The sequence below is a fragment of the Dietzia sp. NPDC055340 genome (genome assembly GCF_053645335.1).
Map to the genome: position 1 here is coordinate 56,565 of NZ_JBSHML010000014.1, position 55,197 is coordinate 111,761.

54 protein-coding genes (1 of these 54 cut by a window edge) are annotated in these 55,197 nt (G+C 69.7%); 46 read left to right on the forward strand and 8 right to left on the reverse strand.

From position 1 onward, the window contains the following. Positions 1–644, forward strand: partial view of a 23S rRNA (adenine(2503)-C(2))-methyltransferase RlmN gene (gene rlmN / locus ACWIFB_RS11740; RefSeq protein WP_452099035.1) — the 3' portion only. 466 nt of this gene lie to the left of the window's left edge; only the last 644 of its 1,110 coding nucleotides appear in the window; its start codon lies off the left edge, out of view; it ends in the stop codon at positions 642–644. A gap of 82 nt (positions 645–726) precedes the next feature. Here the strand turns inward: rlmN and ACWIFB_RS11745 are convergent, their stop codons facing one another. Further along, complete coding sequence (locus tag ACWIFB_RS11745) at positions 727–1,080, reverse strand: DUF2631 domain-containing protein (RefSeq protein ID WP_454058327.1); 354 nt, start codon at positions 1,078–1,080, stop codon at positions 727–729. 165 nt (positions 1,081–1,245) lie between these two features. Here ACWIFB_RS11745 and dxr point away from each other — a divergent pair, with 165 nt between their 5' ends. From dxr to ACWIFB_RS11785, 8 genes are all read left to right on the forward strand, one after another. Beyond that, on the forward strand, positions 1,246–2,409 hold the full coding sequence (gene dxr / locus ACWIFB_RS11750) for a 1-deoxy-D-xylulose-5-phosphate reductoisomerase (protein ID WP_454058328.1): 1,164 nt from the start codon (positions 1,246–1,248) through the stop codon (positions 2,407–2,409). Between the two features lie 3 nt (positions 2,410–2,412). Then, positions 2,413–3,645, forward strand: a complete 1,233-nt coding sequence (locus tag ACWIFB_RS11755) for a M50 family metallopeptidase (protein ID WP_454058329.1) — start codon at positions 2,413–2,415, stop codon at positions 3,643–3,645. 136 nt (positions 3,646–3,781) lie between these two features. Beyond that, positions 3,782–4,930 carry a flavodoxin-dependent (E)-4-hydroxy-3-methylbut-2-enyl-diphosphate synthase gene (gene ispG, locus ACWIFB_RS11760; protein WP_454058354.1) on the forward strand — a complete coding sequence of 383 codons (1,149 nt, stop codon included), beginning with the start codon at positions 3,782–3,784 and terminating at the stop codon, positions 4,928–4,930. A 3-nt stretch (positions 4,931–4,933) separates the two neighbouring features. After that, positions 4,934–5,788, forward strand: a complete 855-nt coding sequence (locus ACWIFB_RS11765) for a GNAT family N-acetyltransferase (RefSeq protein WP_452099031.1) — start codon at positions 4,934–4,936, stop codon at positions 5,786–5,788. 144 nt (positions 5,789–5,932) lie between these two features. Beyond that, positions 5,933–6,370 (forward strand): hypothetical protein, encoded by a 438-nt coding sequence (locus tag ACWIFB_RS11770; RefSeq protein ID WP_454058330.1) that lies wholly within the window; start codon positions 5,933–5,935, stop codon positions 6,368–6,370. After that, the gene (locus ACWIFB_RS11775) at positions 6,370–6,513 is read left to right on the forward strand and encodes a hypothetical protein (RefSeq protein WP_452099029.1); all 144 of its coding nucleotides are present in this window, start codon (positions 6,370–6,372) and stop codon (positions 6,511–6,513) included. Before ACWIFB_RS11770 ends, ACWIFB_RS11775 begins: the two co-directional genes overlap by 1 nt. Positions 6,514–6,625: 112 nt before the next feature. Then, positions 6,626–7,501, forward strand: a complete 876-nt coding sequence (gene map, locus ACWIFB_RS11780; protein ID WP_452099028.1) for a type I methionyl aminopeptidase — start codon at positions 6,626–6,628, stop codon at positions 7,499–7,501. Between the two features lie 104 nt (positions 7,502–7,605). Next, a complete protein-coding gene (locus tag ACWIFB_RS11785; RefSeq protein WP_452099027.1) occupies positions 7,606–9,084 on the forward strand; it encodes a flavin-containing monooxygenase in 1,479 nt (492 codons plus the stop codon). A 78-nt stretch (positions 9,085–9,162) separates the two neighbouring features. Here the strand turns inward: ACWIFB_RS11785 and mtr are convergent, their stop codons facing one another. Both mtr and ACWIFB_RS11795 read right to left on the reverse strand, forming a co-directional pair. Then, positions 9,163–10,563, reverse strand: coding sequence for a mycothione reductase (gene mtr, locus ACWIFB_RS11790; RefSeq protein WP_454058331.1), 1,401 nt, complete (start codon positions 10,561–10,563; stop codon positions 9,163–9,165). Between the two features lie 5 nt (positions 10,564–10,568). Continuing rightward, on the reverse strand, positions 10,569–11,600 hold the full coding sequence (locus ACWIFB_RS11795) for an alpha/beta hydrolase (protein ID WP_452099025.1): 1,032 nt from the start codon (positions 11,598–11,600) through the stop codon (positions 10,569–10,571). 153 nt (positions 11,601–11,753) lie between these two features. Here ACWIFB_RS11795 and mqo point away from each other — a divergent pair, with 153 nt between their 5' ends. Both mqo and cobA read left to right on the forward strand, forming a co-directional pair. After that, positions 11,754–13,256: a malate dehydrogenase (quinone) gene (mqo, locus tag ACWIFB_RS11800; RefSeq protein WP_454058332.1), complete on the forward strand. Its 1,503-nt coding sequence runs from the start codon at positions 11,754–11,756 to the stop codon at positions 13,254–13,256. A 136-nt stretch (positions 13,257–13,392) separates the two neighbouring features. After that, positions 13,393–14,619 carry a uroporphyrinogen-III C-methyltransferase gene (cobA, locus tag ACWIFB_RS11805; protein ID WP_452099024.1) on the forward strand — a complete coding sequence of 409 codons (1,227 nt, stop codon included), beginning with the start codon at positions 13,393–13,395 and terminating at the stop codon, positions 14,617–14,619. A 155-nt stretch (positions 14,620–14,774) separates the two neighbouring features. Here the strand turns inward: cobA and ACWIFB_RS11810 are convergent, their stop codons facing one another. Beyond that, complete coding sequence (locus tag ACWIFB_RS11810) at positions 14,775–15,524, reverse strand: YaaA family protein (RefSeq protein ID WP_452099023.1); 750 nt, start codon at positions 15,522–15,524, stop codon at positions 14,775–14,777. Between the two features lie 58 nt (positions 15,525–15,582). Here ACWIFB_RS11810 and ACWIFB_RS11815 point away from each other — a divergent pair, with 58 nt between their 5' ends. Then, positions 15,583–17,334: a proline--tRNA ligase gene (locus ACWIFB_RS11815; RefSeq protein WP_452099022.1), complete on the forward strand. Its 1,752-nt coding sequence runs from the start codon at positions 15,583–15,585 to the stop codon at positions 17,332–17,334. Here the strand turns inward: ACWIFB_RS11815 and ACWIFB_RS11820 are convergent, their stop codons facing one another. Both ACWIFB_RS11820 and ACWIFB_RS11825 read right to left on the reverse strand, forming a co-directional pair. Next, positions 17,335–17,739 (reverse strand): DUF4439 domain-containing protein, encoded by a 405-nt coding sequence (locus ACWIFB_RS11820; protein WP_452099021.1) that lies wholly within the window; start codon positions 17,737–17,739, stop codon positions 17,335–17,337. Beyond that, positions 17,736–18,209 (reverse strand): hypothetical protein, encoded by a 474-nt coding sequence (locus tag ACWIFB_RS11825; protein WP_452099020.1) that lies wholly within the window; start codon positions 18,207–18,209, stop codon positions 17,736–17,738. The genes ACWIFB_RS11820 and ACWIFB_RS11825 overlap by 4 nt, the downstream gene beginning before the upstream one ends. 104 nt (positions 18,210–18,313) lie before the next feature. On the opposite strand from ACWIFB_RS11825, the gene ACWIFB_RS11830 reads away from it, so the two are divergent. The 22 genes from ACWIFB_RS11830 to ACWIFB_RS11935 all read left to right on the forward strand — a co-directional run bounded on the left by ACWIFB_RS11830 (position 18,314) and on the right by ACWIFB_RS11935 (position 43,777). Beyond that, positions 18,314–18,859 (forward strand): ribosome maturation factor RimP, encoded by a 546-nt coding sequence (locus tag ACWIFB_RS11830; protein WP_454058333.1) that lies wholly within the window; start codon positions 18,314–18,316, stop codon positions 18,857–18,859. Then, positions 18,856–19,842 (forward strand): transcription termination factor NusA, encoded by a 987-nt coding sequence (nusA, locus tag ACWIFB_RS11835; protein WP_454058334.1) that lies wholly within the window; start codon positions 18,856–18,858, stop codon positions 19,840–19,842. Before ACWIFB_RS11830 ends, nusA begins: the two co-directional genes overlap by 4 nt. Positions 19,843–19,985: 143 nt before the next feature. After that, positions 19,986–20,384 carry a YlxR family protein gene (locus ACWIFB_RS11840; RefSeq protein ID WP_454058335.1) on the forward strand — a complete coding sequence of 133 codons (399 nt, stop codon included), beginning with the start codon at positions 19,986–19,988 and terminating at the stop codon, positions 20,382–20,384. A gap of 69 nt (positions 20,385–20,453) precedes the next feature. Continuing rightward, a complete protein-coding gene (gene infB, locus ACWIFB_RS11845) occupies positions 20,454–23,297 on the forward strand; it encodes a translation initiation factor IF-2 (RefSeq protein WP_454058336.1) in 2,844 nt (947 codons plus the stop codon). A gap of 115 nt (positions 23,298–23,412) precedes the next feature. Continuing rightward, a complete protein-coding gene (rbfA, locus tag ACWIFB_RS11850) occupies positions 23,413–23,871 on the forward strand; it encodes a 30S ribosome-binding factor RbfA (protein ID WP_230928791.1) in 459 nt (152 codons plus the stop codon). Then, positions 23,868–24,848 (forward strand): DHH family phosphoesterase, encoded by a 981-nt coding sequence (locus ACWIFB_RS11855; RefSeq protein ID WP_452099016.1) that lies wholly within the window; start codon positions 23,868–23,870, stop codon positions 24,846–24,848. Before rbfA ends, ACWIFB_RS11855 begins: the two co-directional genes overlap by 4 nt. Beyond that, a complete protein-coding gene (locus ACWIFB_RS11860; protein WP_454058337.1) occupies positions 24,832–26,229 on the forward strand; it encodes an MATE family efflux transporter in 1,398 nt (465 codons plus the stop codon). The genes ACWIFB_RS11855 and ACWIFB_RS11860 overlap by 17 nt, the downstream gene beginning before the upstream one ends. Next, entirely contained in the window at positions 26,226–27,152 is a 927-nt protein-coding gene (locus ACWIFB_RS11865) for a metallophosphoesterase family protein (protein ID WP_454058338.1), read from the forward strand. Before ACWIFB_RS11860 ends, ACWIFB_RS11865 begins: the two co-directional genes overlap by 4 nt. Then, on the forward strand, positions 27,149–27,955 hold the full coding sequence (locus ACWIFB_RS11870; RefSeq protein ID WP_454058339.1) for a 4'-phosphopantetheinyl transferase family protein: 807 nt from the start codon (positions 27,149–27,151) through the stop codon (positions 27,953–27,955). The genes ACWIFB_RS11865 and ACWIFB_RS11870 overlap by 4 nt, the downstream gene beginning before the upstream one ends. Continuing rightward, complete coding sequence (gene truB / locus ACWIFB_RS11875) at positions 27,952–28,863, forward strand: tRNA pseudouridine(55) synthase TruB (protein WP_454058340.1); 912 nt, start codon at positions 27,952–27,954, stop codon at positions 28,861–28,863. The genes ACWIFB_RS11870 and truB overlap by 4 nt, the downstream gene beginning before the upstream one ends. A 23-nt stretch (positions 28,864–28,886) precedes the next feature. Next, a complete protein-coding gene (locus ACWIFB_RS11880; RefSeq protein ID WP_454058341.1) occupies positions 28,887–29,849 on the forward strand; it encodes a bifunctional riboflavin kinase/FAD synthetase in 963 nt (320 codons plus the stop codon). Positions 29,850–29,962: 113 nt separating this feature from the next. Continuing rightward, a complete protein-coding gene (gene rpsO, locus ACWIFB_RS11885) occupies positions 29,963–30,232 on the forward strand; it encodes a 30S ribosomal protein S15 (RefSeq protein WP_230928798.1) in 270 nt (89 codons plus the stop codon). Between the two features lie 355 nt (positions 30,233–30,587). After that, positions 30,588–32,858 (forward strand): polyribonucleotide nucleotidyltransferase, encoded by a 2,271-nt coding sequence (locus ACWIFB_RS11890; RefSeq protein ID WP_454058342.1) that lies wholly within the window; start codon positions 30,588–30,590, stop codon positions 32,856–32,858. A 100-nt stretch (positions 32,859–32,958) separates the two neighbouring features. Then, positions 32,959–34,305, forward strand: a complete 1,347-nt coding sequence (locus tag ACWIFB_RS11895; protein ID WP_454058343.1) for a M16 family metallopeptidase — start codon at positions 32,959–32,961, stop codon at positions 34,303–34,305. A gap of 36 nt (positions 34,306–34,341) precedes the next feature. Continuing rightward, positions 34,342–35,091 carry a 4-hydroxy-tetrahydrodipicolinate reductase gene (gene dapB / locus ACWIFB_RS11900; protein WP_454058344.1) on the forward strand — a complete coding sequence of 250 codons (750 nt, stop codon included), beginning with the start codon at positions 34,342–34,344 and terminating at the stop codon, positions 35,089–35,091. Between the two features lie 37 nt (positions 35,092–35,128). Then, complete coding sequence (locus ACWIFB_RS11905; protein ID WP_452099073.1) at positions 35,129–35,581, forward strand: hypothetical protein; 453 nt, start codon at positions 35,129–35,131, stop codon at positions 35,579–35,581. Further along, positions 35,578–36,030, forward strand: coding sequence for a flavodoxin family protein (locus ACWIFB_RS11910; RefSeq protein ID WP_230928803.1), 453 nt, complete (start codon positions 35,578–35,580; stop codon positions 36,028–36,030). Before ACWIFB_RS11905 ends, ACWIFB_RS11910 begins: the two co-directional genes overlap by 4 nt. A gap of 36 nt (positions 36,031–36,066) precedes the next feature. Then, a complete protein-coding gene (gene thyX / locus ACWIFB_RS11915; protein WP_452099007.1) occupies positions 36,067–36,819 on the forward strand; it encodes an FAD-dependent thymidylate synthase in 753 nt (250 codons plus the stop codon). 82 nt (positions 36,820–36,901) lie between these two features. After that, positions 36,902–37,849, forward strand: coding sequence for a 4-hydroxy-tetrahydrodipicolinate synthase (gene dapA, locus ACWIFB_RS11920; RefSeq protein ID WP_454058345.1), 948 nt, complete (start codon positions 36,902–36,904; stop codon positions 37,847–37,849). Beyond that, positions 37,846–40,092 (forward strand): ribonuclease J, encoded by a 2,247-nt coding sequence (locus ACWIFB_RS11925; RefSeq protein WP_454058346.1) that lies wholly within the window; start codon positions 37,846–37,848, stop codon positions 40,090–40,092. Before dapA ends, ACWIFB_RS11925 begins: the two co-directional genes overlap by 4 nt. A 61-nt stretch (positions 40,093–40,153) precedes the next feature. Next, a complete protein-coding gene (locus ACWIFB_RS11930) occupies positions 40,154–40,783 on the forward strand; it encodes a TIGR03085 family metal-binding protein (protein ID WP_454058347.1) in 630 nt (209 codons plus the stop codon). 72 nt (positions 40,784–40,855) lie between these two features. Continuing rightward, positions 40,856–43,777, forward strand: a complete 2,922-nt coding sequence (locus ACWIFB_RS11935) for a DNA translocase FtsK (protein WP_454058348.1) — start codon at positions 40,856–40,858, stop codon at positions 43,775–43,777. 32 nt (positions 43,778–43,809) lie between these two features. Here the strand turns inward: ACWIFB_RS11935 and ACWIFB_RS11940 are convergent, their stop codons facing one another. Next, on the reverse strand, positions 43,810–44,091 hold the full coding sequence (locus ACWIFB_RS11940; RefSeq protein ID WP_452099002.1) for a YciI family protein: 282 nt from the start codon (positions 44,089–44,091) through the stop codon (positions 43,810–43,812). 76 nt (positions 44,092–44,167) lie between these two features. On the opposite strand from ACWIFB_RS11940, the gene pgsA reads away from it, so the two are divergent. From pgsA to ACWIFB_RS11985, 9 genes are all read left to right on the forward strand, one after another. Beyond that, positions 44,168–44,755 (forward strand): CDP-diacylglycerol--glycerol-3-phosphate 3-phosphatidyltransferase, encoded by a 588-nt coding sequence (gene pgsA, locus ACWIFB_RS11945; RefSeq protein ID WP_452099001.1) that lies wholly within the window; start codon positions 44,168–44,170, stop codon positions 44,753–44,755. Next, positions 44,752–45,294 (forward strand): CinA family protein, encoded by a 543-nt coding sequence (locus ACWIFB_RS11950; protein ID WP_452099000.1) that lies wholly within the window; start codon positions 44,752–44,754, stop codon positions 45,292–45,294. Before pgsA ends, ACWIFB_RS11950 begins: the two co-directional genes overlap by 4 nt. 68 nt (positions 45,295–45,362) lie before the next feature. Next, positions 45,363–45,677: a helix-turn-helix domain-containing protein gene (locus ACWIFB_RS11955; protein WP_230929072.1), complete on the forward strand. Its 315-nt coding sequence runs from the start codon at positions 45,363–45,365 to the stop codon at positions 45,675–45,677. Between the two features lie 99 nt (positions 45,678–45,776). Then, the gene (locus ACWIFB_RS11960; RefSeq protein ID WP_452098999.1) at positions 45,777–46,604 is read left to right on the forward strand and encodes a PspA/IM30 family protein; all 828 of its coding nucleotides are present in this window, start codon (positions 45,777–45,779) and stop codon (positions 46,602–46,604) included. Positions 46,605–46,674: 70 nt separating this feature from the next. After that, a complete protein-coding gene (locus ACWIFB_RS11965; protein WP_452098998.1) occupies positions 46,675–46,869 on the forward strand; it encodes a DUF3046 domain-containing protein in 195 nt (64 codons plus the stop codon). Between the two features lie 225 nt (positions 46,870–47,094). Next, entirely contained in the window at positions 47,095–48,198 is a 1,104-nt protein-coding gene (recA, locus tag ACWIFB_RS11970) for a recombinase RecA (protein WP_452098997.1), read from the forward strand. A 5-nt stretch (positions 48,199–48,203) separates the two neighbouring features. Further along, positions 48,204–48,821, forward strand: a complete 618-nt coding sequence (locus ACWIFB_RS11975) for a regulatory protein RecX (RefSeq protein ID WP_454058349.1) — start codon at positions 48,204–48,206, stop codon at positions 48,819–48,821. Between the two features lie 26 nt (positions 48,822–48,847). Continuing rightward, positions 48,848–50,416, forward strand: a complete 1,569-nt coding sequence (gene miaB / locus ACWIFB_RS11980; protein WP_454058355.1) for a tRNA (N6-isopentenyl adenosine(37)-C2)-methylthiotransferase MiaB — start codon at positions 48,848–48,850, stop codon at positions 50,414–50,416. Beyond that, positions 50,404–50,985, forward strand: coding sequence for an Rv2732c family membrane protein (locus ACWIFB_RS11985; protein WP_454058350.1), 582 nt, complete (start codon positions 50,404–50,406; stop codon positions 50,983–50,985). The genes miaB and ACWIFB_RS11985 overlap by 13 nt, the downstream gene beginning before the upstream one ends. An 89-nt stretch (positions 50,986–51,074) precedes the next feature. Here the strand turns inward: ACWIFB_RS11985 and ACWIFB_RS11990 are convergent, their stop codons facing one another. Beyond that, the gene (locus ACWIFB_RS11990; protein ID WP_454058351.1) at positions 51,075–52,466 is read right to left on the reverse strand and encodes a DUF349 domain-containing protein; all 1,392 of its coding nucleotides are present in this window, start codon (positions 52,464–52,466) and stop codon (positions 51,075–51,077) included. A gap of 255 nt (positions 52,467–52,721) precedes the next feature. On the opposite strand from ACWIFB_RS11990, the gene ACWIFB_RS11995 reads away from it, so the two are divergent. Genes ACWIFB_RS11995 through ACWIFB_RS12005 form a run of 3 tightly spaced genes read left to right on the forward strand, consistent with a single transcriptional unit; the run spans position 52,722 to position 55,161 of the window. Further along, entirely contained in the window at positions 52,722–53,468 is a 747-nt protein-coding gene (locus tag ACWIFB_RS11995) for a hypothetical protein (RefSeq protein ID WP_454058352.1), read from the forward strand. Next, positions 53,438–54,418: a tRNA (adenosine(37)-N6)-dimethylallyltransferase MiaA gene (gene miaA / locus ACWIFB_RS12000; protein ID WP_454058356.1), complete on the forward strand. Its 981-nt coding sequence runs from the start codon at positions 53,438–53,440 to the stop codon at positions 54,416–54,418. The genes ACWIFB_RS11995 and miaA overlap by 31 nt, the downstream gene beginning before the upstream one ends. After that, positions 54,415–55,161 carry an IclR family transcriptional regulator gene (locus tag ACWIFB_RS12005; protein ID WP_452098992.1) on the forward strand — a complete coding sequence of 249 codons (747 nt, stop codon included), beginning with the start codon at positions 54,415–54,417 and terminating at the stop codon, positions 55,159–55,161. The genes miaA and ACWIFB_RS12005 overlap by 4 nt, the downstream gene beginning before the upstream one ends. Positions 55,162–55,197 lie beyond the last annotated feature (36 nt).

Consider the following 55,197-nt stretch of genomic DNA (forward strand, 5'->3'; position numbering starts at 1 on the left):
GGGTGGCCGCCCGGGCTATGCGCGACGGCGAGATCCCGGGCGGTCCCGGCCGCCTGTCGAACGTGGTCTTCATGGGGATGGGGGAGCCGCTGGCCAACTACAAGCGGGTGCTCACCGCGGTACGGGGTATCGTCTCGCCGCCTCCGTCGGGATTCGGGCTCTCCCAGCGCGCGGTCACGGTGTCGACGGTCGGCGTGGTTCCGGCCATCCACCGGCTCGCCGAGGAAGGCCTGCAGGTCACCCTCGCCGTGTCGCTGCATACTCCGGACGACGAGCTGCGCGACACGCTGGTGCCGGTCAACAACCGGTGGCCGGTCTCGGAGGTCATGGACGCCGCCCGCCACTACGCGGATGCGACCGGTCGTCGCGTATCGATCGAGTACGCGCTGATCCGTGACGTGAACGACCAGACATGGCGGGGCGAGATGCTCGGCCGTCTCCTCGCGCAGCGCCTGGGCGCGATGGCGCACGTGAACCTCATCCCCCTGAACCCGACCCCGGGGAGTGAGTGGGACGCCAGCCCCAGGCATCAGCAGGATGCGTTCGTCGAGGCGGTTCGTGCAGCGGGCGTGTCCTGCACCGTCCGTGACACACGGGGGCAGGAGATCGCGGCCGCCTGCGGCCAGCTCGCCGCAGAGGAGTGACACGCCGCCGCCTCAGCGACCAGAACAAGGGCCGCCCCGCTTCGAGCGGGGCGGCCCTCGTCAGCCGGGTGTGGTTCCGGAATCAGTTGGTGCCGGAGGCGGCGATGGCGCCGGTGGCCACACCGCCGGCCACGGCGTAGTGGTCCGAGGGGACCGAGAAGACCTTGTGCGACTTGGCGTAGGTGTCCTTCTTGGGGCGCAGCGAGAGGATCATCCAGATCAGCAGGAACGCGGCGATCGCGACCAGCCAGATGTTCTCGACGTTGCCGATGTGGTTGCCGAAGAGCATGCCGAGCAGGAACAGGACGAAGAAGCCTCCCACCGCCCAGCCGACCTTCGCGCTGTGCTTGTGCCAGCCCCACTCGACCGACGGCTCGTCGAGCGAGCTGACCCCGTCCACGACGACCTCTGCACTGGTGTGTCCGTCCGCGCTCATGCTCCCCGGTTCTCCTCACGGCTCGCTGGCAGCCCCGCGGGCCGCCGACATCGGACCCAGTTTGTCACACCGGGTCGGGCGGCCGACGGGTAACCCGCCCGTGTCGCCCCACACACCTGGTGCCGCGATGCGGCACCAGGCACCGATGATGTGGACAATGGCAGGGTGACCACGCGTGTTCTCGTCCTCGGCAGTACCGGATCGATCGGTACCCAGGCCCTCGAGGTGACCTCTGAGTCCGGCCCCGACCGCTTCCTGGTGGTGGGTCTTGCCGCGGGCGGTGGCCGCGTGGACCTGCTCTCCGACCAGATCCGCAGTACCGGGGCCGAGGCCGTCGCGGTGTCGGATCCGATCGCCGCGGAGAAGGTCCGGGCACAGTTCCCCGAGGTCAGGGTGCTCGACGGCCCGGAGGCCGCGACAAGGCTCGTCCGTGAGGTCGAGGCCGATGTCGTCCTCAACGGGATCGACGGGTCGATCGGTCTCGGGCCGACCCTCGCCGCACTGGACACCGGCGCCCGGCTGGCGCTCGCGAACAAGGAGTCGCTCGTCGCCGGCGGGGCGCTCGTGACGGGCAGGGCCGCGCCCGGGCAGCTCGTCCCGGTCGATTCGGAGCACTCGGCGATGGCCCAGTGCCTACGTGCCGGCACATCCGACGAGGTGGCTTCGCTCGTGCTCACCGCATCGGGTGGCCCGTTCCGTGGCCGGAGTCGTGCGGAACTAGCGGACGTGACAGCGGCGCAGGCCCTCCGGCACCCCACCTGGGAGATGGGCCGGATGATCACGCTGAACTCAGCGACCCTGGTCAACAAGTCCCTCGAACTGATCGAGGCGCACCTGCTGTTCGGGGTGCCGTATGACCGGATCGACGTGACGGTCCATCCCCAGTCGGTGGTGCATTCGGCGGTGACCTTCGTCGACGGCGCGACAGTGGCCAAAGCATCGCCGCCGTCGATGAAATTGCCTATCGCGTTGGCGTTGGGCTGGCCGACGCGGATCGCGGGGGTGTCGACGCCCCTGGACTTCTCGCGGTCGCACACCTGGACGTTCGAGCCCGTCGACGAGGTGACGTTCCCGGCGATCTCCGTGGCGCGTGCCGCAGGGGCGGCGGGCGGGTTGCGCACGGCTGTCTTCAACGCCGCCAACGAGGAGGCCGCGCCGGCCTTCCTCGACGAGCGTATCCGTTTCACCGAGATCGTCGACGTGGTCGCAGCGACGGTCGAGGCGGCGGACGAGTGGTCCGCCGACCCCCGGGATCTGGACGATGTCGTGGCTGCTGAATCGTGGGCGCGCCGTCACGCGGCCGCGCTCGTGACCGGGCTGGAGGGCTGAGTCGTGTTGGTCGTGGGGATCATCCTGTTCGCCTTCGGGATCATGTTGTCGATCGTGCTGCACGAGTTCGGCCATATGAAGGTCGCGCAGTGGTCGGGGATGAAGGTCCGCAGGTTCTTCGTCGGTTTCGGCCCGACCGTCTGGTCGACCAACCGTGGTGGGATCGAGTACGGGCTCAAGGCCGTCCCGCTCGGCGGGTTCTGCGACATCGCGGGAATGACGGCGTACGACGAGTTGTCTCCCGAGGACGAGCCCCGGGCGATGTGGCGGCAGGCGTGGTGGAAGCGCGTGGCGGTGTTGTTGGCCGGGCCGGCCATGAACATCCTCCTGGCGGTCGCGCTGTTCTACGGCGTGGCCCTCGGGTGGGGTCTGGTGAACCGGGATGTGCAGCCGATCCCGACCGATCGGGTGGCGGCGGTCGTGGGGGACACCTGCGCGGCCGGGCAGGCGGGGGAGCCGGCGTGTGGACCGGGGCTGGGCCCCGCCGGCGCGGCGGGGATCCTCCCCGGCGACCGGATCATCGCGGTCGACGGTGTGCCGGTATCGAGTTGGGCCGATCTGTCGGAGGAGGTCGCGGGGCTACCCGGCGAGACCGTGCCGGTGGTCGTGGCCAGGGGCGGTGAGGAGACGACGACGACGGCGACGTTGACCTCGTCCACCGTCGACGGGCAGGAGCGCGGTGCGCTCGGTGTGCGGCTCTCGGATGAGGGGATCCCGCAGGAGATCCTGGACGATCCCGCCTATCAGACGGTCAACACCTATGACGTGTGGAGCGCGGTCCCGGCGACGATCGCGTTCACCGGGGACATGGTCGACGCGACCGTGCAGGGGCTCATCTCGTTCCCGTCCAAGATCCCGGCTGTGGCGGCGTCGATCTTCGGGGCCGAGCGGGCCGAGGATTCGCCGGTCTCGGTCGTCGGCGCGAGCCATATCGGCGGGCAGGCGGCCGAGCAGGGCGCGTGGTGGCTGTTCGTGCTGTTCCTGGCCGGGCTCAACCTGTTCCTCGGCGCCTTCAACCTGGTCCCGCTCACCCCGTTCGACGGCGGCCACGTCGCGGTCGTGTTCTACGAGAAGATCCGGGATGCCCTGCGCCGCCTCCGCGGCCTGGCCCCGGGCGGGCCGGCCGACTACGAGAAGCTGGCCCCGGTCACCATGACCGTGTTCGTGCTGTTGATCGGCGTGTCCGCGATCGTCATCACCGCTGATTTCGTCAACCCCATCCTGCTGACCGGGTGATCCCGGCGACTCCTGCTCGCACGCGGTGGCCCCGACCCGGATAATGGCGGGCGGGACTCATCAGCATCCGGCTGCCAAGCCCCTAAGGAAGGCCCTTCACGTGAACGACTCGTCCTCCATCCCCGTCGGTCTGGGAATGCCCGACGCGCCGCTGCCCGCCCTGGCGCCGCGTCGGAAGACCCGTCAGCTGTTCGTGGGACAGGTGGGTGTGGGCAGCGACCACCCGATCTCGGTCCAGTCCATGACCACCACCAAGACCCACGACGTGAACTCGACGCTCCAGCAGATCGCCGAGCTCACGGCGTCGGGCTGCGACATCGTCCGGGTGGCGTGTCCTCGGCAGGAGGACGCGGACGCGCTGGCGACCATCGCCCGCAAGTCCCCGATCCCGGTGATCGCGGATATCCACTTCCAGCCGAAGTACATCTTCGCGGCGATCGATGCCGGGTGTGCGGCCGTGCGCGTCAACCCGGGCAACATCAAGGAGTTCGACGGGCGGGTCAAGGAGGTCGCCAAGGCGGCCGGGGACGCCGGGATCCCCATCCGGATCGGCGTTAACGCCGGTTCTCTTGATCCGCGTCTGCTGGCCAAGTACGGCAAGGCCACCCCCGAGGCACTGGTCGAGTCCGCGGTCTGGGAGGCCTCACTGTTCGAGGAGCACGGGTTCGGTGACATCAAGATCTCGGTCAAGCACAACGACCCGGTGATCATGGTGGAGGCCTACCGTCAGCTCGCGGCCCGGACCGACTACCCACTGCACCTGGGCGTGACCGAGGCCGGCCCGGCGTTCCAGGGCACCATCAAGTCGTCCGTGGCGTTCGGGGCACTGCTCTCCGAGGGCATCGGCGATACCATCCGTGTCTCCCTCTCCGCACCTCCGGCGGAAGAGATCAAGGTCGGCACGCAGATTCTTCAGTCGCTCAACCTGCGACCCCGCAAGCTCGAGATCGTCTCCTGCCCGTCGTGTGGGCGCGCGCAGGTGGACGTCTACAAGCTCGCCGATGAGGTCACGGCCGGCCTCGAGGGCATGAGCGTCCCGCTGCGCGTCGCCGTGATGGGCTGCGTCGTCAACGGCCCGGGCGAGGCCCGTGAGGCGGATCTCGGCGTGGCATCCGGAAACGGCAAGGGGCAGATCTTCGTCAAGGGTGAGGTCATCAAGACCGTCCCCGAGGCGATGATCGTCGAGACGTTGATCGAGGAGGCCATGCGGATCGCCGAGGAGATGGGCGAGCCCGTCGGAGAGGCCGCGGAGGGCCAGGGCCCCCAGGTCAAGGTCACGCGATAGGCCGTGACCGACACGGTTGCCCCACCTTCCGGGGTCGGTGACTGCCGGGAGGTCGGACCCGGAGAGTCCGCCGCGGTCTCGCGCGTACTCGCCGCCGATCCCTACGTGTCTGCTCCGGCCGCCGAGAAGTTCATGCTCTCGGGCGTCGCCGGGGGAGCGGACGGTCGCTTCCTCACCCGTGGCGGGCCGGAACGATCGCTGGTGTTCGTGGGCAACTCTGTTCTCCCGATCACCGGGGCCGCCGAAGATCACGCGGCGCTCGGCCGCGCCGTGGTCGACATGGGTTTCGGACCGATGTCGGTACACGGCCGTCGGGACCAGGTCGCGCTCCTGTGGCCGTCGCTGCGATGTGGCTGGGGCCCCGCCCGAGAGCACCGGACGGCGCAGTTCCTGATGAGGCTGGGGTCACCGGTCGATCCGGCCCTGGTCCTGGACGGGATCCGACCCGCCACGTTGCAGGAGTTCGACCCGGTACTCGCGGCCGCCGCGGACATGTATCGGGAGGAGTTGCTGGCCGACCCGTTCGCCGTGGGCGCCGGCGCTCCTTTCCGGCGGCGCGTGGCGCGGTCAGTGGCGCGCGGCAGAACCTGGGTCGGTGTCGACCGGGGCCGGGTGTACTTCAAGGCCGACGTCGCCGCGGTCTCCCCGCGCGTGGCGCAGATCCAGGGAGTGTGGGTCGAGCCGGCGCTCCGGGCAACAGGGCTCGGCGCCGGTGGCACGGCCGCCGTCTGTAGCGCCCTCCAGTCCCGCGGGCTGACCCCGTCGCTGGTGGTCAACGGCTCCAACGCGCCCGCGCGAGCGGCGTACCGTCGGGTCGGGATGGTCGACGTGGTCGACTACGCGACGATCCTCCTGTGAGGGGTGGGCCGCACGATCCGGGCCTTCGGCGGTCCCGGGGTGTTGTGGGACAATCGAGTCGAACCGTCAACCCGTCGACGCCGAGTGGTCTTCGAGCAGTGATCACGCAGCCCCGGATGTCGACATCGAAAGGTGCCACCGCCGATGACCGCGCCCGAGACCGATCGCGCCACTCCGGATCACGACGCGGGGGCAGCTGCCGGTGACCCGCGATTCCGGTCGGATGCCGCAGCGGACCGGGTGATGCGGCGCCTGCTGCGCGTCGACGGACTCGATTCGTCCGCCAGCACGGGCGCCCACCGTGCGTTCCGGACGTCGGTGCTCGTCTCCGCCGTGAGGTGTCTGATCACCTACCTGTTGATCCCGATCCTCGTCCCGCTGCTCAGCCTCTCCGGTTGGGTCGCGGCGCCGATCGGGATCGTGTTGTGCGTGATCGCGGTCGTCAACGGCGTCGTGAGTGTGCGCCGCTTCTGGATGGCGGACCACCCTCGCCGCTGGGTGTACACGGGCTTCATGGCCGTCGTGTTCGTCATCCTCGGGGTGGCGATGGTCTCCGAGCTCCACCGGATGGGGGTGATGTGATGGAGTCGCACGAGAACCCGGACACCGAGGTCGAGCCCCGGAGCGGGCAGCAGCCGGCGGGTAGCTCGCGGGGCGAGGTGATCTCGATGGTCCTGTTCGGACTGATGGTGATCATCGCCTCGGTGTGCTTCGTGATCTGGTGACCCCACTCGCGTCCGGCCGTGTCCGTCCGGTCACGACCGGATGCCGCTGGTTCCGGGTCTCGTCGCAGGAGGGCGTGCGGCCGGGTCCCGGGAACGCGCCTATCCTTGGGGCATGACCGCCTCGACCCGTCCGCCCCTCGTCCCCGGCACGCCGACCCCGATTCGCACCGTGCCCGAGTCCATCCCGCGCCCGGAGTACGCGTGGCGAGACCGGGTCGACGAGGCGAACGGCGAGGCGTGGGTGCAGCCGCCCGAGGTGATCGAGGCCATGCGGGTGGCCAGCAGGCTCGCCGCGGACGCGCTGGTGCTCGCCGGCGAGGCCGTCGCCCCCGGGACCACCACCGACGAGGTCGATCGCGTGGTGCACGAGTTCCTGTGCGACAACGGTGCCTACCCGTCGACTCTCGGTTACAAGGCGTTCCCCAAGTCGTCCTGCGTCTCGCTCAACGAGGTGATCTGTCACGGTATCCCGGACAGCACGGTCATCGAGGACGGCGACATCGTGAACGTCGACGTCACCGCCTTCATCCACGGCGTGCACGGCGACACCAACGCCACGTTCTTCGCCGGTGAGCCCCGCGAGGAGATCCGACTCCTCGTGGAGCGGACCCGCGAGGCGATGAACCGGGGGATCAAGGCCATCCGGCCGGGCCGTGAGGTCAACGTGATCGGTCGCGTCATCGAGTCGTACGCCCGGCGATTCGATTACACGGTCGTGCGGGAGTTCACCGGCCACGGGGTCGGCCCCACCTTCCATAACGGTCTCGTCGTTCTCCACTACGACGACCCGAGTCGGACCGAGGTCCTCGAGCCGGGGATGACATTGACCGTGGAGCCGATGATCTCGCTCGGTGGTCCGGGCTTCGACGTCTGGGACGATGACTGGACCGTGACGACCGCGGACAAGGCCTGGACCGCGCAGTTCGAGCACACCGTCGTGGTGACCGAGGACGGGTACGAGATCCTGACGCTGCCCTCCGCACGCTGAGGTCCCGCTCGTCGCACGGCCCTCGAGGAGGCCCGAAATTCGATTTGGACGTATGTCCCACTAAGTCCTCCCGCCAGTGGACAACAGGGTGCATACTGTCCACCATGATCGACACCCCCAGCGGACCCGTGGACCAGATCGACCTCCTCGTCCTGGGAGCCGGCTTCGGCGGCATCGCGATGGCTGACAGGCTGCTCGGCGACGGCCGTGGCCGGGACTTCCTCGTGCTGGAAAGGGCCGAGGAGGTCGGCGGAACCTGGCGCGACAACACGTACCCCGGCTGTGCCTGCGACGTGCCCACGGCCTTGTACTCGTTGTCCCGCCACGCCCATCCGGGCTGGTCGCACTCATTCGGGCGGCAGCCGGAGATCTTCGCGTACCTGAAGTCCGTGGCGGACCGGATCGGACTGCGGGACCGCCTCGTGACCTCGTGTGAGGTGGAATCGGCGAAATGGGATGCCGAGAGTTCCCAGTGGGTCGTAGACACGAGCAGGGGGCGGATCCGTGCGCGCCATCTCATCGCGGCCACCGGAGCGCTCTCCGCACCCTCCGTTCCGAATCTCCCCGGGCTCGAGGACTTCGAGGGAGAGGTCTTCCACTCCGCGCAATGGCGCCATGACATCCCGCTCGAGGGCAAACGAGTGGCGGTGGTGGGCACGGGGGCATCCGCGGTCCAGTTCGTCCCGGAGATCGCACCGACCACCAGACACCTGACCGTGTTCCAACGGACGCCGGGCTGGGTCCTCCCGCGGCTCGACCGGAGCATCTCCGAGTCCCGGCGGCGGTGGTATTCGCGGATCCCGCTGCTGCAGCGGATCGTGCGTGGGCGCATCTACCTCGGGCGCGAGTTGTACGTGGTCGTCTTCACCCGTGCGCAGTTCCTCCTCCGGTTCTACGAGATGTTCGCGCGCTTCTACCTGTTCCTCCATGTGCGGGACCGGAAGATGCGTAAGGCACTCACCCCGGACTTCTCGATCGGATGCAAGCGGATCCTGCTGACCAGCAGGTGGCTGCCCGCCCTGACCCGGCCGGATGTCACGCTCGTACCCGACGCGGCGTCTGCGGTCACGCCGACCGGGCTGGTATCCGGCGACGGAACCGAGATCCCCGCCGACGTGATCATCTTCGGCACCGGTTTCCAGCCGTCCGAGCCGCCCATCTCGCGGGTCGTCACCGGCTCGGACGGTCGTACTCTGGCCGAGCACTGGGGCGGCAGTCCGCGCGCACACAACGGTGTCACGGTCGCCGGCTTCCCGAATCTGTTCCTGATGTACGGGCCCAACACGAACCTCGGGCACTCGTCGATCGTGTACATGCTCGAGTCCCAGGCCGAGCACATCGGCACGCTGCTCGACCTGTCGGACCGGGCGCGCCACAAGACCATCGAGGTCCGCGGAGACGTGCAGTCCGAGTACGCCGACCGTATGGACCGGGAGCTCGCCAAGACCGTGTGGAACGAGGGGGGCTGCTCCAGCTGGTACTTCGACTCCAGCGGACGCAACTCACTGCAGTGGCCGAGCTTCACGTTCCGCTATCGCGAGCAGTTGAGGAACCTCGACCCGTCCGACTTCGTCGTGGGCTGACCCGGGTCGCGGCGGCGTTGGCCGCGGGCAATGGCGAGGGCCGGCACACCAGACGGCGTGCCGGCCCTTCGGGCTGCGTCAGAAGCCGCGGTCGGGGAAGTCGAGGCCGAGGAGCGCGTTCTCGACGACCTCGGCCATCGCGGGGTGGATCCAGTACTGGCGGCGGGCCATGTCGGGCACGGTCAGCCCGAACTCCATGCCCTGGATGAGGATCTGGATCAGGGACGGTGCGTGGGCACCCATGATGTGGGCACCCAGCAGGTGGCCGGTTGACCGATCGGCGATGAGCTTGCAGCAGCCGACCGAGTCCTCCATCGCCCAGCCGTAGGCCACGTCGCCGTAATCCTGGGTCTTGACCGTGATGTCGTGGCCGGCCGCACGCGCCTCGTCCTCGGTCATGCCGACCGACGCGATCTGCGGCCACGTGAATACGGCGTACGGGACGTTCGTGTGATGGAACGGCTGCAGGTCGTCGGGGTGATGCAGGTTGTGTCCGAGCACACGCTGCTCGTGGTTGGCGACGTGCTTGAGCTGGAACGGCGAACTCACGTCGCCCAGCGCCCACACGCCCTCGGCGGAGGTGCGACCGAACTCATCCACCTGAACGCGGTCGCCGTCCATGGCGATCCCGGCGGAGTCGAGCCCCAGCAGGTCTCCGTTGGGGGTGCGGCCGGTGGCGACCAGCAGCGAGTCCGCCGCGCAGGTCGAGCCGTCCTCGAACGTGATCTCCACGCCCCTGTTGTCCTCACCGGTGGCGGTCATGGTGGTGATGTGCTGCCCGAGCCGGACGTCCCAGTGGCCGCGCGCACTCTCGGTGAACCGTTCGGCGAGCTCGCGGTCGAGGTGCTTGAGAAGTACGTCCGAGCGGCCGATGACGGTGACCTCCACTCCCAGCGACGAGAACACGTGGGCGAACTCGCACGCGATGAACCCCGAGCCCTGGATGACCATCGACCGCGGCAGCTCGGGGATCCGCATCACGTCGTCACTGGTGTGGTAGTCCACGCCCGACTCCGTGACGATCTCGGGGATCGACGGCCGCGCGCCGGCGGCGATCACGACCTCATCGGCGGTGATGATCTCGCCGGTGCCGGTGTCGATGGTGCGAGGTCCCACGAAGGTCGCGTGACCGTCGTAGACCGTGACGTTCTCGCACCGGTGTCGCCGGTAGTCCTCGCCACTCGAGGCGATGGGGTCGATACGCCGGTCGAACACCCGGGAGACCATGTCCTGCCAGCGCACCCCGTCCAACGTCGCGTCGACGCCGTAGGTCCCTGCGTGCGCGACGGAGGTCGCGGTGTCCGCCGCGTAGACGAACATCTTGGTCGGGATGCAGCCCACGTTGAGGCAGGTGCCGCCGAACGACCCCTTCTCACAGATCGCGACGGATTTGTCGGCGAAGGACTCGTCGATCAACGAGTTGCCGCTGCCCGTGCCGATCACGATGAGATCGAAGTGGCGCGAGGGGGTCTGCGTCATGGGGGTCAGAACTCCTTGGTGGGTGAGGACAGGGTGTGGTCCAGCCAGGTCCCCAGGCGGTCGAAGACCACCTCGAGAACGTCGGGCCGGGAGAGGAAGACATCGTGCCGCGCTCCCTCGACGGGCACCTCGGTGACCTCGGCGGACACCCGGTCGGCGAAACGCTCCATCGAGCGCACGTCGAGGATGAGATCGGTGTCCACGTCGACACGCGCGCCGCGCCTGCCGACCGACGAGGCCGTGGACCGGAGCAGGAGGACCGGCAGCGGCAGGTCGAGGCCGCGCTGCAGACGCCGTTGGGCCCGTCGGACGGCGGCCAGCCATCCTGCGCGTACGCCAACCCCACCCGGGGGCTTGAGCGTGACGTCGTAGTGGAAGTCCCCGTCGTGCTCCGCGTGCGTGCTCGTGACGTAGAGGTCCGAGGACGGCAGAGGGAGCCGGTAGTAGGGGCGCACCGAGGCGATCGTCCGGATGACCGGGTCGAGGATCCTTCGAGTCCGGTCCGGGACATCGAGTTGGAACCAGGGCGAGTTCAGGATCAGTCCCACGACGGGGTCGAGCCGACCGCCGTCACGCCGGCGGGCGAGCCACAGGGGAACGACCAGGCCGCCCGTGGAATGTGCGGCGACGACGACAGGGAGTCCGGGATGTTCGGAGGCGATCACCGCGAGTGACTGATCGAGCTCGTCGTCGTATCTGTCCAGGTCGGTGATGAAATGCGGCGTCAGCCCCTCCCGCCTCGAGCGGCCGCACTTGCGCAGGTCGACACCGTAGGTGGCGATGCCCCGCGCGGCGAGGAACTCCGCCAGGTGCGTGTGGAAGAAGTAGTCCGACAACCCGTGGACCACGAGTACGACCGCGACCGGATCCGCAGGTGCCTCCTCGTGCCGGACCAGCGTGGCAGAGATCGGCCCCTCGCCGTCCGGGTCCATCCCCAGCGGCAGTTCACGACGTCGGTAGGCCGGGCCGAGAAGGTCGGGGGTCCACTCTGCGGCGGATCCGGAGCGCCCGGCGGGATCAGAAGCGGAACTGGACACGGCGACCACCCTAGTCCGGTATGGCGGGCCCCCGGACCGGTGTGCCCTGCCGGTCGGGCCGTGAGTAGTCTTGTAGCCCTCAGGTCGCGGGCTCCCGCCGGGGTCCGCGACGACTGGAAATTCGGGTCCACGACCAACGAGCGAGGGTAGCCGGTGACTGCAGACCAGGTGGCAAAGCACGGAACGACGGATGTGGCGCTCATCGGCGCCGGCACCATGAGCGCGACGCTCGGTGCCCTGCTGCGTCGACTCCAGCCGGACTGGGACATCCAGATCTACGAGCGGCTCGAGGGGCCCGCGTTGGAGTCCTCCGACGCCTGGAACAACGCCGGTACCGGACACTCCGCGCTGTGCGAGCTCAACTACTCGCCGAAGACCGCCAGCGGGGACGTCGACATCACCAAGGCCGTGAGCGTAAACGAGAAGTTCCAGGTCTCCCGGCAGTTCTGGTCGTACGCGGTGGAGAACACCCTGCTCGGTGATCCGACCGAGTGGATCCGGCCCGTGCCGCACATGAGTTTCGTGACCGGCCGGGACGGTCAGGACTACCTGCGCAAGCGCTACGACAAGCTCGCCGGGCACCCGCTGTTCCCGGGCATGGAGCACACCACCGACTTCGGCGAACTCGAGCGACTCGTCCCGCTGATGGCGCGCGGTCGTTCGCCCGAGCAGCCCTTCGCACTGAGCCATTTCGCGGGAGGCACCGACGTCAACTTCGGCGCCCTCACCCGCCAGTTGGTCAAGTACCTCACCCGAACCGGGACCGAGGTCCACTACCAGAACCAGGTCAAGGATCTGGAGCGCAACACCGACGGGACCTGGCGCCTCACCGTGGCCAACCGCCACACCGGTGACGAGCGCACGGTCGACGCGAAGTTCGTCTTCGTCGGGGCCGGCGGCGGCGCCCTGCACCTGCTGCAGAAGTCGGGCATTCCCGAGATCAAGGGGATCGGTGGCTTCCCCGTGGGCGGCCAGTGGCTGCGCTGCACCAACCCCGAACTCGTCGAGCAGCACCAGGCCAAGGTCTACAGCCAGGCCTCCGTGGGCGCACCGCCGATGTCGGTTCCGCACCTGGACACCCGTGTCATCGACGGCAAGAAGGGCCTGCTGTTCGGCCCCTTCGCCGGCTGGACCCCGAAGTTCCTCAAGATGGGCAGCTTCATGGATCTGCCGAGCAGTGTCCGAGCCGGCAACCTGCTGCCCATGGCGAACATCGGCCTCACCGAGATGGGTCTCGTCAAGTACCTCGTCACCGAGCTCGCCAAGAACCACGGCGCCCGTGTCGACACCCTGCGCGACTTCGTGCCCTCGGCCCAGGACGGCGAGTGGGAGAAGGTCGTCGCCGGACAGCGCGTCCAGGTCATCAAGCCCAAGCCCGGTGGTCGGGGCGGCACCCTGGAGTTCGGCACCGCCGTGGTCAACGCCGCGGACGGGTCGATCGCCGGCCTGCTGGGCGCGTCGCCCGGCGCCTCGACCGCCGTGGACGCGATGGTCGACGTGCTCCGTCGCTGCTTCCCGACCCGTTTCGCGGAGTGGACCCCTGCGCTGGAGGAGATGATCCCCTCGCTCGGTCGCGACCTGGCCGCGGATCCCACGCTGTTCACCGAACAATTCGAGCGCTCCACCCGCACGCTGAAGCTCGACCAGAAGGTCTGACACTCAGCACCGCCCGCGGGACGCCGCCACGCCACATCCCCCGACCTGCGTCCGCGCGAGGTCGGGGGATGTCTGTCATCACGGACACGGCGGCCCAGGGCGGGGAACGCGATCAGGGGCCGATAGGATCGACCGCATGATCCGGCCCGTGAACCCGTACCCCGTCGGCCTGGAGCTGGAGGGCCGTCGAGTCGTGGTGATCGGCGGTGGATCCGTGGCCCAGAGGCGCATCCCCGTCCTGCTCGAGTCCGGGGCCGCCGTCCACCTGGTGAGTCCGGAGATCACCCCCACGCTGCAGGGACTGGTCGATGCCGGCCGCATCTGGTGGCAGTCCAGGGAGTACCGGAGCGGGGACCTCGAAGGCGCCTGGTACGTGGTCGCGGCCACCAAGGACTCGCTCGTGAACGCCCGGGTCGCCGCCGAGGCAGAGCAGCTGCGTACGTTCTGCGTCCGCTCGGACGCGGTGAGCTCCGGGACCGCGGTCACCCCGGCAGTCGTCCGTCGCGGCCAGATGCTGGTCTCGGTTCTCACCGGGGACCGGGCACGGACCGCGGAGGCGCGGGACGTGGTGGCGCGCGCCCTGAGCGAGGCGGCTGCGGAGTCGCCCGAACTCGACGAGACGCTGCGCGGGACCGTGGCGCTGGTCGGCGGCGGGCCCGGCGCGGACGACCTCATGACCATCCGCGGCCGTCGGCTGCTGGCGCAGGCCGACGTCGTGGTGGCCGACCGGCTCGCGCCCCAGCGTCCGCTCGCCGAACTCCGGCCCGACGTGGAGGTCGTCGATGCGGCGAAGATCCCCTACGGCCGTTCCATGGCGCAGGAGGCCATCAACCAGGTGCTGGTGGAGCGGGCACGCGAGGGCAAGTTCGTCGTGCGACTCAAGGGCGGCGACTCGTTTCTCTACGGCCGTGGTTATGAGGAGGCCCAGGCGTGCGCGGAGGCGGGGATCCCGTGCTCGGTGGTGCCCGGGGTCTCCAGTGCGCTGTCCGTGCCGGCGCTGGCGGGGATCCCGGTGACCAACCGGGGGATGACGCACGAGGCGACGATCGTCTCCGGGCACCTCCCGCCCGGGCACGCCGACTCGCTCGTGGACTGGCAGGCGCTCGCGCGCATGCGCGGAACGCTGGTGATACTGATGGGCGTCAAGAACACGCCGGCGATCGCCGAGGCGCTCGTGGCCGGCGGCAGGGACGCGAACACCCCGGCTGCCGTGGTCATGGACGGCAGCCTCGAAGGTCAGGCGACACACCGGTGCACTCTCGGAACGCTCACGGCGGTGCTGGCGGAGAAGGACGTCCGCCCGCCGGCCATCGTGGTGGTGGGCGAGGTGGCCGGGCTCCCGCAGGTGCTGTCCGAATCCTGAGGGGCGGACCGCAGCCGCCCGACTCGGGCGTCATGGGGCCGTGAGCGCCCGTAAGAAGGTCGGTTTCCTGTCCTTCGACGATGTCACCACGGTTGGGCGACCGTCGGGGGGCCGGCCCCACCGAGCGGCGCCGGTGTCGTCGTCGTCCTTCTTCCTCAGGGTTCCGTGACCAGGGTCAGGACGGTGTCCGAGGTCCGTTCGATCGCGTGCCCGGCACGGCGGGCGACCCGCAGCAGCGAACCGAGATCCGACAGTTCGGCGCGCGAGGTCGCGAGCGTCCGCGCCAACAGCCCCTTGTGGTGCTTGGAGAAATGCGAGACGACCTTGCGGGTGCCGTCCGGGTACTCGGTGACCACATCCACGGTCACCGCGCCGGGCACCGGGCCCAGCTGGTGGTAGCCACCGGATCGTAGGTCGAGTACGAGCTCCTCCGCCCACTCCGCGACCGCGTCGGTGAGGGCGGTGCGCCACGTCGCCCGGAGCGTCCCCAACCCGGGCAGCTGGGTGCCCGCCGACAGCCGGTAGTGGGGGATGGGGTCCGCGGCGGCCACCAGTCCGAACAGCGCCGAACCGATCCACAGGCGCGCCTCGGCGCGCGCCCGGGTGACCTTGGTGAACGAGGCCTGGTCGAGGGCGTCGTACAGCACCCCCGTATATCGGCTCAGCGCCGGAGCGGTGGGAGATGTCCACAGCTCGGCGTCCAGCGTCACCTCGCCGGCCAGGGCGTCGCTCAGACCGAGCACGCGCTGGGCCTCGCCTGGATCGTCCGTGCATACCGCGACCAGTGCATCCGCGACCGTGCGACGGGTCGCGGTCAGTGACGGCAGGGACAGTCCGGCCAGGTCCAGGGGGGCCCCGGAGCCGCCGACGGACTTGGTCTCGGAGGGCGAGAGGAGGATGCGCACCCGCCAGAGGCTACCGTCGGGCCGGGCGCGCGCCGCGGGGCGGCTACGCTTGACCACCGTGATCACGCGTCTGTCCCACCTTTTCCTGCGCACGCTCCGCGACGACCCGTCCGACGCCGAGGTGCTGAGCCACAAACTGCTGGTGCGCGCCGGCTATGTCCGCCGTGTCGCGCCCGGCGTGTACTCGTGGCTCCCGCTCGGCCTGCGCACGCTCCGCCGCATCGAACAGGTGGTGCGCGAGGAGATGAACGTCTTCGGCGCGCAGGAGATCAGCCTGCCCGCGCTGCTGCCGCGTGAGCCGTACGAGACCACCGGCCGGTGGACCGAGTACGGCCCGGCGTTGTTCCGGCTCAAGGACCGCAAGGGCAACGACATGATGCTCGGCCCCACCCACGAGGAGCTCTTCACGCTCACCGTCCAGGGCGAGTACTCCTCGTACAAGGACCTGCCCGTCACGCTGTACCAGATCCAGACCAAGTACCGCGATGAGGAGCGGCCGCGGGCGGGCATCCTCCGTGGGCGCGAGTTCGTCATGAAGGATTCGTACTCCTTCGACGTCGACGACGCCGGTCTCGAACGGTCCTACCAGTCGCACCGCGACGCGTACCAGCGCATCTTCGACCGGCTCGGCATCGAGTACGTGATCTGCGCGGCGACCTCCGGGGCCATGGGCGGCTCCGCGTCCGAGGAGTTCCTCGCCGTATCCGCCGCGGGTGAGGACACCTTCGTCCGGTCGACCGACGGCGAGTACGCGGCCAATGTCGAGGCCGTCGAGACCCCGGCGCCCGCGGCGCTTCCGTTCGACGGTCTCCCCGAGGCCGTCGTGCACCCCACGCCGGACACCCCCACGATCGAGACCCTCGTCGCGTGGGCCAACGGTGCCGACCTCGGACGGGACATCTCCGCGGCGGACACGCTCAAGAACGTCATGCTCAAGGTCCGTGAGCCGGGCAAGGACTGGGAGTTGCTCGGTGTGGGTGTCCCGGGCGACCGCGAGGTCGACATGAAACGCATCGAGGCCGCGCTCGAGCCGGCCGAGGTCGCGGTGCTCGAGGAGGCAGATTTCACCGCCAACCCGTTCCTGGTCAAGGGTTACATCGGTCCCCGGGGCCTGCTGGCGAACGAGGTCCGCTACCTCGTGGACCCGCGGGTCGCGGAGGGCACGTCGTGGATCACCGGGGCGGATGTGGCGGGAAAACACTACGTCGGACTGGTCTGCGGCCGTGACTTCACGCCCGAGGGCACGATCGAGGCGGCCGACGTCCGCGAGGGAGACCCCGCCCCCGGTGGCCACGGAACCCTGACGCTCGCCCGTGGCATCGAGATCGGCCACATCTTCCAGCTCGGCCGCAAGTACACCGATGCCTTCGGGTTCGACGTTCTCGGAGAGAACGGCAAGCCCGCCCGCGTGACGATGGGCTCCTACGGAATCGGTGTCTCTCGTCTCGTCGCGGTGCTGGCGGAGCAGTTCGCCGACGAGAAGGGTCTGGTGTGGCCCGCCGAGGCCGCTCCCGCGGACGTGCACGTGGTGATCGCGAACAAGGACGAGGCGGCGATCAGCGGCGCGGGCACCCTCGTGGAGGCGTTCGACAGGGCCGGGCTGGAGATCCTCTTCGACGACCGCAAGGCGTCGCCCGGGGTGAAGTTCAAGGACGCCGAACTGATCGGCGTGCCGTGGGTCGTCGTGGTGGGGCGCGGTTGGTCCGAGGGCACGGTGGAGCTGCGTGAGCGGGCCACCGGCGAGGTCACCCAGATCGCCGTCGACGGGGCCGCCGAGGAGATCATCCGCCTCGTCCGCGCCGAGCGCTGATCAGGTAGCCGGCGGGAACCCGGGCAGCGCCTCGAACGGCGCTCCCGGGATCAACGTCCGCCACCGGGCGAGTTGGACCGCCGCGGCGGTGAGCGCGTCCAGGCAGAACTGTCGGCGATCGGGTTCCGCGGAGGTGCCCAACTGGGCCCGCCACGCCTCGCAACAGTCCGACTCGATCCGGATCGCGAGGAGCACCGGGGCGGTGGGTGTGTCCGGCCCGGCGAGGTACCCGACCGGCGCGGGCGGGGAGTCGGGCCACAGTTCCTCCGCGGCATCGCGGCGCGCCCGGTGCGCGGCCAGTTCACGCCGGACAGCACCGTGGATCGAGCCGTCCGCTGTCGCCAGCAGGAGTCCGTAGCCGTAGACGGCGGCGTCCTCTGCCGCCAGACCGACCGGAGTCGTCACGAGAGCTCCACCTCCACTGCCGCGGTGCACGCCGCCGAGACCGACCCGGTCAGTTCGGCCCGGGCCCCGTCGGCGGCCACCGCCACGTCCGCGGCCTGCTCGGCGTCGCCGCGAAGCCGGGATCTGACCTCGGCGACGGGCGGGCAGGACGTGGCGGCCCCGGGAGGGGGCGTGGTGGTCGCCGTACCCGACGCCGCGGGGTCGTCGACGAGTTCCCCCAGACGCTCGGCGTGGATCCGACGGACCTCGGCGAGACGCCGGAGGGCGCCAGCGTACTCGCCGTGGGACGCGTCCGCCGCGGCGAACTCGCGTGCGTCGCGCTCGGCGGCGCGAATGAGCTCGAGGATCGGGTCGGGACTGTCGTCGCCGGTCGGGACCGCGCACCCGGTGGCCACCGCCAGACCCACGACGCCGGAGGACACGGCCAGGAATCGGCGCCGCGAGAGCGCCACGGGGGAGGAGCTGAGCACCCCGACATCCTGCCAGGGGCGGGGGATCAAGGGCGGAGGCGGTACAGTGATTCGGCCCGTCCGTGATCCGGACCGGCCCTCGAAAGCCGCACACCAGGAGCACAGTGATCGTCCCCGAGCCCGACAGGGCCCACATTCGTAAGGCGGTCTCGGACCGCGGACTCGACCTCGAGGAACTCCGAGAGGACGAACGCGCTGGAACCTGGCGTGTGACCGTCGTCGTGGACGGCGACGGGGGCGTATCGCTGGACACTCTCGCCGCATTGTCGACCGAGCTGGATCCGCTCGCGGAGCAGTGGGGTGGAGCCGAGCGGCCGGTGACCCTGGAGGTGACGAGCCGGGGCGTCGACGCGCCCCTCGTCGAGCGCCGCCATTGGCGTCGCGCGCACGGTCGCCAGGTCGACATCGAGTACACCGACGGCGCGACGGGGCCGGCCCGCGGCCGGGTCGGCGAGATGGACGAGACCGCCGGCAGCGTGCGCATCGTGTCGAAGTCTGGTCGAGGGATCAACGTCGGCTCGGTAGCGTTGGACGACGTGGCCAGCGCCGTGATCAGGGTCGAGTTCCGGCCCGCCCCCCAGGACGAGATCGACCTGCTGCAGGAACCGGGCCAGACCGGGAGCGGTGCGCGAGAAGGAGAAGATCGGTGAATATCGACATGGCGGCACTGAACATGCTGTCGCAGGAACGTGAGATCCCCCTGGACGAGCTCGTCTCGACGCTGGAGAACGCTCTTCTCACCGCTTACAAGCGGACCGATGACGCCCACCGTGTCGCGCGGATCGTGCTGGATCGCAAGGCCGGAACCGTGGCCGTGATGGCCGCTGAGGTCGACGACGAGGGCAACCGCATCGGTGAATTCGACGCGACCCCGTCGGATTTCGGGCGGGTGGCCGCGGCGACGGCCCGCCAGATCATCCTGCAGCGCCTGCGCGAAGCCGAGACGGAGAAGATCTACGGCGACCTCGTGGCCCGCGAGGGCGAGGTCGTCAGCGGCGTCATCCAGTCTGATTCCCGCGCCAACGCCAAGGGGATCATCGTCGTGCACATCGGCCCGGAGAACGGGGGGACCGAAGGGACCATCGCGCCGGCGGAGCAGGTTCCGGGGGAGACCTACGAACACGGCGACCGGATCAAGTGCCACGTGGTGGGAGTGCACAAGGGCCCCCACGGGGCGTCGGTATCGCTGTCGCGCACCCACCCGGACCTGGTCCGTGGGCTCTTCGCCCTCGAGGTGCCGGAGATCGGTGATTCCTCCGTGCGGATCGCCGCGGTGGCCCGCGAGGCGGGCCACCGCACCAAGATCGCGGTGGAGACGACCGTGTCCGGACTCAACGCGAAGGGTGCGTGCATCGGGCCCAACGGCGCCCGGGTGCGGGCGGTCATGGCGGAGTTGGGCGGCGAGAAGATCGACATCGTCGACTACGACGACGACCCCACCGTTTTCGTCGGTAACGCCCTCTCCCCGGCCAAGGTGATCTCCGTGACGGTCGCGGACGAGGCCACTCGCGCCGCACGGGTGGTCGTTCCCGACTATCAGCTCTCGCTCGCGATCGGCAAGGAGGGGCAGAACGCCCGCCTCGCTCATCGCCTCACCCAGTGGCGCATCGATATCCACAGCGACGCCGAGTGAGCGCACGCCGTGGGCCCGCTCCCACGCGGTCGGGCGCGCCGTTAGTGTCGACACCCCGTTATCTGTAGACTGATCAGTTGTCACAGTGACTTCACGTCCACCTGCCCCGTACGGGCGAGGCGGCGAGAAACCGAGGCGGCCGGATGCGGGTACGTAAGGACCAGCGCGAAGGCCCTGCCGAGGTAGCGGGACCCACAAGGACCTGCGTCGGCTGCCGTGGCCGGGATTCGGACTCCCGGCTCCTGCGGATCGTTCACGATCCGCGATCGGCTGCACTCTCGCCCGATCCGCGCCGCAGGGCGTCGGGACGAGGAGCCTGGGTGCATCGCGACGAGCGGTGCATCAGGACAGCACTCGACCGCAAGGCCTTCATCAGGTCGCTGCGAGTCGCCGGGAACGTGTCCCAGGATGCGATCTCGGGGGTGCTCGAGGCGGTACGTCTCGAGCACGACACCACCCGCCGGCCGAACGGCCCGGTAGGGGGAGCACAAGAAAAGGAACGGATCAGACACGATGAGCACACCGTGAAGCTCCAGCGATGAACGTCCATCGAATGTAGACCGAGGTCGCGCGGCCAGCCCTGCCGTGAAGACCTCGCAGTGAGGAGAGCAGTGGCAGGCAAGCCCCGGGTACACGAACTGGCAAAAGAGTTCGGTATCACCAGTAAAGAACTTCTGACGAAACTCCGCGATCAGGGGGAGTTCGTCAAGTCGGCGTCATCGACGCTCGAGGCACCGGTGGTCCGGCGTCTTCGTGAGTCGCTCGCGCCGGCGGGTGGCAACGACGCCGCCCCGTCCGCCAAATCCGGCACGACCTCCGCGCCCAAGCCCGGCGCGGCGGGGAAGCCCGGCCCCCGTCCGGGCGCCGATCCGCGCACCGCCGCGCCCTCGCCGGCGTCGGCCGCCAAGCCCGCTGCTCCCGCCGCGGGTCCGAAGCCCGGTGCCGCACGGCCCACCCCGGCCCAGGCCGGGAAGCCGGCTGATGCGGCGTCGAAGCCAGGCACCTCCGCGCCCAAGCCCGGCGCTGCTCGGCCCACCCCGGCCGCGCCCGAGGCCCCGGCGGCATCGGCACGTCCGGCTCCCGGACCGCGTCCGGCCGGACCGAAGCCGGGTCCCAAGACCCCGCGCGTCGGCAACAACCCGTTTTCGAGCGGCACCACCCCGGCGCCGCGGCCCCAGGGCGGACCCCGCCCAGGACCCGGCCAGTCCGGCCCGCGTCCCGGTCCGGGGCAGGCCGGCCCCCGCCCGGGTGGCTCCCGTCCCGCACCGGGCCAGGGTGGACCCCGTCCGCCGCAGCGTCCGAGCGCACCGGGCCAGGGTGGTCCCCGCCCGTCTCCCGGCAACATGCCGCCGCGTCCCAACCCGGGTCAGATGCCCGGCCAGGTCGCGCGTCCCGCCGGCGGCCGTGGTCGCCCGGGCGGTCCGGGCGGCCGTCCCGGCGGCGGCGGTTTCCGCCCCGGCGGTGGAGGCGGCGCCCCTGCTGCAGGTGGCGGCGGTTTCCGCGGTCGTCCGGGTGGCGGCGGCCGTGGCCGCGGCGGTGCCGCGGGCGCGTTCGGCCGTCCCGGCGGCGCCCCCCGGCGTGGTCGCAAGTCGAAGCGGCAGAAGCGTCAGGAATACGATTCGATGCGGGCACCGGAGGTCGGCGGCGTCCGGCTCCCGGACGGTCGCGGGCAGGTCCTGCGGCTGGCCCAGGGTGCGTCGCTGAGCGACTTCGCCGACAAGATCGACGTCAACCCGTCACAGTTGGTCCAGGCGCTGTTCAACCTCGGCGAGATGGTCACGGCCACGCAGTCGGTCACCCCGGAGACGCTTCAACTCCTCGGTGAGGAGATGGGCTTCAAGGTCCAGGTCGTCAGCCCTGAGGACGAGGACCGTGAGCTCCTCGAGTCGTTCGACCTGTCCTTCGGTGAGGACGAGGGCGGCGAGGACGATCTCGAGCGTCGTCCCCCGGTCGTCACCGTCATGGGTCACGTCGACCACGGTAAGACCCGGCTGCTCGACAGCATCCGGTCCGCGAAGGTCGGCGAGGCCGAGGCCGGTGGCATCACCCAGCACATCGGTGCCTACCAGGTCACGTCCGAGGTGGACGGTGTCGACCGCACGCTCACCTTCATCGATACCCCGGGTCACGAGGCGTTCACCGCCATGCGTGCCCGCGGTGCCAAGTCGACGGACATCGCGGTCATCGTGGTCGCGGCGGACGACGGCGTGATGCCGCAGACGGTCGAGGCGATCAACCACGCGCAGGCGGCTGAGGTGCCGATCGTGGTGGCGGTCAACAAGATCGACAAGGAAAGCGCCCAGCCCGACAAGATCCGCGGTCAGATGACCGAGTACGGACTCGTGCCGGAGGAGTACGGCGGCGACACCATGTTCGTCGACATCTCCGCCAAGCAGGGCCTGAACATCGACTCGTTGCTCGAGGCGATCGTCCTGACCGCGGATGCGTCTCTGGACCTGCGGGCGAACCCGGATATGGACGCGCAGGGTGTCGCCATCGAGGCGCACCTGGACCGCGGTCGCGGCCCTGTCGCCACGGTGCTGATCCAGCGCGGTACCCTCCGCGTCGGCGACTCGATCGTCGCCGGTGACGCCTACGGCCGCGTCCGTCGGATGGTCGACGAGCACGGCGACGACGTCACCGAGGCGACCCCGTCGCGTCCGGTGCAGGTCATCGGTCTCACCAGTGTCTGTGGCGCCGGCGACACCCTGATGGTTGTCGAGGAGGACCGCACCGCACGGCAGATCGCCGACCGTCGTAACGCGCGCAAGCGCAATGCGCTGGCCGCACGCAGCCGTCGCCGGATCAGCCTCGAGGATCTGGATTCGCATCTCAAGGAGACGAGCCAGCTCAACCTCATCATCAAGGGCGACAACTCCGGTACCGTCGAGGCCCTCGAAGAGGCCCTCATGGCTATCGAGATCGACGACGAGGTGCAGCTGCGGGTGATCGACCGCGGTGTCGGTGCCGTCACCGAGACCAACGTCAACCTGGCGGCCGCGTCCGACGCGGTGATCATCGGGTTCAACGTCCGCGCGGAGGGCAAGGCCACCGAGATGGCCAACCGCGAGGGCGTCGACATCCGGTACTACTCGATCATCTACCAGGCGATCGACGAGATCGAGGCTGCGCTCAAGGGCATGCTCAAGCCGATCTACGAAGAGAAGCAGCTCGGACAGGCGGAGATCCGCGAGATGTTCCGCTCCTCGAAGGTGGGCAACATCGCCGGTTGTATGGTGCTCGACGGCATCATGCGGCGTAACGCGAAGGCCCGGCTCATCCGCGACGGCAACGTCGTCCAGGAAGAGATGACCATCACGTCGCTCCGGCGCGAGAAGGATGACGCCACCGAGGTCCGCGAGGGCTTCGAGTGCGGTCTGACGGTGTCGTACTCCGACATCAAGATCGGCGACATCATCGAGACGTACGAGCTCGTGGAGAAGCCGCGCGACTGACGTCGCCGGTCACGACCGTGGGGGCAGGTTCCGTGGAGAACGGGCCTGCCCCCACGGCATGCTGTTGGAGAATCGTCGCGCCTGGTGCGACCAGACCATGTTCAGGAGGAGCGCCATGACCGGAAAAGGACGCGCCGGACGGCTCGGCAAGCGCATCGGGGAGATCGTCGCCACGGCGATCGACAACGAGATCAAGGACCCGCGTCTGGAGTTCGTGACCATCACCGATTCCCGCATCACCCCCGACCTCCGGGTGGCGACGCTGTACTACACCGTCCGCGGTGAGACGCTCGACGAGGAGCCGGACCTCGCGGCCGCGGAAGACGCCCTGGCCACGGCGCGGGGTCGGCTGAGGACGATGGTCGGCAAGCAGACCGGGGTGAAGTTCACCCCGGAGCTGACTTTCGTGCTGGACTCCGTGCCCGATGCGGCTCGCCACATGGAGGAGCTGCTCGCCAGGGCCCGCGCAAGCGACGAGGAGGTCCGGAGGGCGGCGGAGGGCGCCCGCCCGGCGGGGGAGGAGGACCCGTACCGGCGGCCCGAGGAGGCGCAGGCGGAGGACGACGACCGGTGACGATCCCGGTCGACGCCCGGGCGGCGGCGGAGGTGCTGATGCGGCACCGGCAGGTGACCGTGCTCTGTCACCTCCGTCCCGACGCGGATGCGCTCGGCAGTTCCGCCGGCCTGGCGCGCGCACTCCGCGCCGCCGGCGCGGCGGTGTACCACTCGTTCGACCCCGGCCGGGTTCCGGAGGCTCTCGCGGTGATCCCCGGGACCGAGTTCGTGATCCCGTTGGACGAGGTCCCCGCGCATGACGGGCTGGTGGTGACGCTCGACTGCGCGAGCGCTGACCGTGTCGGACGCTGGGATCATCTCGCCGAGGCCGCCTCGGAGGTCCTCGTCGTGGACCACCATCGGTCGAACCCCGGCTTCGGCAGCCACATGCTGTTGGATCCCGAAGCAGCCTCGACGGCCACACTCGTCCTCGACGTGTTGCGGGCCGGCGGGTATCCACTCGACCCGGTGGCCGCGACGAGCCTGTACGCCGGGTTGGTCACCGACACCGGCTCCTTCCGCTGGGGTGGGCCCGGCGCCCACGCCACCGCGAGTGAGCTTCTCGCGGCCGGGGCGGAGTCGTCCAAGCTGAGCTTCGCACTCCTCGACGCGCATTCTTTCTCGTGGCTGCCGGTTCTGGGTGCACTCCTCGAGACGGTCACTCTCGACGTGTCCGCCGTGGGCGGACGAGGAGCGGTCTGGCTCGCCGTACCTCACCGGGTCATCGCGACCTCTGACGAGGATGACGTCGAATCACTGGTCTCCCATCTGCGTGGGGTCAAGGAGGCGTGTGTGGCGGTGCTGCTCAAGGAGTACCGGCCGCAGGAGTGGGCGGTGTCGCTTCGTTCCCGCGACGGCGGCCCGGGCCGGGGCGTCGTCGACGTCTCGACGGTGGCCGCGGCCCTCGGCGGCGGCGGCCATCCGGCCGCGGCCGGATGCACGATGAGTGGTGACCTCGAGAGCATCTCGAAGAGGCTCCGTGAGCTCCTCGGCTGACCGTTCGACCGCGGACTCCTCTCGCGCGACCGTCGGGGTGGGGGAACTCGGCCGGAGGCTGTGGTCGATCGCGTTGCCCGTCCTGCCGGTGCTCGCCGCAGAGCCGGTCTACCTCCTGGTCGACGGGATCGTGGTGGGACGCCAGGGCCCGCAGGATCTCGCAGCGCTCGGGGTCGGCGCCCTCGTCCTGCTGGTGCTCGGAACCCAGATGAACTTCCTGTCCTACGGGACCACCGCGCGCGCGGCCCGGCTGCACGGCGCGGGCCGACGCTCCGATGCGGTGGCGGAGGGCGTCCAGGCCACGTGGATCGCTCTGGCGGTGGGCGCCGTCGTCGTGGCCGCGGTCCTGGCACTGATGGGCCCGCTGACGGCTGTGCTCGCCTCCGACGCGGAGGTCGCCGCACGAGCGTCGGAGTGGTTGCGGGTGGCGGTGTGGGGGATCCCGCTCATACTCATCGCCTCGGCGGGCCACGGTTGGATGCGCGGTGTGCAGCGGCTACGGACACCGCTCGTGCTGGTGGCACTGGGCATCGGTATCTCGACCATTGGCTGTGTGGTGTTCGTTCCCGGTCTCGGGCCGTTCCCGGAGTTCGGGTTGATCGCGAGTGCCTGGGCCAACCTCGCGGGTCAGTTCGTCATGGCCGGCGGCTTCGTCGTGGCGCTCGTCGTGGAGCACTCCGGTTCCCTTCGGCCGCGCCGCGCGGTGATCGTGAGCCAGCTGCGGATGGGCGTCGATCTGGTGATCCGGACCGCGTCCTTCCAGATCACGTTCGCCGTCGCGACGACCGCTGCGGCGGCCGCGGGCGTGTCCTCGCTCGGCGCCCACCATCTCGCCCAGCAACTGTGGGCGCTGTACGCGCTCGTGTTGGACTCCGTGGCGATCTCCGCGCAGTCCCTGGTGGGTGCGGCGCTCGGGGCGGGACTCGCCGCGCACGGCCGTGCGTTGGCCCGCGCGGTGGTGCTGTGGTCGCTGGGGCTGGGCGTGGTCCTGGCGCTGGCGACCGTGCTGCTGCGCGACCAGATCGCGGCCGTCCTGACCGGCGGTCCGGACGTGGCCGGACGCCTGGTGGTGGCCCTGATAGGGATGTCGGTGGTGGTGGTCCCGGCGGCGGTCGTGTTCGGCCTCGACGGCGTCCTCCTGGGCGCCGGGGACGCCGCGTATCTGCGGACCACGACCGTGATCGCGGCGCTGTGCGGATTCCTTCCGGTGCTGCTGGCCACCCGCCACTTCGGCTGGGGCCTCGTCGGCATCTGGTGGGGGATGGGGGTGTTCGTGATGATGCGCTTGATCGCCGTGGCGATCCGGGTACGCGGGGACCGCTGGATGGTGCTCGGCTCCGCCACTCCGGGCGGCTCGTCCGGGCGGGAGGCGGCGCGATGAGCGTCGGTCCGAGCCTGCGGGCGGTGGCCGACCTGCACGTCGGGCACCGTGGCAATGCCGGGGTGCTGGACGACATCCGGCCGCACCACCCCGGGGACTGGCTCATCGTGGCGGGGGATGTCGCGGAGAAGACCGGGGATATCCTCGACGCACTCGGGCAGCTTGCCAGCCGGTTCGACAGGGTGCTCTGGGTGCCGGGTAACCACGAGCTGTGGATCGGTCGGGACGACGAGGGCACCAGTTCCACCACGAAGTACGACCGGCTGGTCGAGGAGTGCCGGGCGATCGGTGTGGTGACCCCGGAAGACCCGTACCCGCTGTGGGCGGGCCCGGGCGGACCGGCGTGGGTGGTGCCGATGTTCCTGCTGTACGACTATTCGTGGACCCCGGTCCCGGGGCAACCCACCGCGGCAGCCCTGGCGGGTGCCCGCGAGAGGCGCGTGGTGGCCTCGGATGAGTTCCTCATCGACCCGAGCCCGTTCCCGGACGCGCCGTCGTGGTGCCGTGACCGTCTGGTCAGCACCACCACGCGCCTGGCCCGGCTCGACCCCGCGTATCCCACGGTGTTGATCAACCACTGGCCACTGCTGCGTGATCCCACACGTGTCCTCCGGCACCCGGACTTCGCCCTGTGGTGCGGCACCGAGCAGACGGCGGACTGGCACCGCCGCTACCGGGCCGCCGCGTGCGTCTACGGCCACCTGCACATCCCGCGCACGACCATCCACGACGAGGTCCGCTTCGAGGAGGTCTCGCTGGGCTATCCGCGCGAGTGGAAGGGCCGCGGCAGGCCCGAGCCGTTGACGCGTCAGATCCTGCCGCCGCCGGCCGCCCCTCAGGTCCGTTGGGTTCGAGGGGAGTCGGGGATGCCGCGTATCGCCCGGCCGGGGGAGCCCGGCCCGTACCTGGAGGACGCACCGTGATCCGCGAGATCCTGCCGCCGGACGTGGTGTCGGTGACCGACGCCGAGCTGGGCCTGGATGAATCGGCCGTGGTGGCGGCGATGTACCCCGTCGAGGCGGAGCAGATCAGTAACGCGGTCGCGTCCCGCCGCGCGGACTTCGCCTGGGCGCGGGCGTGCGCCCGCGAGGCCATGACCCGTCTGGGAGCGCCGGTCGGGCCGATCGTGCGGGGCGGGAAGGGGATGCCGGTGTGGCCGCCGGGCGTGGTGGGCACGCTCACCCACACCGACGGTCTGCGCGCGGCCGCGCTCGGGTCCGCGGGACGTGTGAGGTCGCTGGGGGTCGATGTGGAGCCGCACGAACCGCTCGCCGCGGGGGTGCTCGACGCGGTCTCGCTGCCGGAGGAGGCGGCGTGGGTGCGCGCGGTCGGCGTCGAGCTGCCGTCGGTGCACTGGGACACGCTCCTGTTCACGGCGAAGGAGGCCACGTATAAGGCGTGGTTCCCGCTCACCCGCCGTTGGCTGGGCTTCGCCGACGCGCACGTCACCCTGGCGCCGGACCCGCCCCGCGGCGGGGCTCACGCCGGAGCCAACGACCGCGCCGACGACCGCGACAGCGCCGACAACAAGCACGACAACGACGACGACAACAGCAGCCACACCGTGTTCGCCGGCGCCCTGCGTTCCCGGATACTCGTCGACCCCCGGGCGATCGACGGGGGGCCGGACCTGGTCGAGTTCCACGGCCGCTGGGTGGTCCGTGACGGCTATGTGGCCTCGGCGATCGTGCTCCGGCCCGCCGGTCTCGATAGCGTGGGCCCGTGAGCCCGCGCAGACCAGACTCCCGCCCCGCACCCGAGCCCGGACTCGTGGTGGTCGACAAACCTGCCGGGATGAGCAGCCACGATGTGGTCAGCCGTCTGCGCCGATTCTTCGGCACCCGCAAGGTCGGTCACGCCGGGACCCTCGACCCGATGGCGACCGGCGTCCTCGTGGTGGGCATCGAGCGCGCGACCAAGATCCTGGGTCAGCTCGCGCTGGAGACCAAGTCGTATGAGGCGACGATCCGCCTCGGGCAGACCACCACCACCGACGACGCCGAGGGGGAGACCACCGGCACCACCAACGCCTCCGGTGTCACGGATGAGGCGATCGACGCCGGTATCGCGGCCCTGACGGGTGAGATCGACCAGGTTCCCTCCGCCGTGAGTGCGATCAAGGTCGGCGGACGGCGGGCCTACGACATCGTGCGCTCGGGGGAGGAGGTCGAGCTCAGGTCCCGCCGCGTGACCGTCTCGGGATTCGACGTCCTCGAACGGGTGCGTGGTGGGGAGGTGATCGACCTCGTCGTCGTCGTAGACTGTTCCACCGGTACCTATATCCGGGCGCTCGCGCGTGACCTCGGTGCGGCCCTCGGCGTCGGCGGACACCTCATCGCACTACGGCGCACCCGCGTCGGGCCGTTCGGACTCGACGTGGCCCGCTCCCTGGAGCAACTCGAGGAGGACCCGGCACTGTCCCTCGACCTCGACGCCGCGGCGCTGGCCGCGTTCCCCCGCCGCGACATCGACGCGGAGCAGGCCGAAGGGCTACGGCACGGACGGTGGCTCGACGCGCGGGGCGACACCGGCGTCGTCGCCGCGGTCGGTCCCGACGGGCGCGTCGCGGCACTCGTGGCCGAGTCCGGCAGGCGTGCCTCCCCCGTGGTGGTCATGCGACCGGCCGGGCTGTGACCGGCGGGCGTAAGGTGGTCGCCGTGCAATTGTGGCGGACGTTCGACGAGATCGTGATCCCCGACGGCGGCTCCTCCGTCGCCCTGGGCGTGTTCGACGGACTCCACCGTGGCCATCGCGGCCTGGTGGATCGTGCCGTCGACCTCGGGCGGGACCTCGGGGCCGCCCCCGTGCTCGTGACCTTCGACCCGCACCCGGTCGAGGTGGTCCGACCCGGGACGCACCCACTGGTGCTCACCCCGCTCCGCAGGCGCGCGGAGTTGGCGGGCCAGTTCGGCGTCGAGGCGGTGTTCGCGCTGCCGTTCGACGAGGAGATGGCCTCGTGGGAGCCCGCGGCGTTCGTGGACAACGTCCTGGTCGACGGCCTCGACTGCCGCGCCGTCGTGGTGGGACGCAACTTCACCTTCGGCCGACGCGCGGTCGGGACCCCCGAGACCATGCGCGAGCTGTGTGCCGAGCGGGGGATCGAATGCGAGGTGATCGACCTGCTCGAGGACGGTGGTGAGACCGTGTCCTCGAGTCGGGTGCGCAAGCTGCTCGCCGGATCGGATGTGGCGGCCGCCGCCGAGATCCTCGGGCGCCCGCACCGGGTCTCCGGGCCCGTCGTGCACGGCGCCGGTCGAGGGGGACGGGACCTCGGTTACCCCACCGCGAACCTCGAACTGCCCGAATACACTGCCGTCCCCGTCGACGGCGTCTACGCGGGCTGGTTCACCGTCCTCGATGACGCGCCGGTCGACGGCTCGATCGTGCCCGGGCGCCGGTACCCCGCGGCGATCTCGGTCGGGACCAACCCCACGTTCGGCGACACCACCCGCAGCGTCGAGGCCTTCGTCCTCGACGAGTCCGCGGACCTCTACGGCAGGCTCGCCGCCGTCGACTTCGTCGACCACGTCCGCGACATGGAGAAGTTCTCCTCCGTCGACGAACTGCTGGTCGCCATGGGCCGCGATGTGGCACGGACCCGGGACATCCTCGGCGCCTGAGCACGGATTGGGGACACGCCCCCGCCGGCTGGTAACGTCTCCCGTCGGCCCTCCTGCGGTCCGCGGCGGCGGGGCCTGACATCATCTGCGGACTGGAACAACCAGGAGTCATCATGGCGCTGAGCACCGAAGAGAAGAAGGCCGTACTGGCCGAGTACGGGATCCACGAGACCGACACCGGCTCGCCCGAGGCCCAGGTCGCGCTTCTCACCACGCGCATCACGCAGCTCACCGAGCACCTCAAGACCCATAAGCACGACCACCACTCGCGTCGTGGCCTGCTGCTGCTGGTCGGCCGTCGTCGTCGTCTGCTCAAGTACGTCGCCAAGGTCGACATCAACCGCTACCGCGCGCTGATCGAGCGCCTCGGCCTCCGTCGCTGAGTATTCTCGGTCGCAAGACTTTTCCGATCCCCGTCCTGACTTCAGGGCGGGGATCGTCTTTTCGCAGGGCGCATCGGGGGCGGCGCGCCCGTGCGTCCCGGTGCCCCGGCCTGTTTTCCCTGATAGCCTGGCGCCTGGCCGGTGCGCACGTACCGGGGTGGTCGACAGGTCCGATTGACGGTCCTCGGTAGTGGCTGCCGGAACCTTAAGACGCCCGATGAGATGAGGCGCCGGATCCGGCCGCTTCGATCGAAGACCGAAGTCGTACCGGGACCCCCTGACGTGCCGCCCGGTGGCCCGCGGTGACACACCTGCGCCGCGCGCCCCATTCACCAGACACACGACAGGATTTTCTATGTCACAGATTACGGCCGTTGAGGTCGAAGACGGGGTCTTCGAGTCCGTCGCCACCATCGACAACGGTGACTTCGGTCGCCGCGAGCTCCGGTTCGAGACCGGTCGGCTCGCGCAGCAGGCCGCCGGCTCGGTCGTCGCGTACCTCGACGACGACACGATGCTGCTGTCCGCCACCACAGCGGGCAAGCACCCCAAGGAGCACTTCGACTTCTTCCCGCTCACGGTTGACGTCGAGGAGCGGATGTACGCGGCGGGCCGCATCCCCGGCTCCTTCTTCCGGCGCGAGGGTCGTCCCAGCACGGACGCCATCCTCACCTGCCGCCTCATCGACCGGCCGCTGCGCCCGACGTTCGCCGACGGCGTCCGCAACGAGGTCCAGGTCGTCGTGACCGTACTCAGCCTCGATCCCGAGGACCTCTACGACGTGGTGGCCATCAACGCCGCGTCCGCCTCGACGCAGCTGTCCGGACTGCCCTTCTCGGGCCCGGTGGGCGGCGTGCGAATCGCGCTCATCCCCACCGCCGCCGACCCGGCCGGCCAGTGGGTCGCCTTCCCGACCGTCGAGCAGCTCTCCGACGCGGTCTTCGACATGGTCGTCGCCGGCCGTGTCGTCGGTTCAGGGGACACCGCCGACGTCGCGATCATGATGGTCGAGGCAGAGGCCACCGAGAACGTGCTGGAGAAGGTCGCCGGTGGCGCCCAGGCACCGACAGAGGACGTCGTGGCCCGGGGCCTCGAGGCCGCCAAGCCGTTCATCGCCGAGCTGTGCGCCGCCCAGCAGGCGCTGGCCACCGCCTCGCCCAGCGCCCCGCGCGAGTTCCCGCTGTTCCCGCCGTACCAGGACGACGCCTACGCGGCGGTCGCCGAGGTCGCCGAGACCAAGCTCGGTGAGATCATGCAGATCGCCGACAAGCAGGAGCGCGACGACGCGACCGACGCACTCAAGGCGACCGTTCTCGAGCAGCTCACCGAGCGCTTCGCCGACCGTCTCGGCGAGGTGGGGGCGGCCTTCAAGTCGCTCACCAAGTCGATCGTGCGCAAGCGCATCCTGACCGATCACTTCCGTATCGACGGCCGTGGCATCCGGGACATCCGCGCCCTGTCCGCCGAGGTCGAGATCATCCCGCGCGCGCACGGCTCGGCCCTGTTCGAGCGTGGCGAGACCCAGATCATGGGCGTCACCACTCTCGACATGGTCAAGATGGCGCAGCAGATCGACTCGCTCGGTCCGGAGACCAGCAAGCGCTACATGCACCACTACAACTTCCCGCCGTACTCCACCGGTGAGACCGGCCGCGTGGGCTCGCCCAAGCGCCGCGAGATCGGCCACGGCGCGCTCGCCGAGCGTGCCCTGGTGCCGGTGCTGCCCAGCGTCGAGGAGTTCCCGTACGCCATCCGTCAGGTGTCCGAGGCGCTCAGCTCCAACGGCTCCACCTCGATGGGCTCCGTCTGTGCCTCGACCCTGTCGCTGCTCAACGCCGGTGTGCCCCTCAAGGCGCCGGTCGCGGGCATCGCGATGGGCCTGGTCTCCGACGAGATAGAGAACGCGGCCGGGGAGTCGGAACGTCGTTACGTCGCCCTCACCGACATCCTCGGGGCAGAGGACGCGTTCGGCGACATGGACTTCAAGGTCGCCGGGACCGGCATGTTCGTCACCGCTCTTCAGCTCGACACCAAGCTCGACGGCATCCCGTCCGAGGTCCTCGCCGGTGCGCTCACGCAGGCCCGTGAGGCCCGCTTGACGATCCTCGACGTGATGGCCGAGGCCATCGACGAGCCGGACGAGCTGAGCCCGTTCGCTCCGCGCATCATCTCCATCAAGGTCCCCGTCGACAAGATCGGTGAGGTCATCGGGCCCAAGGGCAAGATGATCAACTCGATCACGGAGGAGACCGGCGCCAACGTCTCGATCGAGGATGACGGCACGGTGTACATCGCCGCGACCGACGGAGACTCCGCACAGGCCGCGATCGACAAGATCAACGCCATCGCCAACCCTCAGCTGCCCAAGGTCGGCGAGCGCTTCCTGGGCACTGTCGTCAAGACGGCGCCGTTCGGCGCGTTCCTGTCCCTGCTGCCCGGTCGTGACGGGCTGGTCCACATCTCCAAGCTGGGCCAGGGCAAGCGGATCGCCAAGGTCGAGGACGTGGTGAACGTCGGCGACAAGATGCAGGTCGAGATCGCGGACATCGACAACCGCGGGAAGATCAGCCTCATCCCCGTGTCAGACGATGCGGAGCAGGCCGCGGACTCCGCGAGCGACGACTGATCACCGGCCGGGCCGCGCCACGCGACCCGGCACCCACGAGGCACGCACCCCGGGTCCGGGGTGCGTGCCTTGTTCGTCAGCGAAAAAGGGGGTCGATGACGTGCAGACCGCGATTCGTGTGGACCGGTCACTACCCGGCATCCGTGTCGTGACGGAACATCTGCCCTGGTGCCACAGCGCCGCCGTCGGGATCTGGATCGGCTCCGGTTCGGCGGAGGAGCGGCCCGAGGAGCACGGCGCTGCCCATTTCCTGGAACACGTCCTTTTCAAGCGCACCGCCACCGCCTCCGGGCGAGAGCTGTCCGAACGCATCGACCTCCTGGGCGGAGACCTCAACGCCTTCACCGGCCGAGAGCACACCTGCTATCACGTCCACGTGCCCGCGGACGGGCTGGCCGACGCGGTCGACGTCCTGACCGATGTGGTCGCCAATGGTCTGTGCCACCCCGAGGACGTGGAAGTCGAACGCGACGTGGTGCTCGACGAGCTCGCCGGTCGTGCGGACGATCCCGAGGACCTCGCATGCGAACTCTCCGCCACCGCGGTGCTGGGTGAGGATCCGCTCGCCCGGGCGATCATCGGGACCGAGGAGTCGGTGGCGGCCCTCGACGCCGCCACGTTGAGCGCGTTCCACCGCCGGATCCTGCGGTCCGGGAACGTGGTGGTCGCCGCCGCCGGGCGGGTCGATCACGAGGCTCTGATGCAGTGGATCGCCGACGGACCGTTGCCGACTGCTGTCGGACGAGACGAGAGCGCGGTCGACGCGGCGAGCGGCGCCTCGGCGGTCGACTGCGCACAGACAGTGAACGGTATGGCCGCCCAGGCGAGTGCTCCCGACCACGGGTGGGCGACGGAGCCCGTGGTGACGGGGCAGGACGAGGAGTCCGAGCAGGTTCTGTTCGCCCTCACCCGACGCACCCCTGCTCGAGACCATCGTGACCGTGCGGCGGCACAGATCGCCGCCGCGGTTCTGGGCGGCGGACTCAGCTCGCGACTCTTCCAGCGGATCAGGGAGGACCTCGGACTGGCGTACTCCGTGTACGCCTCGATGGACCAGTTCCGCCGTACGGGTCTGGTGTCCGTGGTGGCCGGCTGTGCGGCCGGCCGTGCGGACGAACTGGGCGACGAGATCGGCCGGGTGGTCGCGGGCATGGCCGCGAACCCTCCGACCGGTGGCGAGGTTGACCGCGCCGTCGGCCATCTCACCGGCTCGATACGCCTCGGGCTCGACGATCCGTTGTCCCGGATGGTCCGGATCGGTCGACACCTCCTGGACCGGGACACGGTGGTCCCCGTATCCGAGTCCATGGGCAGGTTGCTCGCGGTGACCCGCGAGGACGTCGTGGGCTATTGGAACGGCGAGTCGTCGCCGTGGTGTCTGGCGGCGGTCGGGCCCGGCATGCCCCACAGCGGCGCGGCTGGGCTGATCGCGGGCCTCTGCCGATAGTCTGGGAAGAAGTCCTGACGACCGACGAAGGAGACGATGACGGTGACGAAGGTCGGAGTGCTCGGCGCACGCGGCAAGGTGGGCACGGCGATCTGCGATGCCGTACGCGAGGCCGAGGACATGGAACTCGTGGCAGAGGTCGACCAGGGTGACGCCCTGCGATCACTGGTCGACTCCGGCGCCGAGGTCGTGGTGGATTTCACCCACCCGGACGTGGTGATGGACAACCTCGAGTTCTGCATCGCCAACGGCATCCACGCCGTCGTCGGAACCACCGGGTTCACCGAGGAGCGACTCGAGGAACTGCGTAGCCGGCTCGAGTCCAGCCCCGGAACCGGTGTCCTGGTGGCGCCGAACTTCGCGATCGGCGCGATCCTCATGATGCGGTTCGCCGTCCAGGCCGCCAGGTACTTCCCGTCGGCCGAGATCGTCGAGCTCCACCACCCGAACAAGGCGGACGCCCCGTCCGGGACCGCTCAGCGGACCGCGGCCATGATGGGGGCCGCACGCACCGCGGCAGGCCTGGGCGCGTCGCCCGACGCCACCTCCACCGGACTCGACGGGGCACGGGGCGCGGATGTCGACGGCGTGCGGGTCCACTCGGTCCGGGTGACCGGACTGGTCGCCCACCAGGAGGTGCTGCTCGGAACCCAGGGCGAGACGCTGACGATCCGTCATGACTCCCTGGACCGGACGTCATTCGCCCCGGGCGTGCTGCTCGGAGTCCGCTCGATCGCCAGCGCGCCGGGGTTGACCGTGGGCCTCGACACTTTCATGGACCTGTAGGTCGACCGTCGTGGACAGGTTCGTCAAGCCCTTGGTCATGTTCGTCGCGGCAGCAGGTCTGCTGGTGGCCTTTGGCTACCTGATCTTCCTCGGCTGGTCGATGATCGCGACATCGGAGCATCTCGCGATGCAGGGCCTCGGCGTGGGGATCATCCTGCTCACCGCGGTCGGCGCGTGGGCGACCTGGGCCATCCTGCGCAACGGCTTCCAGTTGCAGCGGATCTCGGCAGCGGCGGCTGCCGAGGGGATAGAACTCGACGTCTCGGATCTGGATCACCGCCCGTCGGGGCGGCTCCGGCACGAAGCGGCGGACGCGCTGTTCGACCAGGTCAGCGCGGAGTACCAGGCCTCCCCCGAGGACTGGCGTACGAACTACCGGCTGGCACGTGCCTATGACCATGCCGGTGATCGCCTCCGCGCCCGCGAGGTGATGCGGGTCGCCATGGATCTGCTGGAGGCCGAGCGGGCGGCGCAGGGGAGCAGGCCATGAGCTCCGTCCTAGTGGTCCACCACGCGCCCTCACCGCGGCTGCGCCGGATCGTGGAAGCCATTGAAACCGGCATGGCCCACCCCGAGCTCGAGGACATCGCCGTGGAGTCCGTCCCCGCGCTCGCGGCGACGGACGATCACGTCCTGCGGGCCGACGGTTACGTATTTCTCACTCCGGCCAACTTCGGGTACATGTCGGGCGCGCTCAAGCACTTCTTCGATCGCACGTACTACACCTGCGAGGGGGCGGTGAGCGGACGCCCGTACGCGCTCTGCGTCCACGGGGACAACGACACCGCCGGGGCGGTGACCTCAGTCGAGAAGATCACGACCGGGTGGGCACTGCAGGCGGTCGCCCCGGCCACGCAGCTCATCGGTGAGCTCGGGCGGGACGACCTCGACACGGTGGCCGAGGTCGCGGCCACCGTTGCCGCGCATCTACTCGGCTGAGCGTCAGCACAGCCCGTCAGCAAAAGGAGTCCCATCATGTCCGAGCTCGTCCGGCGGCAGGTCCGCATGGTCGCGCACACCCAGTTCACCGTTCCCGAGGATCTCGGGTGGGAGACTGACGCCGAGGGCGGCTCGGCGCTGGCGGAGTTCGCCGGCCGGGCCTGCTACCAGAGCTGGGACAAGCCGAATCCCCGGACCGCGACCAACGCGGGCTACCTCCGGCACATTCTCGAAGTGGGACACCTCTCGGTCTTCGAACATGCCAACGTCACCTTCTACATCACCGGCATCTCGCGTTCGTGCACCCATGAGCTGATCCGTCACCGTCACTTCTCCTACAGTCAGTTGTCCCAGCGCTTCGTCCCGGAGCATGACTCGAAGGTCGTCCCGCCGCCCGCCATCGCCGAGGACCCCGAGTTGGTCGAGATCTTCAGGCGGGCGACCGACGCCTCCCGTGAGGCGTACGCGGAGATGCTGGCCAAGTTGGAGGAACGCTTCGCGGACGTCCCGAACCCGATGCTCCGACACAAGCAGGCCCGGCAGGCGGCCAGATCGGTGCTGCCTAACGCGACCGAGACCCGCATCGTCGTGACCGGGAACTACCGGTCGTGGCGGCATTTCATCGGGATGCGGGCGACCGAACACGCGGATACCGAGATCCGTGGTCTGGCAATCGACGTCCTTCGCCAACTCCGGGATGTGGCGCCCGCGGTGTTCTCCGATTTCGAGATCGCGACGCTCGACGATGGTTCGGAAATCGCCGTCAGCCCCTACGTGCTCGAAGGATGAGGAGGACCGCGGTCCCGATCGAGCACCCGAACGCCGGGTCTGAATCGGGATCCGTGTGGTTCTGCGGGTACCCTGGGACACCATGACACACGTGACCGCAGGGGGAGCAGAGTCGGCCGGTACCGGCCGGCCCCCCACCGAATCAGCGCGACCCGCGCCCTTCGGGACGGTCCTCACGGCGATGGTCACGCCTTTCGGGAGCGACGGACATGTCGACCTGAAGGCCGTCGCCGGTGTCGCGAGACATCTCGTGGACTCAGGATGCGACGGACTCGTCGTGTCCGGCACCACGGGGGAGTCGCCCACCACCACTGATGCCGAGAAGACAGCGGTCCTCGAGACCGTCCTGGCTGAAGTGGGAGACCGGGCGACGATCGTTGCGGGGGTGGGCACCTACGACACCGCCCACTCCGTTCACGCGGCCCGCCAGGCCGCGGCCTCGGGTGCCCACGGACTGCTCGTGGTGACGCCCTACTATTCCAAGCCGACTCAGGCCGGCCTGGACGTTCACTTCCGCACGATCGCGGATGCCACCGACCGGCCGGTGATGCTCTACGACATCCCGCCACGGTCGGTGGTCCCCATCCAGGCGGACACCCTCATCGGGCTGTCCGGCCATCCGAATATCGTGGCGGTCAAGGACGCGAAGGGCGATTTCCACGACGCGGCGACCGTGATGTCGCACTGCGACCTCGTCTACTACTCGGGAGACGATCAACTCAACCTCCCATGGCTGGCCGTGGGGGCCACCGGATTCGTCAGTGTGATCGGTCACGTGGTCGCGTCACGACTCGCGGAGATCCGCAGGGCCTACCTCGCCGGAGACATCGAGACGGCCCGTCGCATCAACCTCGGACTCCTCCCGCTCTTCGACGCCCAGCGGGCGCTCGGAGGCGTGTCGATGTCCAAAGCAGGACTAGAACTTCTCGGGATCCCGGCCGGTGTGCCGCGACTCCCGCAGTTACCACCAACCGATGAGCAGCGCGACGCCCTGGCGGCGCTGCTCCGCAGAGCAGGAGTCACCACATGACAGAAAGTTCCTCACAGAACCGCGGTCGCGGTCGTTCGCGTCGCGCAGCCGGCCGTCCCACGGGTGCCCCGGCACCGGTGACCGCCGTGCAGTTCACCGAGCCGACCCATGCCGCCTCCGAGGAGCGTCCGTCCCAGCAGCACTCCGCTGAGGGCAAGGCGCCCCGGGACGAGTCGCAGCAGCACACTAACCAGCAGGACGCGGGTGGACAGCCCCGCGGCGGCCGTGACACGTCCGGCCAGGATGCGGACGGGGGGTCGAAGTCCGGTTCGCGCGGTCGTCGCGGCTCGTCGTCCGACAACCGTGGCTCGTCCGGTCGGGACGACAAGAGTTCCGGCGGACAGGACAACGGCGGGCAGCGGTCGGGCGGTCAGAACAGTGGCGGGCAGAACGGCGGCGGTAAGAACTCCGGAGGGCAGAACGGCGGCGGTAAGAGCTCCGGCGGTCAGAACGGCGGACGCAACCGTGGCGGCCGTGGTCGCGGCCGCGGACGCGGTGATTCGTCGACCGCCGACTTCGGCGGCGTCAAGACCATGCAGGGCGCGGACATGACCGTCCGGCTGCCCAGCCCGCCGAAGGCGCGCAAGGGGGCGATGCGACTCGTCGCCCTCGGCGGCATCTCCGAGATCGGGCGCAACATGACCGTCTTCGAGTACAACTCGAAGCTGCTCATCGTCGACTGCGGAGTACTGTTCCCGAGTTCGACGGAGCCGGGCGTCGACCTGATCCTCCCGGACTTCGACCACATCGAGGACCGACTGGACCAGGTCGAGGCACTCGTGCTGACCCATGGCCACGAGGATCACATCGGCGCGATCCCGTTCCTGCTCAAGCTGCGTCCGGACATCCCGGTCGTGGGCTCCAAGTTCACCCTCGCGCTCGTCGCGGCCAAGTGCCGGGAGCACCGCATCAAGCCGGTGTTCCATGAGGTCGACGAGTCGAGCATCTCGTCGTTCGGCGCCTTCGAGGTGCGGTACTTCGACGTCAACCATTCGATCCCGGAATGCCTCGGCGTCGTCATCAAGGCCGGCGGCAACTCGGTGATGATGACGGGCGACATCAAGCTCGACCAGCTGCCGACCGACAAGCGGCCGACCGACCTGCCCAAGATGTCGCGCTTCGGTGACGAGGGTATCGACCTGCTGCTGGTGGACTCGACCAACGCCACCACTCCGGGCATCAGCCCGTCCGAGGCGGGCGTGCGACCCGCCCTGGAGCGTCTGATCGCGGATGCGCGCAAGCTCGTCGTCGTCGCGTGCTTCGCCTCGAACGTCTACCGGGTGCAGTCGGCCGTCGACGCCGCCGCGGCGGCCGGCCGCAAGGTCGCGCTCAACGGTCGGTCGATGCTCCGGAACATGGAGATCGCGCTCGAGATGGGGCTGCTCACCGACCCTGCGCGGGTCATCGTGGACATGGACTCCGCGGGCAAGCTCCCGCCGGAGAAGCTCGTCGTGGTGACCACCGGTACCCAGGGCGAGTCGATGGCCGGTCTGTCGCGAATGGCCCGCCGTGAGCACCGTCAGGTCAACCTGGGTGAGGGCGACACGGTGCTGTTCTCGTCGTCGCTGGTTCCCGGCAACGAGGAGGCCGTGTTCGGGGTGATGAACAGCCTGTCGCAGATGGGCGTCGAGGTCATCACCGGTCGCGAGGCGAACATCCATGTGTCCGGACACGGATACTCCGGCGAGCTCCTGTTCATCTACAACGCCGTGCGACCCAGGAACGCCATGCCGGTCCACGGCGAATGGCGCCACCTGCGGGCCAACAAGGCGCTGGCGGTCGCCACCGGCGTGCCCGAGAACAACGTGGTCCTGGCCCAGAACGGTGTGGTAGTCGACCTGATCGACGGTCAGGCCGCAGTGGTCGGGCAGGTGCCCGTCGGCAACCTCTACGTCGACGGTCTCTCGACCGGTGACGTCGGTGACACGGTGCTCGCCGATCGTACGGCGCTGGCTGAGGACGGATTCATCGTCGCCACCGTGGTCGTCGATCCGCGCACGGGCCGTCCGGTGAGCAAGCCGCAGATCATCGGCAAGGGCTTCACCGATGAGCCCGGTGCGCTGGCGCCCGTGGTGGAGTTGGTCGAGAACGCGCTGTGGGACCTCGCCGGCGAAGGCGAGACCGATCCGTACCGCCTGGCGCAGGCGGTCCGCCGCACCGTGGGCCGGTGGGTCTCCGACAAGTGGCGTCGTAAGCCCATGATCGTCCCCACGGTCATCACCTCCGCGGTCGCCGAGAGCTGATCCGGTGGGGGTGGATCGCCGGTCCCTCGCCCGTCGGGAACGTGTCGCGCTGGTGGAGACCATGCGCGACACGGGCCCGGATGTGCCCACCCTGTGTGAAGGATGGACGGCCAGGGATCTGGCGGCACACCTCGTCGTGCGTGAGGCCCGACCGGACGCGGCGGCGGGGGTGGTGTTACCGGCACTGTCTGCGCGGCTCGAGACGCTTCGTCTCCGCGAGTCGGAGCGCCCGTGGGAGGAGCTGCTCGACTCGATCGCGTCCGGTCCACCGTGGTATTCGCCACTGCGTCTGGCCGACAGTCTGGCCAACACCGCGGAGTACCTGGTCCACCACGAGGACGTGCGTCGGGCCGGGGAAGGCTGGTCGAAGCGCGAATTCGACAGCCGTGACCTCGCGCGGGTGTGGACGCTCGCCACGACTGTGACCCGCAGCAGGCTGAGGAAGGTTCCCGCGCGGATCGACCTGAGCGTCCCCCGGGGCCCATCATCCCCGCACCCCGGGGTTGACGCTGAGGCGGCGAGCGCTGCGGCTCCGGTGTCGACAGGGGCGGCGCTGGCGCCCCTGGTGACCGTCGTGGCCGAGCCCGTCGAGTTGCTCCTGTGGACATTCGGACGAGAGCGCGTGGACGTCGAGATATCCGGTGCTCAGCGCGGTATCGACGCACTCGAGGCGGTCGGACGGAGCGTGTAGGTCGCCGTCGGGATACACCCGCACCGTGTGGCTGCTGTTACCAGTGTTGCTTGAGACGTTAGAGTGACCCCCATGGCATCCACTTCGAGCACGCGATCCACCCGTGCGCCCGGCGGCCGACGTCCCGCGTCGAAATCCGCCGCGCAGCGTTCGGCGACGTCCACCACTCCGAAGTCCCGGGGCGGCAGTGCGCGGCGTGGTGCGGTGGTCTCGACGCCGAAGTCCGGGACCCGGACCACGAACCGTGGGAACGGGCGCGGTGGCGCGCGGGCCTCGTCCGCCGCTCCCGAACGGACCTCCGGCGCATTCGGAGCGGTCGGCCGTGGCCTCCGTGGGAGTTGGTCGGCCCTGGCGAAGGGCGTAGGGCACGGGGTCCGTGGCCTGGGCGGGGGTTCCGACGACGACGACAAGGCGGCGCCTCCCCACAGGCGCGACGGTCTCGGAATGGTCCTGATCGGCGTGGCGATCATCTTCGCCGGCGCGGTGTGGTTCGGTGCTGCGGGGCCGATCGGGCAGTGGATCGATACGGGTATCCGCACGGTGGTGGGTACCCCGGGCGCCCTTCTTCCGCTGCTGATCGGCGGCTGGGGCGTGCTCATCATGGCGCGCGAGCCTCGTTCCGACGTCCACTCCAGGTGGCTGGTCGGGACGATCGTGTCCGCGCTCGGCGTGCTGGGGCTCTGGCACCTCGCCGCGGGGTCGCCGAGCGATCCGGGGGGCGTGCGGTCCGGTGGGGGAGTGCTCGGTCGGATCGTCGGGGGCGGCATCGAGGCCGGTCTGTCGGTGTTCGTGGCCGTTCCGCTCCTCGTGTTGATCGTGGCTTTCGGTGTCCTCGTCATGGTGGGGCGCCCCGCCCGGGAGATACCGGGCATGGTCCGCGGCTTCTTCGGCTGGGACGGCAGCGGCGACATCGTGGACGAGTACTACGACGACGCCTGGGAGGACGAGGCCACGACCGCCTACCCGATCGCGGAGACCGTCGGCTCGGCGGACGAGGAGTCGGAACGCCCCGCTCCCCGCCGCTCGTCCCGGCGTCGTGTGGCTACGTGGACAGACACCCCCACCACGGGAGAAACCGTCGAGATGCCGCCGGCCGCCGGTGGGCGCGGACCGGCGGCGGCCTCGGCCGAGCCGTCCGCGGACGTCGGGAGCCGGGCATCCGCGCCCGCTGCCCCCCGTCGTGGTGCGGAGGCCGCTGCTGCAGCCCGCGACGTCGAGTCGGATCCTGAATCGACGACGGTGCCATCCGCCGTGGCGCCCGCGGGTGCGGACGGTGCACGGGTCGGCCGGACGGCCCGGGCGACGTCGGCGCGTGGGGAGGCCGCACAGGCCAGGGGTGAGCAGGCCGGGAGCGGCTCGGCGGTTCCGCAGACCAACTCTCCTTCGACGCACACCGCCTCGGAGACGGAGGGCGAGCGTCTGGACTCCCAGACCCAACTTCTCAGCGGCATCGACTACTCGCTGCCGCCGCTGAACCTGCTCACGGCCGGGGATCCGCCCAAGGCACGCAGCGAATCCAATGATCAGATGATCGAGGCGATCCAGGGCGTCCTGGAGCAGTTCAAGATCGACGCCGCGGTCACCGGGTTCACCCGGGGGCCCACGGTCACGCGCTACGAGGTCGAACTCGGCCCGGGAGTGAAGGTCGAGAAGATCACCGCTCTCCACCGGAACATCGCGTATGCGGTCGCGACGGACAACGTCCGTCTGTTGGCGCCGATCCCCGGCAAGTCCGCCGTCGGTATCGAGGTCCCGAACCTCGACCGCGAGCTCGTGCGTCTGGCCGACGTGCTCACCGACCCCGGCACCGCGACCAAGCACAACCCGACTCTGATCGGGCTGGGCAAGGACATCGAGGGCGATTTTGTCACGGCCGACCTGGCCAAGATGCCGCACCTTCTGGTCGCGGGTTCCACCGGCTCGGGTAAGTCCAGCTTCGTGAACTCCATGTTGGTGTCGCTGCTCGCCCGCGCGACGCCGGACGAGGTGCGGCTCATCCTCATCGACCCGAAGATGGTCGAGCTGACGCCGTACGAGGGGATCCCGCACCTGATCACCCCCATCATCACGCAGCCCAAGAAGGCCGCCGCCGCGCTGGCCTGGCTGGTCGAGGAGATGGAGCAGCGTTATCAGGACATGAAGTCCACGCGCGTGCGCCACATCAGCGACTTCAACGACCGGGTCAGGTCCGGGGAGATCACCACGCCGCCCGGGAGCCAGCGGGAGTATCGCCCGTACCCGTACATCGTGGCCGTCGTCGACGAGCTCGCGGACCTCATGATGACGGCACCGCGGGACGTCGAGGACGCGATCGTGCGCATCACCCAGAAGGCCCGCGCGGCCGGCATCCATCTGGTCCTCGCCACCCAGCGACCGTCCGTCGACGTGGTGACCGGTCTGATCAAGACCAACGTGCCGTCCCGTCTCGCGTTCGCCACCTCCTCGCTGACCGACTCGCGGGTGATCCTCGACCAGCCCGGCGCCGAGAAGCTCGTGGGTATGGGCGACGGGCTCTTCATCCCGATGGGCGCCTCACGCCCCGTCCGGATGCAGGGCGCGTTCATCACCGACGAGGAGATCCAGGAGGTCGTCGACTACGCCAAGAACCAGGCGGAGCCCGAGTACGACACGTCCGTCACCGAGTCGAAGGACGACGGCAAGAAGGACATCGACGCGGATATCGGCGACGATCTGGACGACCTGCTGGCAGCGGTCGAGCTCGTGGTCTCCAGCCAGTTCGGCTCCACCTCGATGCTGCAGCGCAAGCTGCGCGTCGGGTTCGCCAAGGCCGGCCGGCTCATGGACCTGATGGAGTCCCGCGACATCGTGGGGCCGTCCGAGGGATCCAAGGCCCGCGAGGTCCTGGTCCGGCCCGAAGAGCTGGCATCCGTTCTGTGGATGATCAAGGGCGGCACCCCGCCGGAGGAGAATGCGGACGACCCGGCGGGGGAGCCCTCCGCGATCGGCGATCCCGTGGAGTCGCCCGTCGGCTGACCGTCCCGGCCGTTGCCGTCCGGGGCGGGCCCTCAGGCCAGCGCACCGAACACGGGCATCCATTCCCGGACGGTGATCTCCGGGACCACGCCCCGGACGCAGTGCGGGTCCTGAGCGATCAGTGCGCGTGCGGCCTCGTCGTCGTCGGCCTCGACCAGGAGCAACGCACCGGAGCCGTCCACGAACGGACCCACGGTACGGATCGAGCCCGCCTCGACCCGGGCCGCCAGCCATTCGCGGTGCGCGGGCTTGTTCGCCTCCCGCTCGTCGGTCTGTGCGGCCTCGTAGCGGTAGGTGACGGCGAAGAGCGGCATGTGGGGTCTCCCTCTGGTGTGGGTGGGCTGGCTGTGCCGTCAAGGGTAGGCGGGCGGCTCTGGCTAAGGTGAAGAGGTGACTACCTCCACGACTGGCGAAGGCAGCCCCACCGCCGAGGTCCCCGTTCTCAACATCGCGAACCTCCTCACGGTGCTGCGGATCATCCTGGTCCCGGTCTTCCTCGTCGTGTTCTTCGTGGCGGGCGCCCAGGACGCCTGGTGGCGGATCGGTGCGTTCTGCGTGTTCGCCGTCGCGATGTTGACCGACTACGCAGACGGTTACCTCGCGCGCAGACTCGGACTCATCACCGATTTCGGCAAGATCGCCGACCCGATCGCGGACAAGGCACTCATGGCCGCGGCAATGATCTCGCTCTCGCTCGTCCACGATTTGTTCTGGTGGGTCACCGTCGTCATCCTGGTGCGCGAAGTCGGGATCACGCTCTGGCGCTTCTTCGGCGTCGACCACGTGGTGGCGGCGAGCAGGGGCGGCAAGCTCAAGACCGTCACGCAGACACTCGGCGTCGGGCTGCTCATCCTGCCGCTGCCCTACTGGGTGTGGCCACTGGAGTGGCTCATCGTCGGCGTGGCGGTGGTGCTGACCGTCTACACCGGGATCGACTACGTGGTCAAGGCCCGGCAGGCCGCGGCGCGTGGCCGATGAGCGAGCCCGGGGCGGTCGAGGGGCCGGGGAAGGCGTCGGTGGAGGAGGCACTCGTCGCGACGCTGAAGGCCCGGGGATGGACCCTCGCCACTGCCGAGTCGCTGACAGCCGGCCTCGTGGCGGCCACGATCGCGGACGTGCCCGGGGCCAGTGCGGTGTTGCGGGGCGGGCTCGTCGTCTACGCCACCGACCTCAAGCATGTCCTGGCCGACGTGCCGCAGAACGTCCTGGACCTGCACGGAGCGGTGTCCGCGGAGACCGCGCGGGCGCTGGCCACGGGCGCGGCGGCCCGCTGCCGGGCGGACGTCGGACTCGCGCTGACCGGGGTGGCGGGCCCCGACGAGCAGGAGGGTCTTCCGGTCGGCACTGTGTACGTGGGGCTGTGCGTCCCAGGTCGTGCGGCATGGTCGGTGCGGTTGGCGCTCGCCGGTGATCGACGGCGGATCCGCGACCAGGCGTGCGACGCGGCGATGTCGCTGGTCACCGAGGTGGCGGCCGGGGCCCGCCCGGCCGGCGGGAACGGAGGGCGGGATCGATGAACGGACGTCCTGCGACGGGGATCGGGAAAGTGGGAACGAATCCGGAAGGTGACGCGTTGTACCCGGTGATGCCGAACATCCAGATGACCACACTGCCCCGCCCCGACCAGCCCAGCGCCCCGCCGTTGTTGCGCGAGACCCTCGGGACGGTTCTGCGTGGCCTGCGCGGGGAGTCAGGTCGGACCCTGCGGGATGTAGCCGACGCGGCGAGGGTCAGCCCCGGATATCTCTCCGAGATCGAGCGGGGGCGCAAGGAGGCCTCCAGCGAATTGCTTGCGTCGATCTCCGGAGCGCTGGAGGTGTCGCTCGGCGAGATCCTCATCCGCGCGGCGCTGGAGGTCTCGCCACCGGGCACGTTCACCGAGCCCGTGCTCGCAGCCTGATTCCCTTTCCGGGACAACTCCAGGTGGTCCACCCATGACGGCGTTCGGTACCGTAGAACAGACCCGTCGTCCGAATCGGCAGAAGGACTAAACGCAGCGATGGCCAATCCGTTTTCCAAGGCATGGCGCTACCTCATGGCGTTGTTCGATTCGAAGATCGACGAACACGCCGATCCGAAGGTGCAGATCCAGCAGGCCATCGCCGACGCGCAGCGTCAGCACCAGCAGCTCTCACAGCAGGCCGCGGCCGTCATCGGTAACCAGCGCCAGCTCGAGATGAAACTGAACCGGCAACTCGCGGACATCGAGAAGCTCCAGGGGTCTACCCGTCAGGCGCTGCAGATGTCGGACCAGGCCCGTCAGAACGGTGACGTGCAGAAGGCCACCGAGTACGAGAACGCCGCCGAGGCGTTCGCGGCGCAGCTCGTCACCGCGGAGCAGAACGTGGAGGACCTCAAGGGTCTGCACGATCAGTCTCTTCAGGCCGCCGGTCAGGCGAAGAAGGCCGTCGAGCAGAACGCCATGGTGCTCCAGCAGAAGGTCGCAGAGCGCACCAAGCTCCTCAGCCAGCTCGAGCAGGCCAAGATGCAGGAGCAGGTCAGTGCCTCCCTGCAGTCGATGTCGGAGCTGTCGTCCGGTGGTAACACCCCGAACCTCGATCAGGTCCGCGACAAGATCGAGAAGCGTTACGCCAACGCACTCGGCTCCGCGGAGCTCGCCCAGAACTCGGTCCAGGGCCGGATGATGGAGATCGAGCAGGCGTCCACGCAGATGGCGGGCCACAGTCGGCTCGAGCAGATCCGGGCGTCGATGCAGGCGGAGGGCGGCCAGCTCGGCCAGGGCAGCGGCTCCTCCGGTCAGCTCGGACAGGGCCAAGCGCAGCCGGCCACACCGCCCCAGCAGCAGGCGCAGACCGAACAGCAGTGATCTGGAGGCACACGGGCCGTCGGCGGGTTCGCCGGCGGCCCGTTGTCGTCCGAACAGGGAGGTGCAGCGGGTGACACTGACCGAGTTCAACGCCAGAACGGTGGAGGCCTTCGGTGAACTCCGCGCGGACCACCTCGTGCGGACGCACCATCTGGCCGCGTGCGGTGGCCGTACCGCCCATGAGGCGATCGATGGAGGACAATCGGTCAAGCAGGTCTGGCTCGCGCTCTGTGACGAGTTCGACGTCCCCGAACAGTTGCGCTAGCGCCATATGTACGGCGTGTCGTTCGACGTCGAACAGACGTTCCCCTACACTGGAACACGGATGACGGCGGGCCCCCGCTGTCCACAGGGCGTCACCAGTCCACAGGAGACGGTCGCCGGGCCTCGTATGGCGCTTCGTGTCGTACCCGGCCCGTAACGTCCGCGAGTGAAACCACACAGACCGATCGGCGAGGCGCCGGAGGTCGAGCACGAACGGAGCAGACACATGGCAGCTAAGGCCAAGACGGGCACGGGCAAGCCCGGCGCCGCGCAGAATCGTGAGCAGGCACTCGAACTGGCCCTGGCCCAGATCGACAAGGCCTACGGCAAGGGCTCCGTCATGCGGTTGGGAGACGACAATCGGCCGCCGGTCCAGGTCATCCCCTCCGGCGCACTGTCGCTGGACGTGGCGCTCGGGGTCGGCGGATTCCCCCGTGGCCGTGTCGTGGAGATCTACGGTCCGGAGTCCTCGGGTAAGACCACCGTGGCCCTCCACGCTGTCGCCAACGCCCAGGCCGCCGGTGGTATCGCGGCGTTCATCGATGCGGAACACGCACTCGATCCGGAGTACGCACGCAAGCTCGGCGTGGATACGGACAACCTCATCGTCTCTCAGCCGGATACCGGCGAGCAGGCGCTCGAGATCGCGGACATGCTCGTCAAGTCCGGAGCCATCGACATCCTGGTGATCGACTCCGTTGCGGCGCTCGTGCCGCGCGCGGAGATCGAGGGCGAGATGGGCGACAGTCACGTCGGACTCCAGGCCCGCCTCATGAGTCAGGCCCTGCGAAAGATGACGGGCGCCCTGCACAACACCGGGACCACCGCGGTGTTCATCAACCAGCTTCGCGAGAAGATCGGCGTGATGTTCGGCTCGCCCGAGACCACCACCGGTGGTAAGGCGCTCAAGTTCTACGCCTCGGTGCGGCTGGACGTGCGTCGCATCGAGACGCTGAAGGACGGGGCGGACGCGGTCGGTAACCGCACCAAGGTCAAGGTCGTCAAGAACAAGGTTGCGCCGCCCTTCAAGATCGCCGAGTTCGACATCGTCTACGGCGAGGGCATCAGCCGCGAGGGCTCGCTCATCGACATGGGCGTGGAGAACGGCTTCATCAAGAAGTCCGGTTCCTGGTTCACCTACGGTCAGGACCAGCTGGGGCAGGGTAAGGAGAATGCCCGCCGCTACCTCAAGGAGAACCCGGCCGTCCGGGACGAGATCGAGCGCAAGATCCTGGACAAGCTCAACATCGGAGCTGGGGCCGAGATCGCGGAGATCGAGGCGGAGTCCGACGAGGACGCCCCGATCGACGTGGTGCCCGTCGAGTTCTGATGCCGATGGATCGGACGCGCCCGGAAGGGCAGCGCGCGACCGGTCAGCGCCCGGAGCTCGATGCGGATGAGCTCCGGGCGGCAATAGCGGCGGTCGAAGCCCGTCCGTCGGGATCGTCGGACCTGCCTCCGCTCGCTCCGGAGGCGCACGAGGCGGCAACGGCGGCACTGCGGTTACTCCGCTACCGGCCACGTAGTGAGCATGAGCTACGTGGGCGTCTGGCCGAGAAGGAACACCCGGCAGAGGCGATCGACGAGGCGATCGACCGCATCCGGGTGTGGGGCTTGATCGACGACGGGGAGTTCGCTGCGGAATGGGTGCGGGGTCGTCGGCGGCGGCGGGGTCGAGCCCGCGGCGCCCTGGAACGCGAGCTCCGGGACAAGGGCGTCGCGGAGGCCCACATCGCCGACGCGGTGGCCGATATAGACGATTCCGATGAACGTCTGCAGGCCACGGAACTCGTGCGCGCTCGTTTGTCGAGACGCCCTGCCGGCGCGGCCAGCGGAGCGGCTCGCGCCGGGGAACGGCGTCGACTCGTGTCGTTCCTCGCCCGGCGGGGCTATCCCACGGGGCTGGCCATGGCCGTGGTGGATGCCGAGTTGGCGGCCCACGCTTCGTCCTGAGTACCCTGGCCTGCGTGGATTCTCTCGTGACCGACCTGCAGCAGGCGCCCGGGGACGCCCCGGTGGACGGCGCCGATCAGCGGACCTACCAGGTGCGCACCTTCGGATGCCAGATGAACGTCCATGACTCCGAACGGATGTCCGGGGTCCTGGAAGAGGCGGGCTATATCCCCTTCGAGGGGGAGGCCGACCCGGTGACCGGCGCCCTTCCGGACCTCGTGGTCTTCAACACCTGCGCGGTGCGTGAGAACGCCGACAACCGACTCTACGGAACGCTGGGGCATCTGCGCCCGTGGAAGGACGCCAACCCGCGCCTGCAGATCGCCGTCGGCGGGTGTCTGGCGCAGAAGGACAAGGACGTCGTCGTCTCGCGGGCGCCCTGGGTGGACGTGGTGTTCGGCACCCACAACCTCGGCCACCTGGCGACCCTGCTCGAGCGTTCGAGGCACAACGAGCGCGCCGAGGTCGAGATCGCTGATTCCCTTCAGCACTTTCCCTCGACGCTGCCCGCGACCCGTGATTCGGCCTATGCGGGCTGGGTGTCGGTATCCGTCGGCTGCAACAACACGTGCACGTTCTGCATCGTTCCCTCGCTACGTGGCAAAGAGGTCGACCGCCGGCCGGGCGAGGTCCTCGCCGAGGTCCAGGCCCTCGCCGACGAGGGGGTCATCGAGGTGACCCTCCTCGGCCAGAACGTCAACGCCTACGGCAGGTCGTTCCACGACCCGGACGAGCCCTCGGACAAGGGCGCATTCGCGAAGTTGCTCCGCGCCGCCGGTCGGGTCGAGGGGATCGAACGGATCCGTTTCACCTCCCCGCACCCTGCCGAGTTCACAGACGATGTGATCGAGGCGATGGCATCCACTCCTACTGTGTGCCCGCAGCTGCACATGCCCCTGCAGTCCGGTTCCGACCGCGTACTGCGCGCGATGCGACGGTCGTACCGCTCGGAGAAGTTCCTGGGCATCCTGGACCGGGTCCGCGTCGCGATGCCGGACGCCGCCATCACCACCGATATCATCGTGGGCTTCCCCGGGGAGACCGAGGAGGACTTCCAGGCGACACTCGACGTGGTCGAGAAGGCGCGATTCTCCAGCGCGTTCACCTTCCAGTATTCTCCGCGCCCGGGGACCCCGGCCGCCACCATGGAGGACCAGATCCCCAAGGCCGTCGTCCAGGAGCGGTACGAGCGACTCATCGAGCTCCAGGAGCGGATCACGCTGGAGGAGAACCAGGCCCGCGTCGGCCGCGTGGTGGAGGTTCTCGTCACCGCCGACGAGGGACGCAAGGATGCCGCCACCGCGCGGATGACGGGGCGAGCGCGCGACGGCATACTCGTGCACTTCGCGCCGACCGGCGACAACGCGGATCGCGTCCGCCCGGGTGACGTGATCACCACGCGGATCACGGCTGCTGCCCCACACCACCTGCTCGCCGACGACGGCGTGCTCAGCTACCGCGCCACCCGCGCCGGCGACCGGCACGAAGCGGGGGAGAAGCCCGAGACCCCGCCGATCGGCGTCGGCCTCGGACTGCCCACATTGCGTCGACACGTCGCGGTCGACGACGTCCTTGAGAAGGGATGCCCCACGTGAGTAACGCGGACCGCCCCGATCCCATCGCCGGGATCATGGAAGTAACCCGAAACGCGGAATCAGAGATGCGCCGCAAGGACAGTGTGCTCGGCCGGACGCTCGTCATCGGCCGGGCCTACCTCGCGTCCACGGTGCTCATCGTCATCCTCGCCGCGATGCTTCTCCTGCCGCACAGTGACGGGGTCCGCGGTATCGATGTGCTGTTCTTCACCGACGCGGCCGCCGATCAGTCGACCTCGCTGCCCTCGCACATCTTCGTGCTGTTGTACTCCGTGGGCACGATCGGGTTCGGCGCACTCATGATCCTCACCCAGAAGTGGTGGGCGGCCGGGGTCGCATGGAGCGCCACCTGCGTGTCAGCGGTCTACGGGATCCTGGCGATCTGGCTCCGACAGTCCGGACGCGGGCCCGACCCCGATTTCCAGGGGTTCGGAGGCCCGGGTATCGGAATGTACCTGAGTGAGATCCTGCTGTTCCTGCTCATCGGAACTCTCGCCGGCGTGCTCTGGACGCGCACCCCTGAGCAGCGCCAGCTGGAAGAGAACGCGCGAAGCGGGGACGGTCTCTGATCTGACCTGCTCAGACATGACGAAAAGGGGGCGGGGTGCCAGGCACCCCGCCCCCTTTCGTCATCGGCCGGCGCGTATCGCTGACCCGGTCAGCGCGTATCGACGGCGTTCTCCGCGGCCTCCGCCCACTCCCGCCACTGGGCGGCCTGGGAGCGTGCGTTGTCGGCGTCCTTGCTCTTGCCCGCGGCTTCGGCCTTCTCCGCCTGGTCCTCGAAGTCGCGGACCCGGTCCCAGAACTGCCCCGCGCGGGCCTTGGCCTCCGGATCGGTGCGACGCCACTCGGTGTCGGCGGCCTCCGAAACCGACTTCTCGATCGCCCGGATCCGGTTCTCGAGCGGACCCATCCGATCTCGGGGAACCTTCCCGATCTCCTCCCAACGCGACTGCAGTTCGCGCAGGGTCGAGCGGGCGGCGGCCAGGTCGGTGCCGGGCTTGATCCGACCCTCGTACTCCTTGAGGAGAGCCTCCTTGGCCTCGGCATTCACCTCGAACTCCGCGTCGCGTTCCGCGGCGGCGGCGTGCCGGGCGTCGAAGAAGGTGTCCTGCGCGGCCTTGAAGCGCTTCCACAGGGCATCGTCCGCTTCACGCGGTGCCCGGCCGGCCGCCTTCCATTCGTCCATGAGCCGCCGGTACGAGGTGGCGGTGTCGTTCCACTCGGTGGAGCCGGACATGGCCTCGGCTCGTTCGACCAGTTCTTCCTTGACCCGTTTGACCGATGCCCTGTTGCGATCGAGTTCGGCGAAGTGGGAACCGCGGCGACGGTTGAATGCCTCGCGCGCCTTGGAGAACCGCTTCCACAGTGCGTCGTCGGTCTTCCGGTCGATCCCACGGATCGTCTTCCATTCGTCCAGGATCTCCCGGAGCCGGTCGCCGGCCGCCTTCCACTGGGTCGACGACGCGCCGATCTCCTCGGCCTCGGACGCCAGTTCCTCCTTGCGGGCGATCGCCGCGGAGCGCTGCTCGTCCTTGCGCTGACGGGCCCGGGCCTCGACCTCACCCGAACGTTCGACCACGGCGGCCACCCGCACCGCGAGTGAGTCCAGGTCGCCCACCGCGGCGGCGGTGGGGATCTGTTCGGCCAGGGCTTCAGCGGACGCGCGAGTCTTCCGGGCGTCCTGGGGATGCGTGTCCAGGCGGGTCTCGAGGAGGGAGACCTCGGCGGCGAGATCATCGAAACGAAGCCCGAAGTGGGCCAGCCCTTCGGCCGGAACTCCCGCCTGCCACGAGCCGACCTGACGTTCACCGTCAGCGGTCCTGACGAACACCGCGCCCGATTCATCGACCCGACCCCATTCAGCGGGGTCGGAGGCACGGGTGGCCTTGGCTTCCGCTGCCGGGGCCGGGCTCGGCGTGGCCTTCCGGGCCATCGCGGCGGGGGAAGGGGCTCCCGGGCGCGGCCCGGGTCGGGGCCCGGGCCCGGGGGTCGGCGACGTCCCTCCGGACTCCTGACCGCTCGCGGCGGTGGGTGACTGGTCGCTCATGTGGTCCTCGTTTCCTTCTGCCGCGTAACACGGCACCGTCGCCGGGCTGACATCCCGGTCATCGCCTCGCCGTCCCGCTACCGGGCCGGCATCCTCCTAGTGTGTACCAACGCAGCCACGTTCGTCGGCTGTATCTGTACGTGGCGCCGGATAGTCGGCCGAGTCCGCCGGAGAGGCGGGCCGCGGGGGCGCCCGGCCACACGCCCCGTGTGGCATCGGAAGACCTTCGCCGCGGGAACAGTAGGGTTCCCTGATGTGAGCAGTCCCGTCGTCCTGATCCCCGGTGCACCGGTGCTGGTGCCCGAGCTGTCCGGCGCAGCAGCCGCGGAGAGCACCCGCGAGGTCGAGTTGCTGTGCGAACAGCTCCGGCGGGCGTCCCGCTCAGCGTCACGCGTCGTGGTGGTGGGCACCGACCCGCAGCGCAGGACCCTGCAGGACGTCAGCTCGTCCCTGCGTCGGTGGGGTGCCGACGTTCGAGTCGGGCGTCCGGACGCCCCGTCCGCCCCACGGGGGAGCGTGCCCGATGCGGCACTGATCGCGTGGTGGATGCTCGACCGGGCGGGCTCCGGGCTACCGCGGACGTTCGAGGCGGTGGATGAGCAGGGTCGGATCGCGAACTCGACACCGGTGAAGGTGTCCGACGGCGACGATCTCGTCGTCGTCGTCGCGGATGGCCCCGCCTCGTTGACCCCGCGCGCGCCCGTTCCGGAGGACCAGCGCGGGGTGGCTCTCGACGCCGCACTCACCGCGTGGCTGCGCGACGGGGGTGTCCTCCCGGACCCCGGGCCGGCCGCGGCGGCCGAGGTGGGGTGGTGGAGCCGCCCGTCCTGGTTGGCCCTCGCCGGGCTCATCGGGGACCGCACCGCGGTCGACACGGTCTCGTGGGCACCGTTCGGCGTCGGCTATCACGCCGCGCGGTGGGAACCGATCCCGCCCCGTGCGACGTCCGCCGCCGGCTCGTCCGCCACGGGATGCGCGGCCTACGACGGGGGCCCGCAGTGACCGACACGACCCCGATCGCGGTGGTGGGTGCCACCGGCACCGGAAAATCGGAGATCGCCCTGGGGCTGGCCGAGACCCTCGGCGGTGAGGTCATCAACTGCGACGCCATGCAGCAGTACCGCGGTATGGACATCGGCACTGCCAAGCTCCCCCCGGACAAGCGCCGGGGGATCCCGCACCACCGCCTCGACGTCCTCGACGTGACCGAGACCGCCAGCGTCGCCGATTTCCGCGATGAGGCCGAGCGGGAGATCTCCGAGATCCGCGGGCGGGGGAACGTGCCGATCCTGTGCGGCGGGTCGATGATGTACCTGCAGGCGCTGATCGACGGCTGGTCCATCCCCGACACCGACCCGCGGGTGCGGGCGCGGTACGAGCGCCGGCTCGAGGAGATCGGGGTGGCCGCGCTGCACGCAGAACTGTCCCGTATCGACCCCGAGGCGGCCCGCACCATCCTGCCGACCGACCCGCGCCGCACCGTCCGGGCGATGGAGGTCGTCGAGATCACCGGGCGCCCGTTCTCCGCCTCCCGCCCGACCATCGGCGCGCCCCGGTGGGGGACCCGGATCCTCGGATTGCGGTGCGGGTTGCCCGAGTTGGACGAGCGACTGGCAGCGCGCACGGCCGCGATGTTCGCCGACGGACTGGTCGACGAGGTGCGGGGGCTGGTCGGCGTGGGCCTGCGGGGCGGCGTCACCGCACGTCGCGCGATCGGCTACGCGCAGGTTCTCGACGAGATGGACGACGACCTGGGCATCGACGAAGCCGGGGTCGCCCGAGCGGAGGAGCGCACGTTCATCGGCACGCGCCGCTACGTCCGGCGACAGCGCTCGTGGTTTGGCCGTGACCACCGGATCCACTGGATCGACACCGACACCCTTGGCGGGCAGGCGCGCCCCGGCGGACCGTTGCGCGCCGCCCTGGAGACTCTCGAGGAGGCCCGACGATGAGCGAGCCCGGTGCGGGCAGGTCCCGCGTCCAGTCCGTGGATCGCACCTTCGCGTTGCTGGACGCCCTCGCACTGCGCGGGGGGCGCGCGTCCCTCGGCGACCTGGTCGCCGACACCGGCCTGGCCGCCGCGACGGTCCACCGCCTGTGCGGCACGCTCGCCGAGAGTGGACACCTGCGCCGTGACGCGCGGCGCGACTACCTGTTGGGCCCCCGCCTTCAGCGGGTCGGCGACGCCGCCCGGCGCGCGACCCTGGAATGGGCCGAGCCGGTTCTGCGGGCAATCGTGGCAGGGACCGGCGAGACCGCGAACATGGCCGTCCGCGAGGGGGACGGTGTGGTGTATCTCGCCCAGGTGCCCTCCCCGCACTCGATGCGGATGTTCACCGAGGTGGGGCGCAGGGTGGAGGTCCACTGCACCGCCGTGGGGAAGGCGCTGGTGGCGGGCGACGACGACGACGAGGTCCGCGCGATGCTCGGTCGGGCCGGTATGCGTCGCTACACCTCGACGACGATCGTCCGCCCCGACGCGCTGATCGCCGAGCTCGACCGGATCCGTCGCTCGGGTTTCGCGACCGACGAATCCGAGCAGGAGGAGGGGGTGCGCTGCGTGGCGATAGCCGTGGGGGAGGGCGCCGCCTCGTTCGCGGTGTCCGCATCCGGCCCCGAGGCGCGGTTCACCTCCGATCGCAGGGACGCCGCTGTGGGGATCCTGCGTGCGGCAGTGGCCGGGCTGAACACGTGACCTGACGACGAGAGCCGGCAGTCCACCCGGGTGGAC

What these genes read in the sequence shown, in the direction of transcription:
- ACWIFB_RS11745 (WP_454058327.1), bottom strand. Translation starts at nt 1,080, where the DNA reads ATGAGCGCGGACGGACACACCAGTGCAGAGGTCGTCGTGGACGGGGTC.
- ispG (WP_454058354.1), top strand. Translation starts at nt 3,782, where the DNA reads ATGCCCGACGCGCCGCTGCCCGCCCTGGCGCCGCGTCGGAAGACCCGT.
- ACWIFB_RS11770 (WP_454058330.1), top strand. Translation starts at nt 5,933, where the DNA reads ATGACCGCGCCCGAGACCGATCGCGCCACTCCGGATCACGACGCGGGG.
- ACWIFB_RS11775 (WP_452099029.1), top strand. Translation starts at nt 6,370, where the DNA reads ATGGAGTCGCACGAGAACCCGGACACCGAGGTCGAGCCCCGGAGCGGG.
- map (WP_452099028.1), top strand. Translation starts at nt 6,626, where the DNA reads ATGACCGCCTCGACCCGTCCGCCCCTCGTCCCCGGCACGCCGACCCCG.
- ACWIFB_RS11785 (WP_452099027.1), top strand. Translation starts at nt 7,606, where the DNA reads ATGATCGACACCCCCAGCGGACCCGTGGACCAGATCGACCTCCTCGTC.
- mtr (WP_454058331.1), bottom strand. Translation starts at nt 10,563, where the DNA reads ATGACGCAGACCCCCTCGCGCCACTTCGATCTCATCGTGATCGGCACG.
- cobA (WP_452099024.1), top strand. Translation starts at nt 13,393, where the DNA reads ATGATCCGGCCCGTGAACCCGTACCCCGTCGGCCTGGAGCTGGAGGGC.
- ACWIFB_RS11840 (WP_454058335.1), top strand. Translation starts at nt 19,986, where the DNA reads ATGCGGGTACGTAAGGACCAGCGCGAAGGCCCTGCCGAGGTAGCGGGA.
- rbfA (WP_230928791.1), top strand. Translation starts at nt 23,413, where the DNA reads ATGACCGGAAAAGGACGCGCCGGACGGCTCGGCAAGCGCATCGGGGAG.
- ACWIFB_RS11865 (WP_454058338.1), top strand. Translation starts at nt 26,226, where the DNA reads ATGAGCGTCGGTCCGAGCCTGCGGGCGGTGGCCGACCTGCACGTCGGG.
- rpsO (WP_230928798.1), top strand. Translation starts at nt 29,963, where the DNA reads ATGGCGCTGAGCACCGAAGAGAAGAAGGCCGTACTGGCCGAGTACGGG.
- ACWIFB_RS11890 (WP_454058342.1), top strand. Translation starts at nt 30,588, where the DNA reads ATGTCACAGATTACGGCCGTTGAGGTCGAAGACGGGGTCTTCGAGTCC.
- dapB (WP_454058344.1), top strand. Translation starts at nt 34,342, where the DNA reads ATGACGGTGACGAAGGTCGGAGTGCTCGGCGCACGCGGCAAGGTGGGC.
- ACWIFB_RS11905 (WP_452099073.1), top strand. Translation starts at nt 35,129, where the DNA reads ATGTTCGTCGCGGCAGCAGGTCTGCTGGTGGCCTTTGGCTACCTGATC.
- ACWIFB_RS11910 (WP_230928803.1), top strand. Translation starts at nt 35,578, where the DNA reads ATGAGCTCCGTCCTAGTGGTCCACCACGCGCCCTCACCGCGGCTGCGC.
- thyX (WP_452099007.1), top strand. Translation starts at nt 36,067, where the DNA reads ATGTCCGAGCTCGTCCGGCGGCAGGTCCGCATGGTCGCGCACACCCAG.
- dapA (WP_454058345.1), top strand. Translation starts at nt 36,902, where the DNA reads ATGACACACGTGACCGCAGGGGGAGCAGAGTCGGCCGGTACCGGCCGG.
- ACWIFB_RS11925 (WP_454058346.1), top strand. Translation starts at nt 37,846, where the DNA reads ATGACAGAAAGTTCCTCACAGAACCGCGGTCGCGGTCGTTCGCGTCGC.
- ACWIFB_RS11930 (WP_454058347.1), top strand. Translation starts at nt 40,154, where the DNA reads ATGCGCGACACGGGCCCGGATGTGCCCACCCTGTGTGAAGGATGGACG.
- ACWIFB_RS11935 (WP_454058348.1), top strand. Translation starts at nt 40,856, where the DNA reads ATGGCATCCACTTCGAGCACGCGATCCACCCGTGCGCCCGGCGGCCGA.
- ACWIFB_RS11940 (WP_452099002.1), bottom strand. Translation starts at nt 44,091, where the DNA reads ATGCCGCTCTTCGCCGTCACCTACCGCTACGAGGCCGCACAGACCGAC.
- ACWIFB_RS11950 (WP_452099000.1), top strand. Translation starts at nt 44,752, where the DNA reads ATGAGCGAGCCCGGGGCGGTCGAGGGGCCGGGGAAGGCGTCGGTGGAG.
- ACWIFB_RS11955 (WP_230929072.1), top strand. Translation starts at nt 45,363, where the DNA reads ATGCCGAACATCCAGATGACCACACTGCCCCGCCCCGACCAGCCCAGC.
- ACWIFB_RS11960 (WP_452098999.1), top strand. Translation starts at nt 45,777, where the DNA reads ATGGCCAATCCGTTTTCCAAGGCATGGCGCTACCTCATGGCGTTGTTC.
- recA (WP_452098997.1), top strand. Translation starts at nt 47,095, where the DNA reads ATGGCAGCTAAGGCCAAGACGGGCACGGGCAAGCCCGGCGCCGCGCAG.
- ACWIFB_RS11975 (WP_454058349.1), top strand. Translation starts at nt 48,204, where the DNA reads ATGGATCGGACGCGCCCGGAAGGGCAGCGCGCGACCGGTCAGCGCCCG.
- ACWIFB_RS11985 (WP_454058350.1), top strand. Translation starts at nt 50,404, where the DNA reads ATGCCCCACGTGAGTAACGCGGACCGCCCCGATCCCATCGCCGGGATC.
- ACWIFB_RS11990 (WP_454058351.1), bottom strand. Translation starts at nt 52,466, where the DNA reads ATGAGCGACCAGTCACCCACCGCCGCGAGCGGTCAGGAGTCCGGAGGG.
- miaA (WP_454058356.1), top strand. Translation starts at nt 53,438, where the DNA reads ATGCGCGGCCTACGACGGGGGCCCGCAGTGACCGACACGACCCCGATC.
- ACWIFB_RS12005 (WP_452098992.1), top strand. Translation starts at nt 54,415, where the DNA reads ATGAGCGAGCCCGGTGCGGGCAGGTCCCGCGTCCAGTCCGTGGATCGC.